General features: G+C 66.6%; 52 protein-coding genes and 1 tRNA gene (1 of these 53 cut by a window edge). 28 read left to right on the top strand and 25 right to left on the bottom strand.

Going from position 1 to position 56,434, the window contains the following annotated elements; genetic code table 11:
* Positions 1-37: 37 nt before the first annotated feature.
* Positions 38-114 (top strand) — tRNA-Met (locus AC1D2L_RS23955).
* A 119-nt stretch (positions 115-233) separates the two neighbouring features.
* Here the strand turns inward: AC1D2L_RS23955 and AC1D2L_RS23960 are convergent.
* A complete protein-coding gene (locus tag AC1D2L_RS23960) occupies positions 234-677 on the bottom strand; it encodes a helix-turn-helix domain-containing protein (RefSeq protein WP_476848412.1) in 444 nt (147 codons plus the stop codon).
* 129 nt (positions 678-806) lie between these two features.
* Between AC1D2L_RS23960 and AC1D2L_RS23965 the strand changes: the two genes are divergently transcribed.
* On the top strand, positions 807-1,619 hold the full coding sequence (locus AC1D2L_RS23965) for a DUF72 domain-containing protein (RefSeq protein WP_476848413.1): 813 nt from the start codon (positions 807-809) through the stop codon (positions 1,617-1,619).
* A 5-nt stretch (positions 1,620-1,624) separates the two neighbouring features.
* On the opposite strand, the gene AC1D2L_RS23970 is transcribed toward AC1D2L_RS23965, so the two are convergent.
* From AC1D2L_RS23970 to htpX, 7 genes are all read right to left on the bottom strand, one after another.
* Positions 1,625-2,101, bottom strand: a complete 477-nt coding sequence (locus tag AC1D2L_RS23970; protein WP_476848414.1) for a YbaK/EbsC family protein — start codon at positions 2,099-2,101, stop codon at positions 1,625-1,627.
* Complete coding sequence (locus AC1D2L_RS23975) at positions 2,098-2,376, bottom strand: hypothetical protein (RefSeq protein ID WP_476848415.1); 279 nt, start codon at positions 2,374-2,376, stop codon at positions 2,098-2,100. The genes AC1D2L_RS23970 and AC1D2L_RS23975 overlap by 4 nt, the downstream gene beginning before the upstream one ends.
* A 10-nt stretch (positions 2,377-2,386) precedes the next feature.
* The gene (locus tag AC1D2L_RS23980) at positions 2,387-3,574 is read right to left on the bottom strand and encodes a low temperature requirement protein A (protein WP_476848416.1); all 1,188 of its coding nucleotides are present in this window, start codon (positions 3,572-3,574) and stop codon (positions 2,387-2,389) included.
* Between the two features lie 139 nt (positions 3,575-3,713).
* On the bottom strand, positions 3,714-5,306 hold the full coding sequence (purH, locus tag AC1D2L_RS23985) for a bifunctional phosphoribosylaminoimidazolecarboxamide formyltransferase/IMP cyclohydrolase (RefSeq protein WP_476848417.1): 1,593 nt from the start codon (positions 5,304-5,306) through the stop codon (positions 3,714-3,716).
* Between the two features lie 106 nt (positions 5,307-5,412).
* Positions 5,413-7,131 (bottom strand): heparinase II/III family protein, encoded by a 1,719-nt coding sequence (locus AC1D2L_RS23990; protein ID WP_476848418.1) that lies wholly within the window; start codon positions 7,129-7,131, stop codon positions 5,413-5,415.
* 87 nt (positions 7,132-7,218) lie between these two features.
* Positions 7,219-8,580, bottom strand: coding sequence for an RsmB/NOP family class I SAM-dependent RNA methyltransferase (locus AC1D2L_RS23995; RefSeq protein WP_476848419.1), 1,362 nt, complete (start codon positions 8,578-8,580; stop codon positions 7,219-7,221).
* Between the two features lies 1 nt (position 8,581).
* A complete protein-coding gene (gene htpX, locus AC1D2L_RS24000; protein ID WP_476848420.1) occupies positions 8,582-9,508 on the bottom strand; it encodes a zinc metalloprotease HtpX in 927 nt (308 codons plus the stop codon).
* Positions 9,509-9,664: 156 nt separating this feature from the next.
* Here htpX and AC1D2L_RS24005 point away from each other — a divergent pair, with 156 nt between their 5' ends.
* Positions 9,665-9,901: a DUF1674 domain-containing protein gene (locus AC1D2L_RS24005; protein ID WP_476848421.1), complete on the top strand. Its 237-nt coding sequence runs from the start codon at positions 9,665-9,667 to the stop codon at positions 9,899-9,901.
* Positions 9,902-9,981: 80 nt separating this feature from the next.
* Positions 9,982-11,283, top strand: coding sequence for a class I SAM-dependent methyltransferase (locus tag AC1D2L_RS24010; RefSeq protein WP_476848422.1), 1,302 nt, complete (start codon positions 9,982-9,984; stop codon positions 11,281-11,283).
* Positions 11,284-11,336: 53 nt separating this feature from the next.
* On the opposite strand, the gene AC1D2L_RS24015 is transcribed toward AC1D2L_RS24010, so the two are convergent.
* Positions 11,337-11,654, bottom strand: coding sequence for a DUF2853 family protein (locus AC1D2L_RS24015; protein ID WP_476848423.1), 318 nt, complete (start codon positions 11,652-11,654; stop codon positions 11,337-11,339).
* A 268-nt stretch (positions 11,655-11,922) separates the two neighbouring features.
* Between AC1D2L_RS24015 and AC1D2L_RS24020 the strand changes: the two genes are divergently transcribed.
* A complete protein-coding gene (locus AC1D2L_RS24020; RefSeq protein WP_476848424.1) occupies positions 11,923-12,870 on the top strand; it encodes a 2-hydroxyacid dehydrogenase in 948 nt (315 codons plus the stop codon).
* A 7-nt stretch (positions 12,871-12,877) separates the two neighbouring features.
* Here the strand turns inward: AC1D2L_RS24020 and AC1D2L_RS24025 are convergent, their stop codons facing one another.
* Positions 12,878-13,405 carry a L,D-transpeptidase gene (locus AC1D2L_RS24025; RefSeq protein WP_476848425.1) on the bottom strand — a complete coding sequence of 176 codons (528 nt, stop codon included), beginning with the start codon at positions 13,403-13,405 and terminating at the stop codon, positions 12,878-12,880.
* Positions 13,406-13,822: 417 nt separating this feature from the next.
* On the opposite strand from AC1D2L_RS24025, the gene AC1D2L_RS24030 reads away from it, so the two are divergent.
* Positions 13,823-15,205, top strand: a complete 1,383-nt coding sequence (locus AC1D2L_RS24030; RefSeq protein WP_476848426.1) for a hypothetical protein — start codon at positions 13,823-13,825, stop codon at positions 15,203-15,205.
* 4 nt (positions 15,206-15,209) lie between these two features.
* Here AC1D2L_RS24030 and AC1D2L_RS24035 read toward each other — a convergent pair whose 3' ends face one another.
* A complete protein-coding gene (locus tag AC1D2L_RS24035) occupies positions 15,210-15,932 on the bottom strand; it encodes a fused DSP-PTPase phosphatase/NAD kinase-like protein (protein ID WP_476848427.1) in 723 nt (240 codons plus the stop codon).
* Between the two features lie 221 nt (positions 15,933-16,153).
* Between AC1D2L_RS24035 and AC1D2L_RS24040 the strand changes: the two genes are divergently transcribed.
* On the top strand, positions 16,154-16,831 hold the full coding sequence (locus AC1D2L_RS24040; RefSeq protein WP_476848428.1) for a pentapeptide repeat-containing protein: 678 nt from the start codon (positions 16,154-16,156) through the stop codon (positions 16,829-16,831).
* Positions 16,832-16,917: 86 nt separating this feature from the next.
* Positions 16,918-17,454, top strand: coding sequence for an inorganic diphosphatase (gene ppa / locus AC1D2L_RS24045; protein WP_476848429.1), 537 nt, complete (start codon positions 16,918-16,920; stop codon positions 17,452-17,454).
* A gap of 99 nt (positions 17,455-17,553) precedes the next feature.
* Here ppa and AC1D2L_RS24050 read toward each other — a convergent pair whose 3' ends face one another.
* The gene (locus tag AC1D2L_RS24050) at positions 17,554-18,429 is read right to left on the bottom strand and encodes an HpcH/HpaI aldolase/citrate lyase family protein (RefSeq protein ID WP_476848430.1); all 876 of its coding nucleotides are present in this window, start codon (positions 18,427-18,429) and stop codon (positions 17,554-17,556) included.
* 163 nt (positions 18,430-18,592) lie between these two features.
* Between AC1D2L_RS24050 and AC1D2L_RS24055 the strand changes: the two genes are divergently transcribed.
* The 6 genes from AC1D2L_RS24055 to AC1D2L_RS24080 all read left to right on the top strand — a co-directional run bounded on the left by AC1D2L_RS24055 (position 18,593) and on the right by AC1D2L_RS24080 (position 25,215).
* Positions 18,593-20,305 carry a serine/threonine dehydratase gene (locus AC1D2L_RS24055; RefSeq protein WP_476848431.1) on the top strand — a complete coding sequence of 571 codons (1,713 nt, stop codon included), beginning with the start codon at positions 18,593-18,595 and terminating at the stop codon, positions 20,303-20,305.
* A gap of 259 nt (positions 20,306-20,564) precedes the next feature.
* Positions 20,565-21,626: a MaoC family dehydratase gene (locus AC1D2L_RS24060; protein ID WP_476848432.1), complete on the top strand. Its 1,062-nt coding sequence runs from the start codon at positions 20,565-20,567 to the stop codon at positions 21,624-21,626.
* Between the two features lie 157 nt (positions 21,627-21,783).
* A complete protein-coding gene (gene sdhC / locus AC1D2L_RS24065) occupies positions 21,784-22,179 on the top strand; it encodes a succinate dehydrogenase, cytochrome b556 subunit (RefSeq protein WP_476848433.1) in 396 nt (131 codons plus the stop codon).
* Between the two features lie 10 nt (positions 22,180-22,189).
* Positions 22,190-22,579 carry a succinate dehydrogenase, hydrophobic membrane anchor protein gene (sdhD, locus tag AC1D2L_RS24070; protein ID WP_476848434.1) on the top strand — a complete coding sequence of 130 codons (390 nt, stop codon included), beginning with the start codon at positions 22,190-22,192 and terminating at the stop codon, positions 22,577-22,579.
* A 4-nt stretch (positions 22,580-22,583) separates the two neighbouring features.
* Positions 22,584-24,416: a succinate dehydrogenase flavoprotein subunit gene (sdhA, locus tag AC1D2L_RS24075; RefSeq protein WP_476848435.1), complete on the top strand. Its 1,833-nt coding sequence runs from the start codon at positions 22,584-22,586 to the stop codon at positions 24,414-24,416.
* A gap of 10 nt (positions 24,417-24,426) precedes the next feature.
* Positions 24,427-25,215, top strand: a complete 789-nt coding sequence (locus AC1D2L_RS24080; protein ID WP_476848436.1) for a succinate dehydrogenase iron-sulfur subunit — start codon at positions 24,427-24,429, stop codon at positions 25,213-25,215.
* Positions 25,216-25,440: 225 nt separating this feature from the next.
* Here the strand turns inward: AC1D2L_RS24080 and AC1D2L_RS24085 are convergent, their stop codons facing one another.
* Positions 25,441-26,685, bottom strand: a complete 1,245-nt coding sequence (locus AC1D2L_RS24085) for an NAD(P)/FAD-dependent oxidoreductase (protein ID WP_476848437.1) — start codon at positions 26,683-26,685, stop codon at positions 25,441-25,443.
* On the bottom strand, positions 26,682-27,485 hold the full coding sequence (locus AC1D2L_RS24090) for a glutamine amidotransferase (protein ID WP_476848465.1): 804 nt from the start codon (positions 27,483-27,485) through the stop codon (positions 26,682-26,684). Before AC1D2L_RS24090 ends, AC1D2L_RS24085 begins: the two co-directional genes overlap by 4 nt.
* A gap of 258 nt (positions 27,486-27,743) precedes the next feature.
* Between AC1D2L_RS24090 and AC1D2L_RS24095 the strand changes: the two genes are divergently transcribed.
* Genes AC1D2L_RS24095 through AC1D2L_RS24105 form a run of 3 tightly spaced genes read left to right on the top strand, consistent with a single transcriptional unit; the run spans position 27,744 to position 32,872 of the window.
* Entirely contained in the window at positions 27,744-28,382 is a 639-nt protein-coding gene (locus AC1D2L_RS24095) for a TetR/AcrR family transcriptional regulator (RefSeq protein WP_476848438.1), read from the top strand.
* Positions 28,379-29,623 (top strand): efflux RND transporter periplasmic adaptor subunit, encoded by a 1,245-nt coding sequence (locus AC1D2L_RS24100; protein ID WP_476848439.1) that lies wholly within the window; start codon positions 28,379-28,381, stop codon positions 29,621-29,623. Before AC1D2L_RS24095 ends, AC1D2L_RS24100 begins: the two co-directional genes overlap by 4 nt.
* A gap of 15 nt (positions 29,624-29,638) precedes the next feature.
* The gene (locus tag AC1D2L_RS24105; RefSeq protein ID WP_476848440.1) at positions 29,639-32,872 is read left to right on the top strand and encodes an efflux RND transporter permease subunit; all 3,234 of its coding nucleotides are present in this window, start codon (positions 29,639-29,641) and stop codon (positions 32,870-32,872) included.
* A gap of 16 nt (positions 32,873-32,888) precedes the next feature.
* Here AC1D2L_RS24105 and AC1D2L_RS24110 read toward each other — a convergent pair whose 3' ends face one another.
* On the bottom strand, positions 32,889-33,794 hold the full coding sequence (locus AC1D2L_RS24110) for a DMT family transporter (RefSeq protein ID WP_476848441.1): 906 nt from the start codon (positions 33,792-33,794) through the stop codon (positions 32,889-32,891).
* Positions 33,795-33,999: 205 nt separating this feature from the next.
* Here AC1D2L_RS24110 and AC1D2L_RS24115 point away from each other — a divergent pair, with 205 nt between their 5' ends.
* Positions 34,000-34,866, top strand: coding sequence for a LysR family transcriptional regulator (locus AC1D2L_RS24115; protein WP_476848442.1), 867 nt, complete (start codon positions 34,000-34,002; stop codon positions 34,864-34,866).
* Positions 34,867-34,947: 81 nt separating this feature from the next.
* Complete coding sequence (gene obgE, locus AC1D2L_RS24120) at positions 34,948-35,991, top strand: GTPase ObgE (protein WP_476848443.1); 1,044 nt, start codon at positions 34,948-34,950, stop codon at positions 35,989-35,991.
* 143 nt (positions 35,992-36,134) lie between these two features.
* Here the strand turns inward: obgE and AC1D2L_RS24125 are convergent, their stop codons facing one another.
* The 3 genes from AC1D2L_RS24125 to AC1D2L_RS24135 are packed head-to-tail and all read right to left on the bottom strand — an operon-like array spanning position 36,135 to position 40,818.
* Complete coding sequence (locus AC1D2L_RS24125) at positions 36,135-37,955, bottom strand: ABC transporter ATP-binding protein (RefSeq protein WP_476848444.1); 1,821 nt, start codon at positions 37,953-37,955, stop codon at positions 36,135-36,137.
* 49 nt (positions 37,956-38,004) lie between these two features.
* A complete protein-coding gene (locus AC1D2L_RS24130; RefSeq protein WP_476848445.1) occupies positions 38,005-39,591 on the bottom strand; it encodes a DHA2 family efflux MFS transporter permease subunit in 1,587 nt (528 codons plus the stop codon).
* A gap of 39 nt (positions 39,592-39,630) precedes the next feature.
* Positions 39,631-40,818, bottom strand: a complete 1,188-nt coding sequence (locus AC1D2L_RS24135) for an HlyD family secretion protein (RefSeq protein WP_476848446.1) — start codon at positions 40,816-40,818, stop codon at positions 39,631-39,633.
* A gap of 139 nt (positions 40,819-40,957) precedes the next feature.
* Between AC1D2L_RS24135 and AC1D2L_RS24140 the strand changes: the two genes are divergently transcribed.
* Positions 40,958-41,629 (top strand): TetR/AcrR family transcriptional regulator, encoded by a 672-nt coding sequence (locus tag AC1D2L_RS24140; RefSeq protein WP_476848447.1) that lies wholly within the window; start codon positions 40,958-40,960, stop codon positions 41,627-41,629.
* Here the strand turns inward: AC1D2L_RS24140 and AC1D2L_RS24145 are convergent, their stop codons facing one another.
* Both AC1D2L_RS24145 and AC1D2L_RS24150 read right to left on the bottom strand, forming a co-directional pair.
* A complete protein-coding gene (locus AC1D2L_RS24145) occupies positions 41,630-42,571 on the bottom strand; it encodes a DMT family transporter (protein ID WP_476848448.1) in 942 nt (313 codons plus the stop codon). It lies immediately after the preceding gene.
* Between the two features lie 150 nt (positions 42,572-42,721).
* On the bottom strand, positions 42,722-43,756 hold the full coding sequence (locus AC1D2L_RS24150; RefSeq protein ID WP_476848449.1) for an aspartate-semialdehyde dehydrogenase: 1,035 nt from the start codon (positions 43,754-43,756) through the stop codon (positions 42,722-42,724).
* A 473-nt stretch (positions 43,757-44,229) separates the two neighbouring features.
* On the opposite strand from AC1D2L_RS24150, the gene AC1D2L_RS24155 reads away from it, so the two are divergent.
* Complete coding sequence (locus AC1D2L_RS24155; protein ID WP_476848450.1) at positions 44,230-45,291, top strand: hypothetical protein; 1,062 nt, start codon at positions 44,230-44,232, stop codon at positions 45,289-45,291.
* Positions 45,292-45,414: 123 nt separating this feature from the next.
* Positions 45,415-45,720, top strand: coding sequence for a hypothetical protein (locus AC1D2L_RS24160; RefSeq protein ID WP_476848451.1), 306 nt, complete (start codon positions 45,415-45,417; stop codon positions 45,718-45,720).
* Positions 45,721-45,870: 150 nt separating this feature from the next.
* Here the strand turns inward: AC1D2L_RS24160 and AC1D2L_RS24165 are convergent, their stop codons facing one another.
* A complete protein-coding gene (locus tag AC1D2L_RS24165; protein WP_476848452.1) occupies positions 45,871-48,264 on the bottom strand; it encodes a transketolase-like TK C-terminal-containing protein in 2,394 nt (797 codons plus the stop codon).
* Positions 48,265-48,407: 143 nt separating this feature from the next.
* On the opposite strand from AC1D2L_RS24165, the gene AC1D2L_RS24170 reads away from it, so the two are divergent.
* On the top strand, positions 48,408-48,875 hold the full coding sequence (locus AC1D2L_RS24170; RefSeq protein ID WP_476848453.1) for an Lrp/AsnC family transcriptional regulator: 468 nt from the start codon (positions 48,408-48,410) through the stop codon (positions 48,873-48,875).
* A 312-nt stretch (positions 48,876-49,187) separates the two neighbouring features.
* The gene (locus tag AC1D2L_RS24175; RefSeq protein ID WP_476848454.1) at positions 49,188-50,543 is read left to right on the top strand and encodes a methyl-accepting chemotaxis protein; all 1,356 of its coding nucleotides are present in this window, start codon (positions 49,188-49,190) and stop codon (positions 50,541-50,543) included.
* Between the two features lie 394 nt (positions 50,544-50,937).
* On the opposite strand, the gene AC1D2L_RS24180 is transcribed toward AC1D2L_RS24175, so the two are convergent.
* Positions 50,938-52,074 (bottom strand): DSD1 family PLP-dependent enzyme, encoded by a 1,137-nt coding sequence (locus AC1D2L_RS24180; RefSeq protein WP_476848455.1) that lies wholly within the window; start codon positions 52,072-52,074, stop codon positions 50,938-50,940.
* 261 nt (positions 52,075-52,335) lie between these two features.
* Between AC1D2L_RS24180 and irrA the strand changes: the two genes are divergently transcribed.
* The 4 genes from irrA to AC1D2L_RS24200 all read left to right on the top strand — a co-directional run bounded on the left by irrA (position 52,336) and on the right by AC1D2L_RS24200 (position 54,483).
* A complete protein-coding gene (irrA, locus tag AC1D2L_RS24185) occupies positions 52,336-52,869 on the top strand; it encodes an iron response transcriptional regulator IrrA (protein ID WP_476848456.1) in 534 nt (177 codons plus the stop codon).
* Positions 52,866-53,156, top strand: a complete 291-nt coding sequence (locus AC1D2L_RS24190; protein WP_476848457.1) for a (2Fe-2S)-binding protein — start codon at positions 52,866-52,868, stop codon at positions 53,154-53,156. Before irrA ends, AC1D2L_RS24190 begins: the two co-directional genes overlap by 4 nt.
* Before the next feature lie 105 nt (positions 53,157-53,261).
* The gene (gene bfr, locus AC1D2L_RS24195; protein WP_476848458.1) at positions 53,262-53,747 is read left to right on the top strand and encodes a bacterioferritin; all 486 of its coding nucleotides are present in this window, start codon (positions 53,262-53,264) and stop codon (positions 53,745-53,747) included.
* A 172-nt stretch (positions 53,748-53,919) separates the two neighbouring features.
* Positions 53,920-54,483 carry an MOSC domain-containing protein gene (locus AC1D2L_RS24200; RefSeq protein ID WP_476848459.1) on the top strand — a complete coding sequence of 188 codons (564 nt, stop codon included), beginning with the start codon at positions 53,920-53,922 and terminating at the stop codon, positions 54,481-54,483.
* Between the two features lie 98 nt (positions 54,484-54,581).
* On the opposite strand, the gene AC1D2L_RS24205 is transcribed toward AC1D2L_RS24200, so the two are convergent.
* The 3 genes from AC1D2L_RS24205 to AC1D2L_RS24215 all read right to left on the bottom strand — a co-directional run.
* Positions 54,582-55,241 carry a cold-shock protein gene (locus AC1D2L_RS24205; RefSeq protein WP_476848460.1) on the bottom strand — a complete coding sequence of 220 codons (660 nt, stop codon included), beginning with the start codon at positions 55,239-55,241 and terminating at the stop codon, positions 54,582-54,584.
* Between the two features lie 103 nt (positions 55,242-55,344).
* Positions 55,345-56,052: a carbonic anhydrase gene (locus AC1D2L_RS24210; RefSeq protein WP_476848461.1), complete on the bottom strand. Its 708-nt coding sequence runs from the start codon at positions 56,050-56,052 to the stop codon at positions 55,345-55,347.
* A 75-nt stretch (positions 56,053-56,127) separates the two neighbouring features.
* A protein-coding gene (locus AC1D2L_RS24215) for a DUF167 family protein (RefSeq protein ID WP_476848462.1) crosses the window boundary here: on the bottom strand, positions 56,128-56,434 show its 3' portion. Its footprint extends 2 nt past the window's final position; only the last 307 of its 309 coding nucleotides appear in the window; the start codon is cut by the window's right edge — 1 of its three bases falls inside, at position 56,434; it ends in the stop codon at positions 56,128-56,130.

Here is a 56,434-nt window from a genome sequence, read left to right on the forward strand (position 1 = left end):
TTGCCGTTCAAAGCCCGGCACAAAACCGGCGCCATATCGCGGGGTGGAGCAGCCCGGTAGCTCGTCAGGCTCATAACCTGAAGGTCGTCAGTTCAAATCTGGCCCCCGCAACCAAATCACAAAACACACACTCAAAACCCCCGCCCGGCGAAAGCCCGCGGGGGTTCTTGCGTTAATGGCGCCGTTATCGTCGGATCACGCGAGGTGCATCGGGTTACGGTCCGGCGGGTTGCCTATCTGTCCTGCCCAATCGCGGCCAACCGCTCTGCGAGGTAGGCGACCGATTCGCGGTCTCGTGGTTCCGAGATCTTTTCGAAGGCCTCGTTCAACCGTCTCAGTGTGTCATCCCCGGACCAAACAGCGGTGTAAGTCTCCTGAGGGATTTCTGACATCCCGAGATTTCCGGCCAATTCCTGCACCAGTCCGCCATAGATGGCGGCTACCTCGATGCCCAAAGCAGCGCAGATTGTGAGCAATGCTACGGCATTGACGCGGGTCGTGCCGTTCTCGTATTTCTGGATCTGCTGGTAGGAAACCTCCAGCCGCTGACCCAGCGCCTTCTGGCTCATGCCGACCGCCTCGCGACGCGCCCGAATGCGTTCGCCGATGCGCCGGTCGAAAAAGCCGTTTCGCTTTACAGGCATAACGCAGCCACCCCCCAGAAGCCTGAACCTCAAGCTCAATGTCCGGTTCCGAGATGATCATCCGGGGCTGCGGGCAAGGCAATCTCCCTGCTGCCAGCTTCCGGGTTGCGGCCGTGCCAGGATCGCGCTCAAGGTAAGGGCGCATTTCCAGAGGGACGGGACATGACCACAAGCGCGTCGGGAAAAATCCGCATCGGCATCGGCGGCTGGGTATTCGAGCCCTGGCGCGGGACCTTCTATCCAGCGGGGCTGCCGCAGAAGCGCGAACTGGAGCATGCCGGCACCAAACTGGGCTCTATCGAGATAAACGGCACCTATTATGGCTCGCAGAAGCCGGAGAGCTTCGCAAAATGGCGCGAGGAGACGCCCGACGGTTTCGTCTTCGCCTTGAAGGGCTCCCGCTACATCACCAACCGCCGCGTGCTGGCCGAGGCTGCGCCGTCGATCGAGAAGTTCATCTTCGGCGGCATGCTCGAGCTCAAGGAGAAGCTCGGGCCGATCAACTGGCAGTTCATGGCGACCAAGAAATTCGACCCCGCCGACTTCGAGGCCTTCTTGAAGCTGCTGCCGCAAGAGGTCGAGGGGCGCCAACTGCGCCATGCCGTCGAGGTCCGGCATGACAGCTTTCGCTCGCCGGACTTCATTTCGCTCGCACGCGAATACAAGGTCGCGGTGATCACGGCCGCCGATTCCGACTACACCCAGATCGCTGATCCGACCGCCTCCTTCATCTATGCGCGGATCATGGGAACGAAGGAGGCCGAGCCCAAGGGCTATTCCGAGGCCGAACTCGACCGCTGGGCGCAGCGCGCCACGACATGGGCAGCCGGCGGCGTTCCCGAGGGGCTGGAGACGGTCGTCCCCTGTGAAGGGGCGAAGGTCGGGCGGGACGTCTTCCTCTATGTCATAAGCGGCGACAAGGTCCGCAATCCCGCCGCCGCAATGGCCCTGACGGAACGGCTCGCCAAGGCGTGAGCGGATCAGGCCGCTTCAGCGGCATCCTGGCAGACGTCGATCCATTCGGCCTGAGTGAGTTCGGCCATCCGGGCCGGAGAGATGCGTACCGCGCTTTGCGTCGAGCCGGCTGCGGGCACGACCTCGTCGAACGCCTTCAGCGAGATGTCGCAATAGACCGGCAGCGGCGTGGCCAGCCCGAAGGGGCAGACGCCGCCGACCGGATGGCCGGTCAGCGCGGAAACCTCGTCGAGATCGAGCATGCGCGGTTTGCCGCCCAGCGCGGCCTTGGCCTTGCCGTTATGGAGCCGGGCATCGCCGCGGGCCACGACCAGAACGACGCGCTCGCCGACGCGCAGCGACAAGGTCTTGGCGATGCGTGCGGGCTCCACGCCATGGGCCGCGGCAGCGAGCGCGACGGTTGCGCTGCTCTCGGCGGTCTCGATGATCGCGATGTCGGGTGCGTGTTGCGCGAAGAAGGCGCGGACGGATTCGAGGCTCATGACGTCAGTTTGCCGGCAAGCCAGAAGATCAGGATGGCGGCGATCGCGGGGACGCCGAAGACGACGAGGAAGATAGGGGCTTCCTGGCCGAAGGTGTAGCCGGCGCGGAATATGCCGATCGCGAGGTTGATCAGCGCCCCTGCGAACCAGAGCGGGATGAACAGCTTGATCGCAAAGGCGATCGGGCTTGCGCCGGCCAGGTTGAGGCGCGGCGCCGCAAAGAGCAGCAGCCCGAGGAGAGCGAAGCCGATGCCGATGACTTTGACGGTGTGCATCTTCGGTTCCTCAATGCTGCGGTGAGACGCTGGGGCTGAGCGAGATCGCTTCCCAGGTCGCGACGATGACCAGGATGAGCGTCGCGGCGAGACTGAAGCCGAGCGGCGGCAGCAGGGCAGGCATCATCGCGAGACCCGCCAGCAGGCCCAGGCCGACCAGATGCGAGAGCGGGTACCAGCCGGCCGTGACGCGCTTGAACAGCAGGTTCCCGAGCAGATAGAAGGCCGGTCCTGCGATGATCGCGATAGCGACCTTGGCCTCGGTATGTCCGCCGGGATGGGCGAGGGTGAATTCGTCCCCGACGGCCACCAGGATGATCCCGGCCACGAGGAGCAGGTGGACATAGGTATAGGCGATCCGCGCGATCCGGCCGGGGTCCTCGGAACGGGCGATGAGCGCGCTGCCCCGCTCGGCGCCGATATGGAAATAGATCCACCACATCGCCACCGAGCTCAGGAAGGAGTTGGCAAAGGCCAGCGCCGTTGCCGGTGTGACATCGAGCTTGGCGAAGGTCGCGCCGGTGACGAGCACGGATTCACCGAGTGCGATGATAATGAACAAGGCGCAGCGTTCGGAGAAATGGCCGCCCTCGACATTCCAGTCGCTCGTGCTCGAGCGGCCGAGCCCCGGAAAGCGGAAGCCCAGCGCGGGACCTGCATATTCGATGGCGAGCGCGACCGCCCATAGGCCAAAGCGCACATTGCCTTCGCATAGTCCGCCAGCGATCCAGAACACGCCCGAGATTGCCAGCCAGGCGCTGATGCGCTGGAAATTACGATAATTGCCCGGACTGCCCTGTTTCAGGCAGAGCATGGTGAAGAGCGAGCGGCCGAGCTGCATGGCGACATAGGCGCCGGCGAAGAGCAGGCCCTTCTCGCCAAAGGCCTCCGGCAGGGAGGTCGAGAGAAGGAGGCCTGCGAACATCAGGCCAAACAGCATCAGCCGGACAGGGGTCGCCTCAGGGTCGAGCCAGTTCGTCACCCAGCTCGTATAGATCCAGACCCACCAGACCGCGCCCAGCAGCAGCACGCCTTGCGCGAGCCCGAGCGGAGAAAAATGCTCCAGCAGGGTGTGCGAGATCTGCGTGATCGCAAAGACGAAGACGAGATCGAAGAAGAGCTCGACGAAGCTGACCTTGTTGTGGTGGTCGGCAACGCGGGTGCGCAGCAGGTCGCGACGTCCATGGGCTTGCGTCATGCGTACCTCGTCTCGGCTCGGGCCAGATTAGCCGGGCGCCCGCGGGATCGTCGATCCCCCCATAAGGCCGAGCGTCACCCCGAAGGCGCGCGACTTTGCCGCGCGCACGGGATGACGCGATGATGCCGGAAATCGCCGCTCAGTGACGGAAATGCCGGTGTCCGGTGAAGACCATGGCGAGGCCGGCCTCGTCGGCTGCCTTGATGACCTCGTCGTCGCGCATCGAGCCACCGGGCTGGATCACCGCCGTCGCGCCGGCTTCGGCAGCGGCAAGCAGGCCGTCGGCGAAGGGGAAGAAGGCGTCAGACGCAACCACCGAGCCATTGGCGAGGCTCTCGGGCAGACCGGCGGCCTTGGCCGCTTCGCTGGCCTTCCAGGCGGCGATGCGCGAGGAATCGACCCGGCTCATCTGGCCGGCGCCGATGCCGACCGTGGCGAGGCCCTTCACATAGACGATCGCGTTCGACTTGACGTGCTTGGCGACGCGGAAGGCGAAGCGCAGGTCGGCGAGCTCGGCCTCGGTGGGCTGGCGCTTGGTGACGACCTTCAGCTCCATGTCGTCGACGACGGCGCTGTCGCGGGCCTGGGCCAGGAAGCCGCCCGAGACGGTGCGCAGTGAGAGCCCGCCGGCGCGGACGTCCGGGAGCCCGCCTGTGAGCAGCAGGCGCAGGTTCTTCTTGGCGGCGATCAGCGCGATCGCCTCCTCGTCGGCATCAGGCGCGATGATCACCTCGGTGAAGATCTCGACGATCTTCTTCGCGGCGGCAGCGTCGAGCTTGCGGTTCACGGCGACGATGCCGCCGAACGCCGAGGTCGGGTCGCAGGCGAGCGCCTTCTCATAGGCATCGGCCAGGGTGGCGCCGGTTGCGACGCCGCAGGGGTTGGCATGCTTGACGATGACGCAGGCGGCGGTCGTTTCGGGATCGAACTCGGCGACGCATTCGAAGGCGGCGTCGGTGTCGTTGATGTTGTTGTAGGAGAGCTGCTTGCCCTGGACCTGGCGGGCGGTCGAGACGCCGGGCCGGTTCTCGGGCGTGCGGTAAAAGGCCGCCCATTGATGCGGATTCTCGCCATAGCGCAGGGATTCGGCGAGACCGCCGCCGAGCGCGCGGAACGCCGGCGCGGTGTCGCCGAGCTCGTTGGCGAACCAGTTCGAGATCGCCGCGTCATAGGCGGCTGTGCGGGCATAGGCTTTTTGGGCCAGCTTGCGGCGCAGGGTCAGCGTCGTCTTGCCCTGCTGGGCCTCGAGTTCGCCGAGCACGGAGGCATAGTCGGCGGCCTCGACCACGACGGTGACGTCGTGATGGTTCTTGGCGGCGGCGCGGATCATGGCGGGGCCGCCGATGTCGATGTTCTCGATGCAGTCGTCATAGGTCTTGCCGGCGGCGACGGTTGCTTCGAACGGGTACAGATTGACGACGAGCAGGTCGATCGGCGCGATGCCGTGGCCGATCATAGAGGCCTGGTGCTCGGGATGCGAGCGGATCGCCAGCAGGCCGCCATGGACCTTGGGATGCAGCGTCTTGACGCGGCCGTCCATCATCTCGGGGAAGCCGGTGAGGTCGGAGACGTCGGTCACGGGAAGGCCGGCCTCGGCGATCGCCTTGGCGGTGCCGCCGGTGGAGACCAGCGCGATGCCCAGCTTGTGCAGGGCGCGGGCGAAGTCGATCAGCCCGGTCTTGTCGGATACGGAAAGGAGTGCGCGTTCGACGCGGCGAAGCTCTGTCGGCATCGGGAATGTCCAAATCAATTGTGCAGGGGCGTCGTGTCGGAAGGCGCCCGCTCAAGGAACCGTCGCGCGCGAGCTATCATGCTGCGGCGCGCAAAGCAAAGCCGGGTTAGACTTCGGTGGGCGGATCGAGCGGCAATTCCGGGGCAGCCATGTCGTCCTGGGGCCGGATTGCGCGCGGCGGAATCGCGCTGAGGCGCGTGAACCGCCAGCCGATGCGCGGCGTCGCGACCGCGTCGAAACTTACGCAGAGCTGCTCGGTGCGCCTGCGCCCGTCGACCGAGGCGAGGAAGATGCTTTCCTCGATCGTCACGTTCAGCCCGTCGGTATCGAAGGCCCAGAGTTCACCGGAGGGCAGCGCGAGCAGCGCGCCCTCGCCCTCGCGGATGAGGCTCGGCTTCACGGCGGGGTGCAGGTGGAAGCGTGCCACCGCCGGCAGGCTCTCGGGCTTTCCGGCCAGCGTGATCTCGTCTTCGCCGATCAGCGAGGCGCCGTCGCGGGCCAACTGGAGCCTGCGCGTATGCACGGCGCCCAGCGCGCGGCGGTATCCGTCATGGCTGGCGACCCACTCCTGGCCGGCCTCGCCATCCTGGCGTGCGACGCGGACATCCTGCGGACCCGAGGTGATGCGGCGCTCTCCGAGCACGAGGCCGAAGGTCGCGCTGGAGCGGTCGTCAAGCGTCACCGTCGAATGCGCCGCCGTGCTGCGCGCCGCCAGCCGAAGCTCGGCGGGGCCGAAGCGGTTGTTGCCGCAATTGACGACGATTCGCTGCGCCCCGGCGGAGAATTCGAAGGACAGGCAGCTGGCATGGGCCTCGATCGAATGCACACCGCGCGGGGCGGCGCCAGCGTCGACCACGACGACGCTACGCTGGCCGGTGAGGCGACCATAGCCGGTATAACTCGCCTGCTCGATCGGGCGGGCGCGGGCATCGTCATGGGCGGCCAGCGTCGCCATCAGGTCGGGCGGGGTCGTGCCCATGCCGTTGAACAGGGCGAGCGCGCCATCGCCGTGCCGGAACAGGCGCAGATGCGGCATCATCCGCTCGATCGCCATCATGATGCCACGCGGGGGCTCGATGCCACGCGCGGCAAAGGTCTCGCGCAGCGGCAGCAGGTCGAGCAGCAATTCGATCAGCACGCGTGGATTGCGGCTGAGATGGCCGCCATCCGGCAGGATCTGGTAGTCGAGTTCGTCCGCGAGCGCGAGCTCGTAGCGCCTGCGCCGCGCGTCCTGGCCTTCCAGGCTGATCGTGGCGAAGGTCACGGCGATCAGGCATTGCAGGCGCGGGATGCCCTCGACCGCGCCCGCCAGCGCCAGAGTGAGCCGGTCGGTCAGCCGCGAGACATGGCGCAGGAAGCGCTCGTAGAACGCGCGGTCGGCGCCCTCCAGCAGCAGCGGCGAATGGGACAAGAACGAGATCAGCCGCCGCGCGGCGATCTGCGGTCGCTTCGCGATCTCCTTGCGGTCGCGGTTGCGCGATATGAAGTCCTCGACCGTGGCGCGGGCATTGGCGCGGGCGATCGCGGTGTCGGCGGCGCGGAGGTGGCGCAGCCAGCCAAAGCCGTAGAGTACCTCGGCCCAGGCTTCGCTTGGCGGCTCGCTGTCGAAGGGGGCTTCGCCATGGGTGCGCAGTGTGCGTCCGGCGAAGGCATAATAGCCCGAATAGATCTCGCTGGCCGTCGTTGGATCGGCGGTGCGCAGGTCATGGGGGGCAAACAGCAGTTGCGAGACCGGTACCCGCCCGAAGGGCCAGAGCTGGCGCTTGACGGCAACCAACTGGCCACGGGTTCGCCGTGCCGCCCGTGCGAATGCGGCCTGGGCCAATCCCCGTCGCTCAGACCAGCCGCTCAATGAACTCGCACACCTCGTCTTGACGCAAGGCGCCGGAGCGCCTCGCGATTCGAGGGAATGTCATACCCTGATCAGACGGCTCGCGTAAAATCCCGCCCATCCCGAAAGACGCGACGTTCCACCGGGCAATTGATGCGGCAGGGTGCGCAGGTCGCCATTGGCGTCGATTGCGCCTGCGACATCGCCGATCTCCGAAGGCGTGATCGGCGAGCGCTTGAAGTCGGGATTCTCGGACAGGAAGATCTCGATCTGCTGCTCGCACTCCTGCGGCTCGAGCGAACAGGTGCAATAGACCAGCCGGCCGCCTGGCTTGGTCAGCCTGGCTGCGGCCTCGAGCAGGCGGGCCTGGAGATGGCTGAGCTTCTCGCGATCCTCTTCCGTCTTCGTCCAGGCGACATCCGGATGGCGGCGGATCGTGCCGGTTGCACTGCAGGGCGCATCGAGCAGCACGGCGTCGAAAGGCTCGGCCTGCCAGAGCGTGGCGTCCTTGCTGACGATTTCCGCCGAGAGGCCGAGCCGTTCGAGATTGGCGCGCAGGCGGCGCAGGCGCGGGCCGGAGCGATCGACGGCGGTGACGATGGCGCCCGCTGCGGCGAGTTGGGCGGTCTTGCCGCCGGGCGCGGCGCAGAGATCGGCGATGCGTTCGCCGGCCTGAGGCGCGAGCAGGCGCACGGGCAGCGCGGCCGCTGCGTCCTGCACCCACCAGGCGCCCTCGTCGAAGCCGGGCAGGCTGGTGATCCCATGGCGTTCGCGCAGGCGGATCGAGCCGGTGGGAAGCGCGACGCCGTCGAGCTTTTCAGCCCAGCCGGTGAGGTCGCCCTTGACGGTGATATCGAGCGGCGGCTCTTCGCGATGGCTGTTTGCGATCGCAGCCGCTGTCTCGGCGCCATAGCTGGCGATCCAGCTTTCGGCGAGCCATTGCGGCGTGTCGATGAAGGGGTCGAGCGCCTCTGCCAGGATCGCCTCGCGTTCCCGGGCGAGCCGGCGCAGCAGGGCGTTGCCGAGCGAGACATAGCGCGAGGAGCGCGTGTCCTCGTGCAGATGGCGGATGGCGAGGTCCACCGCGGCATGGTCGGGCACGTCGAGGAACAGGATCTGGGCCGCTGCTGCGACGACAATCGGCTCGAACAGGCCGGAGTTGCGCGGGCTCCCGCGTTCCAGCCGGGCGTTGATCGCATGCTGGATCGTGCCCAGCCGGCGGAAGGCCGTGATCGCGATGGCGCGGGCGAGACCTGCATCGGCGGCGTCGAGCTTGAAGTCGGGTGCGAGGCGATCGAAGGTCTCGTCGAGCGCAAGCCGCCCTTTCAAGACATCGTCGATCAGCGTCGCGGCGAGCCTGCGCGCAGGCAGGCCCGGCACGATGTCGCCGCTCTGCGTTTCGGTCGAAACGGGATCGCGCCCGGTGTCGCTGTGGTCGCTCATGTCAGCCCCAGGGTCCGGGACGGCGGACATTGTTCCAGGGGCTCTCGCCCGACTGGTCCATGAAGCCGCCGCGCTGGCTTGGCGCGCCGACGCCCATGGCGCGGGCCTGCTCCATGAGAGCCGCGATGCGATTGCCCGTGTCCGGGTGGGTCGAAAACAGGGAATCCATGCCGCGTCCGCTCAGGGGATTGATAATGAACATGTGCGCCGTAGCAGGCTTCGCCTCCGCCGTCTCGTTTGGAATGTGCTCGACCGCCCCGGCGATCTTGGCGAGCGCATCGGCAAGCCAGACCGGATTGCCGGCGATTTCGCCGCCGAGCTTGTCGGCCTCGTACTCGCGCGAGCGCGAAATCGCCATCTGGATCACCATTGCCGCCATCGGAGCCAGGATCGAGAGCAGGATCTGGACGATGACGTTCGGACGGTTTTCGCGAGAGCCGAAAAACATGCCGAACGAGACCAGCGACGAGATCGCGCCCGCCATCGTGGCGGTGATCGTCATGGTCAGCGTGTCGTGGTTCTTGATGTGCGCCAGCTCATGCGCCATCACGCCAGCCAGCTCCTCATAGGTCAGTGCGCGCATGATGCCGGTCGTCGCCGCGACAGCCGCGTTTTGCGGATTGCGGCCGGTGGCAAAGGCGTTGGGCTGGTCCTCCTGGATCAGGTAGACCCGCGGCATCGGCATGTTTGCGCGCGCGGCGAGGTCGCGGACCATGCCGTAGAGCTCGGGCGCGGTGGTGGCATCGACCTCCTGCGCGTTATGCGCCGACAGAGCGAGCCGGTCGGAATTCCAGTAGCTGTAGAGATTGGTCGCGGCGGCGAAGGCCAGCGCCAGCAGCATGCCGCTCGCCCCGCCCAGAAGGTATCCGACCACCCCGAAGAGCGCGGTCAATCCCGCCATCAGCATGCCGGTGCGAACGTAGTTCATCCCATCCCTTTCGCGGTCATGCGCGGAGTTGGGCGCAACGCCTCTCCCATCGCACGGATTTGCGCATTATGTGGGGGTTGGTAGGCCTATCCCGCAAGAGATGCAGGCCCCGCGACAGACGCTGATCCGTTGGGGATCACGACCCGAGAGACGAGCATGACCACGGACAAGCCGAGCGAGCGCGCATCTGCGGAGACTGCAATCGAAGTCACGCCGGGCAAAGTCCTGTCGCCCGCCGCCCAGCGCGCCCTTGCAGAGGCCCAGGAGCGCCGCGCGGCGATCGACGCCCACGCAAGGGCCGTGGCGTCAGGCAAGGAGATCAATGGCCGTGGCGGCCTCGACCCGGTGCGCTACGACGACTGGGAAGTGAAAGGCATCGCCAGCGACTTCTGAGTGGGAGCGCCAGGTCGGGTTGCCAAGCGTCAGCTGTCCCGCCAAAAACAGAGGCGTGGCACAGCACCGGATCGATTGAGATGAGCAGCGACCAGAAGCGTCTCGTGGCCCTGCGGCGGCTTCTGGGCGAGGCGCATGAGAGGCTGCAGCTGAAGCTGGGCTTCCAGCTCTGGGACGGCAGCCTGGTGCCTGAAAGCTGGCCCGCCGACGGCCTCGCCATCGCGCTGCGCGATCCCGGCGTGGTGGCAGCGCTGCTGCGCAAGCCGAAACTCGACACCTTGCTGAACCTGCACATCAGCGATCGGCTGGCGCTGCTCAACGGCTCGCTTTTCGACCTGGCGGCCGCGCGGCCCGAGGGCAAGATCGCGCGGCAGATCAAGACGATCCCGGTCGCCTATGTCCTCGACGTCGTGAGGCGCTTCATCTTCGCGCCCGGCGCTGCGCCGGCCGCGGTGGCGCATATCAAGGGCGACGAGATCGCGCGCGATGGGGCGCCGGCCACCAACAAGGCCAATATCGCCTATCACTACGACGTCTCGAACGCGTTTTACCGCCTCTTCCTCGACGAGGAGATGGTCTACACCTGCGCCTATTTCAGCGAAGACCATGCCGATCTCGAGCGCGCCCAGCGCGAAAAACTCGACATGATCTGCCGCAAGCTGCGGCTGAAGCCCGGCGATCGCTTTCTCGACATCGGCTGCGGCTGGGGCGCGCTGGTCTGCCACGCCGCCCAGCATTACGGCGTCGAGGCGCATGGCGTGACTCTGGCCGAAGAGCAGCTCGCGCTGGCGCGCGAAAAGGTCGAGCGACTGGGGCTGGAGGACCGGGTCACGCTGCACCTCAAGGATTTCACGTTGATGGAAGGCGAGTTCGACAAAATCTCGTCGATCGGCATGTTCGAGCATGTCGGCATCGCCAACCACCCGACCTATTTCAAGGCGGTGAACCGGCTGCTGCGGCCGCGAGGCTTGTATCTGCATCATTGCATCACGCGCCGCGCCAAGAAGACCGACAAGGCGTTCGCCCGGATGCCGGCGGAATACCGGGCGTTGGTGCGCTACATCTTCCCGGGCGGCGAACTCGACCATCTCGGCATGTCGATTACCAATCTCGAGCGCCACGGCTTCGAAATCCACGATGTCGAGGGCTGGCGCGAGCATTACCAGCGCACGACGCGGCTCTGGTGGGAGCGGCTGAATGCGCGCAAGGGCGCGGCCGAGGCCGAGATCGGCGCGGAGCGCACGCGGATGTGGCTGCTTTATCTCGCCGGCTGCTCGCTCGCCTTCGAACGTGGTGGTGCGATGGTCAACCAGACCCTGGCCTCGAAGCGCCGCAAGGGTGCCTCGGGCCTGCCGCTAACGCGGGCCGATCTCTATCGCTAGAGCCAGACGATATCAGGGAGGGCAACGGCCCCGGGCGGAGCTGCCGGACAGCGTCACTTCTTCACGAAGAGGTCCAGCTTTCCGTAATGCTCGGCCAGCAGGTAGTAGAAGGTCAGGCGCGACTTGGTTTTGTCGGCCTTCATATGCTCGCAGATCGCCTTGATCGAGGCGTCGAGATCGGCGCTCTTGAGACCGAGCTTCTTCTTGAGGAAGTTTTCGCGGACACGCTCGAGCTCGGCTGCGTCGCTGCACGCGACATAGCGCGTATCGGGCTTGCCCATGACGAGCGCATAGGATTTCGACATTCCGGCGAAGGCCGCTTCATTGAGCGGCTTCTTGGCAAACTTCTTGACGTCGGCAAGATGATCCATCGTTAGCCCCTGTTGAGCCCGGTGCTTACGCACGGGCATGCCTCTTGTCGCAAGGAAAACGTAACGCGCTTTTTTGTTGCGTGCGAGAGGGGCTACGGTGACGAATTCGCTTTTTTCATGCTGCATCGCGACATATCTCGTCGGGCCTAGGCTGTGCGGGAGGGATGGCCGCTCCATCGCGATCGCGGGTTGAGATCCTACCCCTGAAATGCTGCGATGCAGCGTACGTTGATTCCGCACCGAAGCGTGATGAGGATGTCTTTTCCGGATGAAGCCGACTGTGTTGATGGCACCCCGCATGCCGGAGCGCCTGGTGGCGGCGCTGGCGGAGCGCTACGTCCTGCTCGGCCCGATGGAGCGCTCTGCTCCCGAGGCGCTTCCTCCCGGCGCCGAGGAGGCCGAGGTGCTGCTGACCTTCGGTGGCCAGACTACCAGCGCGGCGCTGATCAACTCGCTTCCAAAGCTGCGCCTGATCGCGTGCTACGGCACTGGTGTCGAAGGCGTGGACCAGCCCCATGCTAGGGCGCGCGGCATCCTGCTCAGCAACGCCGCCGATGCCAATGCCGCCAGCGTCGCGGAATTCGCGATGGGCCTGCTGCTCTCGCTGGTCCGGCTGATCGGGGTTGGCGACCGCTTCGTGCGCGCCGGCAATTGGCAGCGCAACCCGCGTGAGCGCCTGCCGTTCGTGCCTGGGCTAGCCGGTCGCAAGATTGGCGTCTACGGCCTGGGGGCGATCGGGGCGCGCATCGCCCGCCTGGCTGCCGCGTTCGAGATGGAGGTCGGCTATCACAGCCGGTCACAGCGGGCTGAAACACCCTATCACTATCATGACAGCCTGACCGGCCTCGCCGGATGGGCCGATATCCTCGTCGTCGCAGTGCGCGCCAATGCCGATACCCGCCATGCGGTCGATGCCGCGGTGCTGCAGGCGCTGGGCCCGCAGGGACATCTGATCAACATCTCGCGCGGGCTGTTGATCGACGAGGAGGCGCTGTGCACGGCGCTGGAGACCGGGGTGATCGCCGGTGCCGGTCTCGACGTTTTTGAAAACGAGCCTGATGTGCCCGAGCGGCTCACGCGGCTCGAGAACGTCGTGCTGACGCCCCATATCGCAGCCAATTCGCAATCGGCGCAATCTGCCCAGCAGGAGCTGCTTCTGGGCAATCTCGAAGCGTTCTTCGCCGGCCGGCCGCTGCTGTCCCAGGTCGTATCCTGACGGCGGCCTAAGGCAGCACGACCACCGGCGTGCCCATCTGGACGCGGGCGTAGAGGTCGATCACGTCCTGGTTGTGCATGCGGAAGCAGCCATAGGACGCGGCGGTGCCGACGGTGCCGGGCATGTTGGTGCCGTGGATCGCATATTGGCCGCCCGGCCCCAGGCCGATCACGCGCGCGCCCATCGGGTTGCGCGGGGAGCCGCCGGGGATAACGTCGGGCAGAGCGGGGTTGTCCCGCTTGACGGAGGCCGGCGGGCTCCAGGCCGGATCGACCTGCAACTCCTCGACATATTTGACGCCGCGCCACTGCTTGCCGGCCTTGCCGACGGCGATGGTGTAGCGGATGGCGGTTCCGGGCGCGTTGACGAAGTAGAGCCTGCGCTCCTGTGTCCGGATCACGATCGTGCCCGGCCGATAGCGGGCGTCGATCGTTTCGACGAGATCGCGTGCGAGCACGGGCCGCCCGGCAAGCGCGATCAGCATCAGCGACATCGCGGCCAGGGCAAAGTCTATCGGAGCGTGGCGTCTGGGCATGAGTGCTCTCCGGCAATGCTGCCGGCATCAGGCGCTGCTCCGATGAACCATCGGTTGAGCGACATGGTGAAGCCTAGATTCACAATGAATCGGGGATGAACCCGCTGCGGGTCAGATTTTGTCACTGGCTACCGGCATTTTCCCCAAGGGTTCGATCCACAGCGCGCCCTTGGATTGACGCCTGGCAAAGTCGCACTGCCGTTCCCTTTGGGCATGAGGCGCCTTTTTGGCGGATGGACTTGACAGAAGGCTGCTTCTCTCCGAGGCGTGAGGGATGGCCTTATGTCGGCGTAACATTTCGTTAACCACGGGCGCGCAGCGTGGACCGCGCTGCGTTGCTGCGTCGTGAGTACCCCTTCGGACCCGGAAGCGACATGTCCGGATCAGCGCGAGTTGCGGGACATTCGCGAGGATAACATGTCCGAGCTCCCCGCAGTGGACCTGGACATGGCGGCTCATCTCATCCTCGACCGTGCGGCGTTCCCGACAGGCGCGCCCGGTGTCGCGCCGATGCCGGCCGAGACCGTTCCCCGCGAGCGTTCTCCGGCGGCCTGCGCAGGCCTCGCGTCGGGATTGATGCTGGCGCTGCGTTTCGTGCAGGCGCGCTTCCTCTCGGTCTGGGGACTGCTCGCGGCAGCGGCCCTGTGTCCGGCGCAGGTCTTCGCCGATTTCGCGATGTTCTCAGCGCTCGCCAATTTCGTCTCGATCGCGACACTGATGCGCTTCGAGGCGGTGTTCTTCCTGAACAGCGACAGCGATCGGCTTGGGCGCGCATTCCGCCTCGCCCTGGCTGCCGGCGTGGTATTCATCGGCGTCTCCGGGCTCGCGATAGCGATCGCGGGCGCTGCCGGTTGGATCGTCGCAGCCTATGGCGGGCTGTTCCTGGTTTCGCTGGCGAGCCGGGGCGTAATCCGGCTGGTCTCGTCGGAGGCGACGGCGGAGGGTGATTTCGCCGCCATCGGCAACACCAATATCGTGCAGGCGCTGGTGCAGCCGGGCATGATGATCCTGCTGATCTGGCCGCTCGGCGCAACCTCGCTGGCGCTGTTTGCGGCCGATGCGATCGGCCACGTCGCCTCGGCGGGCTATCTGGTCTGGCGCCGGCGCGACGCTCTGCTGCGGCTGACGCTGCCTGCGTCATGGTCGATGCCGGCGCTTCTCGATTCGGCCGGTCGCTGGCGTACCGCGCCGACCTTCCTGCTGCCATCGGCCTTGCTGTCCTTCGGCTTCATGGTCGTGCCACTGCTGGCGCTGCCCTACACCGCCGACCACTTGCTCGCCGCTCATGTCGCCCTCTCGATGCGGCTGCTCGAGGTGCCGACCCAGATGTTCGCCGCCGTCTCGGTGCCGCTGGTCCTGAGCAGCCTACGCGGCAGCGCGCCGGACAAGCGTCAGTCCTGGGTCCGACTGGTGACGCTCGGGCTGATGGTGGCGGCGGCCGGCCTGTTTGCCGCCATAGCCGTGACCGCGATGGCCGCTGATTTCGTGCTCGACGGCACGCAATGGGAGGGGATGGGCGAAGTCGTCGCGATCATGGCGCTGTTCTATGGCGGCATTGCGCTGGTGACGCCGCTGCACGAGATCGCCTCGCTGTCGCGCCATCCGCGCCGCCAGGTCGCGACCAATGCACTGGCACTTGCCGCTGTCGCACTGGTCATGGCGTGGTTCGGGACATTGTCGATGGCGCTGCTGGGCGCGATCGGGCTGGTCTCCGTCGGGCGTATGCTCGCCCATGTCCAGTTCGCCTGGACGCGTTTCGGCGAGGACGGTTTCGCGTCGCCTGCCGATCCGCGTCGCTGACGGTCTATTCGCGCCGGATGATCCTGTCGGCCAGCAGCGAGGACAGGAAGCCCGGCTTGAACTCACGCTCGAGCCGCTCGGGGTCGTAATCCGTCGCGACCCAGTCGAGGAAGGCCTTGCCCTTGGCTTCGCCCTCGCGGCGATAAGTCTCGAAGAACGCGTCGAGGATGCCGGTCTTGGCGAAGCGGAAATGGCCGTAGCGCAGCGAGAGCTGGCGGGTCGCCTCGGCAAGCGGGCGCTTCTCATGGACCAGCAGATAGAGCGCGGCGAAAAAGCCGGCCCGGTCCGCGCCGGATTTGCAATGCACCAGCGCCGGTTCCTTCAGGCTGTCGAAGAAGGCGCCGGCGCCCAGAATGGTGTCGCGGTCGGGCGCGCCGCGCGAACGCAGCACGAAGTCGACCAGCGTGATGCCGTGGCGCTCGCAGGCCTCGCGCTGCAGTGGCCAGGAGCCGTGCTCGCGGCCGCCACGCAGATTGACGATGGTCTTGACGCCGAGCTGCGCGAAACGGGCGATCTGGCCGGGCGCCGGCTGCGCGGCGCGCCAGAGTTTCGGCGTCACGCGGTGGGCGTTGAGATAGGCGAGCCGGAAAATCCCGTGGTCGACCATGAGCATGTTCGCCCATGCGCGCAGCCGCTCGCCGCGGCCCTCGATCGGCCGGTCCCAGCGTGCGATGCGGGCCATGCGGCGCGCATAGCGCTCGTCGTCAGGGCGCAAGCGGTTCAGCAAGGGCCGGTCTCGTGCGGGTTCATTGCGGGGGTCTCCATGAGCGCCGATACCAGTGCATGGCTTTCGGCGCAAATTTAGGGCGACGGTTGCGCTCCTTCCAGACAGGGTTCCGCGGCGGGATGCGCGACCACGAGCCGAGGGCAGGTCTCGCTGGAAGATCTCACGGACGGGACTTGGACGCGCCGCGCCGTTGCGCTAGCGATCGCCCGATGTCGCACCCCATGCCACCCCGCACCATCGAAGACCCCATCCTGACCCGCCCGGCGCTCGAGGCGCAGGTCCGGCAGGGGCCGGCTCTGCTGATCGGCTGCGAACTGGCCGGCGTCGACCTCTCCGGCCTCGATCTCACCGGCTGGGCCTTCGAGCGCTGCCTGATGCGCGCGACGCGGTTCAAGGCGGCGCGCCTGCATGGCACGCGCTGGTCCGGCTGCCGCGGCGCCGGCGCGGATTTCAGCAGCGCGACGCTGACCGAAGCCGAGTTCCGCTCGAGCGATTTCAACAATGCGAGTTTTCGCCGCGCCGCGCTTGCCGCCGCGAGCTTTATCAGTTGCAAGCTCACCGGGGCCGATCTCTCTGAGGCCGGGACGCTGGGCGCCGTTTTCGAGGAGACGCTGCTGATCGCGGCAAAGCTGCCGGGCCTGTCCTTCCGCAAGGCGCAGTTGCTGAGGCTCGATTTCGGCCAGGCCGATCTCAGGGGTTCCGATTTCCGCGACGCCGTGTTCGACGACTGCAGCCTGCGCGACGCCAGCCTCGCAGGCGCGCGCTTCGAGGGGGCCGATCTGCGCGGTGCGGATCTGGGTGGCCTGCGGCTCGGCGATGCAGCGCTGTTCAAGGGCGCCACGATCTCGCGTCAGCAGGCCGGACAGATGCTGGCCGAGCTCGGGCTCAAGGTCCGTTGAGCGCTTGCCTCAACGTCGGGGCTTGGCCTTTGCGTGCCAAACCCGCATAAGACCCGCCAGTTTCCATCTCCACGGGTTTACAGTCCATGCGCCTAGACGCCATCTCCATCGGCAAGAATCCCCCCGACGAAGTCAACGTCGTCATCGAGGTCGCGATCGGCGGCGAGCCGATTAAGTACGAGATGGACAAGGAAGCCGGCACGCTCTTCGTCGACCGCTTCCTCTACACGCCGATGCGCTATCCCGGGAATTACGGCTTCATCCCGCACACCCTCTCCGAGGATGGCGACCCTTGCGACGTGCTCGTCGCCAACACCCGCCCGCTGATCCCGGGCTCTTACATCGCTGTGCGCCCGATCGGCGTGATGATGATGGAAGACGAGGGCGGCGGCGACGAGAAGATCATCGCCGTGCCGGTGCCGAAGCTGACCAAGCGCTACGAGAACGTCCACAACTACACCGATCTCCCGCAGATCACGCTCGACCAGATCCAGCACTTCTTCGAGCACTACAAGGACCTCGAGCCCGGCAAATGGGTTAAGCTCACCGGCTGGGGCGATGCGACCCGGGCCAAGGAGCTGATCGTCGAGGCGATCGAGCGCGCCAAGGCTGCGGGCAAGTAAGGGGCCTTCCCTGGCCGGGGACGGCGCCTGGACACAGCTGAATGAATGAGGGCCGCGCGAGCGGCCCTTTTTCTTTGAGAGCTGAGGAGACGGTGCTGTTCAGGCCCCGATCGCCGCGCCCAGCGCGACGGTGCGTTCCGCCATCTGCGCATGCAGGCGCTCGACCATGCGGCCGTCGAGCTGGATTGCGCCCTTGTCGGCATTCTCCGGCTGGTCAAAGGCGGCGATGATCGCCTTGGCGCGGGCAAGCTCCGCCTCGTCAGGCGCAAAGACCTCGTTCGCGGTCGCGACCTGGCCGGGATGGATCAGCGTCTTTCCGTCGAAGCCGAGATCGCGGCCCTGCTCGCATTCGGCGCGGAAGCCGGCCTCGTCCTTGAGATCGTTGTAGACGCCGTCGACGATGTCGATGCCATGGGCGCGCGCAGCCAGGATCGCGGCGGTGAGCCAGGGCAGCATCGGCGCGCGGCCGGCTACGAAGCGGGCGCGGGTCTCCTTGGCGAGGTCGTTGGTACCCATCACGAAACAGGCCAGCCGCGTGCGGCGGTCCTGGACGGCCCGCGCGATGCGCTCGGCATCCAGGATCGCCAGCGGCGTCTCGATCATCGCCCAGACCCTGATCTCGGGCGCGGCCCAGAGCCCGTCGAGCAACGTGCCGATCTGCTGCAAGGTTTCGGGCGAGGACACTTTCGGGATCAGGATGGCGTCGGGCTTCGCCTCGGCGGCCGCTGCGAGGTCGGCCTTGAACCAGGGGGTGTCGAGGCCGTTGGTCCGGATCACGATCTCGCGCCTGCCGTAGCCGCCGGCCTTCACCGCGGCGCAGACCTGGGCCCGCGCGGTCTCCTTCGCGTCGGGCGCGACAGCGTCCTCAAGGTCGAGGATCAGCGCGTCGGCGGCGATGTCGCGGGCCTTTTCGAGTGCGCGCRCATTGGAGCCGGGCATATACAGGACGCTGCGGCGTGGGCGGATCTCTGTCATGGCACTCTCACTGAAGTCTGGAGGCGATGGCCGCAGGGCGCAGCGCTCCGGATCGACACAATGGCTCCCGGGCGGCATGGCAGCCGCTCTTCGCTGCACTGCACACTAGACCGGACGCAGATGCAACGTCAGTTCTGCGAAAGTCGAGAACCGGAGAGGGCGCATGTCGGGGGTCGCGGGGGTGGACGGTTGCAAGGCCGGCTGGATCGTGGCCCAGGCGGGGGTGGGTTCGGGGGCCGTCCCGGTGCTGCGGGTGGTTCCGACACTCGCGGCGCTCCTTGAGGGCGATGGAGCGCCGGATATCGTCGCGATCGATATGCCGATCGGTCTGCCGGATGCGGTGACAGGCGCCGGGCGCGGGCCCGAGCGCCTGGTGCGGCCACTGCTCGGTGCGCGGCAATCCTCGGTGTTCTCGATTCCTGCACGCGCCGCCGTGTTCGCCAGGGACTATGGCACCGCCTGCCGCCTGGCGCAGGAAACCTCGCAGCCGCCCAGGAAGGTCTCCAAGCAGGGCTTTCACCTGTTTCCAAAGATCCGCGAGATCGATGCACTGCTCCGGACCGAGCCCGGCCTGCGCGAGCGCATATTCGAGGTCCATCCCGAACTGGCCTTCGCCACGATGCGCGGGGCACCGCTGCTGCATCCCAAGAAGATCAGGGGCACCATCAACCCGGCCGGGATGGCCGAGCGAAGGGCGCTGCTCATGGCGGCAGGCGTACCGGCCGCGGTGGCTCACGCCGCTGCGCCGCGCGGCGCGGCAGCCGACGATGCGCTCGATGCGCTGGCGGCCATGGTCGTTGCCGCGCACATTGCAGCCGGCCGCGGAAAGCCCTTCCCCGATTCCCCGGCGCGCGATAGCCATGGATTACCCATCGCGATCTGGAGCTTTCGGCCCGATCGCCCACCCGAGCAGGATAGAACCATGATCGAGAGAGCCGTTTCGCGCGATATGATCGAGGATGCGGCTGCGCGGGTGGCGGGCCATACCCGGATCACCCCCGTGATGCATCTCGGGGCCGGAGCGTTCGGCTCGGCGGCACATCTCTCGTTCAAGCTCGAATGCCTCCAGCATGCCGGCTCGTTCAAGACGCGCGGCGCGTTCAACACCCTGCTGTCCCTGCCTCTGCCGGCAGCCGGCGTGGCGGCGGCGTCTGGCGGCAATCACGGCGCGGCTGTGGCCTATGCGGCGCGCGAACGCGGCGTCAGGGCCACGATCTTCGTTCCCGAAATCTCGCCTGCCGCCAAGATTGAGGCGATCCGCCGTTTCGGCGCCGAGGTCGTGATCGGCGGGGCGCAGTATCATGAGGCGCAGCTGGCCTGCGACCGTTTCGTGGCCGAGAGCGGCGCGCTCAAGATCCATCCCTTCTCGGCGCATGAGACCATCGCGGGCCAGGGCACATTGGCGCGCGAATGGCAGGCACAGGAGCCCGATCTCGACACCGTCCTGGTGGCGGTCGGCGGTGGTGGCCTGATCTCGGGGATCGCGGCGTGGTTTGCCGGCAGCCGGGTCAAGGTGGTGGGGGTCGAGCCCGTTGGCTCATGTGCCCTGCATGCGGCTCTGGCGGCCAAGGGGCCGGTCGACGTCGATGTCGCCTCGGTTGCAGCCGACTCGCTGGGTGCGCGCAATGTCGGGCCGCTGGTCTACGAGGTCTGCAAGGATGCCGTCGACCATGTCGTGCTGGTGCCGGACGAGGCGATCACGCAGGCGCAGGGCACGCTCTGGCGCGATTTCCGGCTGGCGGTCGAGCCCGGTGGCGCCACTGCGCTGGCCGCGCTGCTGACCGGCGCCTATACGCCCGCGCCTGGCGAGCGCGTCGGCGTGCTGGTCTGCGGGGCCAATGTCGATCTGGCGAAACTTGCTGCCCTGCTGGGCTGACGATTTGGTCGCGGGGAACCCCTCTCCTGTCAGGAGAGGGGCAGGGGTGAGGTGTCGGCCCCTGGACCAGCTTTGACAGCATTGCGGGCTCGCCGCCGTAAGCTGGCGATTAAGCGTCCAACGGCCGACCCCTCACCCTGCCCTCTCCCTCCGGGAGAGGGTTCCCCGCGCCCTGTCTTGCTGCGTATGGAGACCGAGGACTGGACGCGCGACCTTTCGGCAGCGCACACTCCGCCAGCGTAACGACGAGCGTGAGCCGATGCTCCAGCCTGCCGCGAAAACCAATCCGGGCCGCTTCTTCGAGGATTTCCAGCTCGGCGAGACGATCGTCCACGCGACGCCGCGCACGGTGCGCGCCGGCGACGCCTCGCTCTACAGCGCGCTCTTTGGACCGCGTTTCGCGGCGCAGGCCTCGGATGCCTTCGCCAAGGCGATAGGCTATCGCGATGCGCCGGTCGACGACCTCCTCGTCTTCCACATCGTCTTCGGCAAGACGGTGCCCGACATCTCGCTCAATGCGGTCGCCAATCTCGGCTATGCCGATGGCCGCTTCCTCAGGCCGGTCTATGCCGGCGACACGCTCTCGACGACGTCTGAGGTGATCGGGCTGAAGCAGACCTCGGCGGGCGATGCGGGAATCGTCTATGTCCGCTCGATCGGCCGCAACCAGGATGGCGAGATCGTGCTGAGCTATGCGCGCTGGGTCCTGGTGCGCAAGCGCAACCCGGGCACGCCGCCCCATGCCGAGCAGGTGCCCGATCTCGCCAGGGCAGTCTTGCCCGAGGCCTTGGGCGAGGGCTGCCCCCCGATCGATCTCTCGGCCTATGACGACGCGCTGGCGGGTTCGCCCTTTCGCTGGCACGACTACGCCGTCGGCGAGCGCATCGACCATGTCGATGGCGTCACGGTCGAGGAGGCCGAGCACCAGATCGCGACCCGGCTCTACCAGAACACGGCGAAAGTGCATTTCGACGGCTTCGGTGCTCGCGACACCCGTTTTGGCAAGCGCCTGATCTATGGCGGCCATGTCATCAGCCTGGCGCGGGCGCTGTCCTTCAACGGGCTGGGCAACGCCTTCCATATCGCCGCGATCAATGGCGGGCGCCATGTCGCGCCGCTCTTTGCCGGCGACACCGTCTTTGCGTGGAGCGAGGTGCTGGAAACATCCGAACTGCCCGGCCGCAGCGATGTCGGCGCGGTGCGGCTGCGACTGGTGGCGACGAAGAACCGGCGCTGCGACGACTTTCCGCTCAAGCGCGGCGACCAGTACGAGGAGGGGGTGATTCTCGACTTCGATTACTGGGCGTTGCTGCCCCGTTGAGGACACTTCGATTTACAGATTTCAAATTCTGTAACTTCGTCCGCACCGTGTCGCATTGCAGCAAGCTCATGGTTTCGCTACAGAGCCAATCACTCTAGAACCATCCCAAATGGATAATCAGGTCCGCTTGAGGGTCAGGTTGAGTCGGAGAAATCATTTGGCCCAGGTCAAACAGGCGGCCCGCCCGCTTTCGCCGCATCTGCAGATCTATCGCTGGTCCTGGACCATGGCGATGTCGATCGCACATCGCGTCACCGGTTCCGCGCTCTATGTCGGCACGGTCCTGATCGCCGCCTGGCTCGTGGCCGCCGCATCGGGGCCCGCCGCCTTCGAGATGGCGCAGGCCTGCGCCGGCTCGATCCTGGGGCGCCTGATCCTGTTCGGCTATTCCTTCGCGCTGCTGCACCACATGGTCGGGGGCCTCAGGCACTTCGTCTGGGATACGGGCCATGGGTATGACCCGGAGACGCGCAACAATCTCGCCAAATACAGCATCTTCGTCTCCGGCGGGCTGACAGTACTCGTCTGGGCCATCGTGCTCCTGACGCGTTGAGGAGCAAGCCATGCTGTCCAAGTCCCATCTCCGCACCCCCCTGGCGCGCGTCCGCGGTCTCGGTTCCGCCAAATCCGGCACCGAGCATTTCTGGCTGCAGCGTGTCACCGCCGTCGCCAACGTGATCCTCACGGTGATCTTCCTCGGCGTCGTGATCTCGCTCGTCGGCAAGCCCTATCCGGCCGCGATCGCGATCCTGTCGCATCCGCTGGTGGCAATCCTGATGCTGCTCTTCATCGTGTCGGGCGCGGTGCATATGCGCATCGGCATGCAGGTCATCATCGAGGACTACGTCCATGGCGGTCTCAAGATCGTCTCGGTGATGGCCAACACCTTCTTCGCGATCGCTGTCGGCGCTGCTTGCGTCTTCGCGGTGCTGAAGCTCTCGTTTGGAGGCTGATCCGATGGCGATCACCAGAAACCGTCCGGCCCCGGCCTACACCGGCCAAGCCTATCAGATCACCGACCACACTTTTGACGTCGTCGTCGTCGGCGCCGGCGGCGCTGGCCTTCGCGCTACCGTCGGCTGCTCGCAGGCGGGCCTGCGCACGGCCTGCATTTCAAAAGTGTTCCCGACGCGCTCGCATACGGTCGCGGCGCAAGGGGGCGTTGCCGCTTCGCTCGGCAACATGGGCAAGGACACCTGGCAGTGGCACATGTTCGACACCGTCAAGGGGTCGGACTGGCTCGGCGACCAGGACGCCATCGAATATCTCGTGCGCAACGCGCCGGCCGCCGTCTATGAGCTCGAGCATTGGGGCGTGCCCTTCTCGCGCACCGAGGATGGCAAGATCTACCAGCGCCCCTTCGGCGGCATGACCACCGAATTCGGCGAGGGTCCGCCGGCCCAGCGCACCTGCGCCGCAGCCGACCGCACCGGCCATGCCATGCTGCACACGCTCTATGGCCAGGCGCTGCGCTACAACACCGAGTTCTTCATCGAATACTTCGCCATCGACCTGATCATGGACGAGGATGGCCAGTGCCGCGGCGTTATCGCGCTGAAGCTCGATGACGGCACGCTGCACCGCTTCCGCGCCCAGCAGACCATTCTGGCGACGGGCGGCTATGGCCGCGCCTACTTCTCCGCCACCTCGGCCCATACCTGCACCGGCGACGGCGGCGGCATGGTGCTGCGCGCCGGCCTGCCGATGCAGGACATGGAGTTCGTGCAGTTCCACCCGACCGGCATCTACGGCTCGGGCTGCCTGATCACCGAAGGCGCGCGCGGAGAGGGCGGCTACCTCACCAATTCCGAAGGCGAGCGCTTCATGGAGCGCTACGCTCCCAGCGCCAAGGACCTTGCCTCGCGCGACGTCGTCTCGCGCTCGATGACCATGGAAATCCGTGGCGGCCGCGGCGTCGGCAAGAACAAGGACCACATCTACCTGCACCTCGACCATCTCGACCCGAAGATCCTGCACGAGCGCCTGCCGGGMATCTCGGAAAGCGCCAAGATCTTTGCAGGAGTCGACGTCACCCGCGAGCCGATCCCGGTGCTGCCGACGGTGCACTACAACATGGGCGGTATCCCGACGAACTTCCACGGCGAGGTCCTGACCAAGGTCGGCGGCGATCCCGACACCGTCGTGCCGGGCCTGATGGCGATCGGCGAGGCGGCCTGCGTCTCGGTGCACGGCGCCAATCGTTTGGGCTCGAACTCGCTGATCGACCTCGTGGTGTTCGGCCGCGCGGCCGGCCTGCGCTGCGCCGAGACGGTGACAGCCGGCGAGAAGCAGCCGGAGCTTCCGGCCAACTCCGCCGATCTCTCGTTGACGCGCCTCGACAGGTATCGCAACGCCAAGGGCGGCACGCCGACGGCGGAACTGCGTGGCCGCATGCAGCGCACCATGCAGGACAACTGCGCGGTTTACCGCACCGGCGAGACGCTGGAAGAAGGCCACAAGCTGATCCACGAGGTCTGGGCGGGAATCACCGATATCGGCACGACCGACCGTTCGCTGATCTGGAATTCGGATCTCGTCGAGACGCTGGAATTCGACAACCTGATCACCCAGGCCGTCGTCACCATGGATTCGGCGCTGAACCGCCCCGAGAGCCGTGGCGCCCATGCGCGCGAGGATTATCCGAACCGCGACGACAAGGACTGGATGAAGCACACGCTCGCCTGGATCGACGACGAGAAGCGGACCGTCACGCTCGACGACCGCCCGGTGCACACCTACACGCTCTCGAACGACATCGAGTACATCAAGCCCAAGGCGCGGGTGTATTGAGGACGATCTGATGGCCGAATTCAATCTCCCCAAGAACTCCCGCCTCGTCGAAGGCAAGGCCTGGCCCAAGCCCGCCGGGGCCGCCAAGCTGACCGAATTCAAGGTCTATCGCTGGAGCCCCGACGACACCGAGAACCCGCGCACCGACACCTATTTCGTCGACCGCGAGGATTGCGGGCCGATGGTCCTCGACGCGCTGATCTGGATCAAGTCCAAGATCGACCCGACGCTGACCTTCCGCCGCTCCTGCCGCGAGGGCATCTGCGGCTCCTGCGCCATGAATATGGACGGCAAGAACGGTCTGGCCTGCACCACCGGCATCGACGAATGCGGCGGCAAGGCCAACCGGGTTGCGATCTATCCGCTGCCGCATATGCCCGTGATCAAGGATCTGGTGCCCGATCTCACCAATTTCTACGCGCAGCACGCCTCGATCGAGCCCTGGCTCAAGACCACGACGCCGGCGCCCGAGAAGGAATGGGCACAGGGCCGCGAAGACCGCGAGAAACTCGACGGTCTCTATGAGTGCATCCTGTGCGCCTGCTGCTCGACCTCGTGCCCGAGCTACTGGTGGAATGGCGATCGCTATCTCGGCCCCGCCGCGCTGCTGCAGGCCTATCGCTGGCTGATCGACTCGCGTGACGAGGCCACCGGCGAGCGCCTGGACAATCTGGAAGACCCCTTCCGGCTCTATCGCTGCCACACCATCATGAACTGCGCCAACGCCTGCCCCAAGGGGCTCAACCCCGCCAAGGCGATCGCAGAGGTCAAGAAGATGATGGTCACCCGTCAGCTTTGAGGGCCGGCCGGCAATCCTGTCCTGATCAACGCCAGCCCTCGGGCTGGCGTTTTTCGTTGGGTGAAGCATTTGCCGTCATGGTCGGGCTTGTCCCGACCATCCACGTCTTGAGTGGGCGAGCATGCGCCACACGTCGTTCTCGGGCGAGGCGTAGCGAAGATCCGAGACGCTCAAGACGGGAGTGAGCTGGTCCCGAGATGGTCGGGTCAAGCCCGACCATGACGCTCAGGACAGATACCGCCCCGGCGCAAACGGGGTCGGGTCGGCCATGGGCTTTTCGCCAGCAATCATCGCCGCCAGTAGTTCGCCCGTCGCTGGCGCTGTGGTCAGGCCGACATGCTGGTTGCCGAAGGCGAGCCAGAGACCGGGATGGCGCGGCGCCTCGCCGATCATCGGGAGCGAATCCGGCAAGGTCGGGCGTGCGCCCCGCCAGGGCGTCGTTTCCACCGCGTCGGCCAGCGGAAAGGCTTCGCGTGCACTAGCGGTCACGGCCGTGATCTGGCGATGGTTGTCGGGCGCATCGCGATGCGCGAGCTCGACGCCGCTGGTGATGCGCAGGCCCTGCTCCATCGGAGCGATGTAATAGGCGGCATCGACGTCATAGACCGGCCGAGTCAGCTTTGCGCCGTTCTGAGGGCGCAGATGCAGGTGATAGCCGCGCTCGACATCGAGTTTCGGGTCGAGCCCCAGCGGGCGCAGCAGATCGCCGCTCCAGGGACCGAGCGCGACGGTGACAAGGTCGGCTTCATGGGAACCCTTGTCGGTCCGCACCTGCCAGCGCTCCCCGATGCGCTTCAACCCGGCGATCTCGGCCTGGATGATGCGCCCGCCGCGGGCGGTGAAAAGTTCGGCATAGGCGGCGCAGACCGCGCCGGGTGCATCGACCGAACCGTTTTCGGGCGTCATCAGCGCGACCGGGAAAATCGGCTTGAGATCGGGCTCGAGCCCCGACAGCGCCTGACGGTCGAGGATTTCGGACGCAATGCCGTGCCTGGCCAGGAAATCCTGCTCAGCCCTGGCCTGGGCGAGGCCCTGTTCGGAGCGCCAGACCTTGAGCGTCCCGGTCTCGCGCAGGCGGTGGGAGATGCCGGCCTGAGCCATCAACTCGCGATGCATCGCCACGGTGGTCGCTACCAGCGAATCAAGCGCTGCGATGCGCTGGTCCGCCTGCGACGCCCGCGCCTCCCAGAGGAAGCGCAGCATCCAGCCCGGGCTGGCGATGGCGCGGCCCCAGTCGAGATGCAGGGCCGGGTGCCGGTTGCCGAGATAGGCGCGCAGCTTGCCGTATAGGCCCGGATTGTTCAGCGGCACGATCGAGACCCGCGACAGCACGCCGGCATTGCCATAAGAGGTCTCGCCGCCGGGCTCGCGCCTGTCTATCAGCGTGACGTCGAGGCCGCGCTTCTGCAGCGACAGCGCGCAGCACACGCCGACGATGCCGGCGCCGAGAACCAATATGCTGCGGGTCATGTCGCGTCCATTGCGATGTGGGCGGGCTGTTTCAGCCAGTGGTCGAGGAACCCGTCTAGCCAGAGCCTGATCGCGGGATCGTACTGGTACCAGCCTTCGAGATGGAGATGGCGAAGCTGCGCGCCGGGCATCAGGGTGCGCTCATGCCCGCGGATCGACCAGCGGCACATCATCGCCGGCGTGACCTCGGGGTGAAACTGGATGCCGTAGCAGCGGGATTCGGCCTTGATCGCCTGTACCGGGAAGTCGCCGCCGGTGGCGAGGCACTGCGCGCCATCGGGGCAATCGAAGCCGTCGCGGTGCCATTGATAGACGGTGCCGGGCCAGGCGAAACCGGCCTGCGTCGCATGGTCGATGCCGGCCTCCGTCTGGTCGAGGCGGTAGTACCCGACCTCGGCGCGGCCTTCGCCGTGAGTATAGACCCGCGCGCCGAGATGCTTCGCCATCATCTGCGCGCCCAGGCAGATGCCGAGAAAGGGCGCGTCCTCCTTCAGGCAGGTACCGATCCAGTCGATCTCGGTCTTGATGAAGTCGTCGGGGTCGTTGGCGCCCATCGGCCCACCGAAGATCACGGCGCCGGCATGCTCGCGCATCGTCTGCGGCAATGGGTCACCGTAGCGGGGCCTGCGGATGTCGAGCGCATGACCGCGCGCCTGAAGCAGGCGACCGACGCGGCCGGGGGTCGACTGCTCCTGATGCAGGATCACCAGCACGGGCTTCGGGGGCGGGCCCTTGCGGCGGGGTGCGAGCGAAGCGCGGATTTTTCGGGGGGTGGGGACGGGGAAGGCGTGGTTGTTCATCACGGTCTTCAAGGCTTCTTGCAGGCCATCAGGAGCGAGGGATGCGGGCGATGCCATGCCATGTCTCGACAATGCGGTTCCGGTTGGAACCACGCAAGCAATTTGTGAGCCGCGGGCGCGCGGGCCTCAGCTCGCAGGCGCATGGCCCAGGGGCCGCGTTAATGGCCCGGAAACCTTGCCGCCGTGCTGCGTTCTTGACTTCTATCGGGAGATCCATCATGAGAATGAACGTTCATTCTCATTTCACAAGAGGCAGCTTTGCCGCCGCTCGCACCCGTGATGCTTCCAGAGGCGACCCTGTCGGAGCGGCATGTCCGCATTCTCGATGCAGCCGAACGCGTGTTTGCGCGGGCGGGTTTCCATGCTGCGACCATGCAGGACGTCGCGGCGGAGGCCGGCATGAGCCCGGGCAATCTCTACCGCTATTTCAGCTCCAAGGACGCGATCATCGCAGGCATGTCCGAGCGCGACCGCAGCCAGATCGCCGCGGATTTCGCCGACCTCGACCCCGCCAAGGGCCCTGTGCTGGAGCAGCTCGAGGCGCTCGGCCGGAGGCATCTCGTCGGGGAGCCGCGCGAGAAGGCGGTCATTGCCCTGCAGATCTGGGCGGAGGCGGCGCGTGACCCCAAGATGGCGCAGATGTGCGCTGGGATCGACGGCACCGTCAGCGACGGGGTGGCGCGGGCCGTTGCCGGCGCCAAGGCCGCGGGCGAGCTGCCGGCCAATCTCGACGATGCGCGCTTCCTGCACGCGATCTTCATGATGGCGGACGGCTTCTTGTGCCGGCGCGCCGTGGACCCAAACTTCGATGCGGCGCTCGGCGCCGAAACCCTTTTCGCCGCGATGCGCGGCCTGGCGCAGGTCCTGCTGCTGCCGGCGCAGGACACGGCCCCATGAGACAGTTGATCGACATGACCGCACGCCCGCCCTCCACCAGGAAAGCCAGACCGATGCCGTTCAAGTCCTGCGTGGCCCGCAGCGCGATCGCCGCCGGCCTCCTGCTTGCCGGCAGCCTCGTCGCGCCGCTCCAGGCCCAGACTCCGGCGGCCAAGCCGGCTGTCGCGCAGGCCGGCCCCTCGGTCACGGTGACGACGGCGAAGGTCACGGAGATCGTGCAGAGCGTCGTCGTCTCGGGCTCTATGATCGCGCGCGACGAGGTTCTGGTGGCGCCCGAGATCGACGGCTACTCGATCGTCGAGTTGCTGGCCGAGGAGGGCGATCGCGTCCAGGCCGGCCAGGTTCTGGCGCGGCTGTCGCGGACGACGCTCGAGGTCCAGAAGACCCAGAACGAGGCGCAGGTCGCGCGTGCCCAGGCCGGGATCGCGCAGGCCAATGCGCAGATCGTCGAGGCCGACGCCAACCTCGTTGCGGCCAACAACAATTTCGACCGCACCAAGACCCTGCGCAGCAGCGGCAATGTCTCAAACGAGACCTACGACCAGCGTGACGCGGCCGCTCGCGCGGCTTCAGCGCGCCAGAATTCGGCTCGGCAGGCGCTGGCGATCGCCAATGCCGACCTTGCGCTGGCCAGGGCGCAGGGGCGCGACATCGACGTCAAGCTCGCGCGCACGGAGATCAAGGCGCCGGCGGCGGGTATCGTCAGCCGCCGCAGCGCGAGGCTGGGCGGCTCGGTCGCCATGGCGGCGACGGAGCCGCTGTTCCGGATCATCGAGGATGGCGCCATCGAGCTCCAGGCGGAGGTCGCCGAGGTCGAACTGCCGGGCCTCAAGCTCGGGCAGGCCGTGGCGGTGACGCCGGCGGGCAGTCCGACCGCGCTGGCGGGCACCATCCGCCTGATCGCGCCCGAGGTCGACAAGCAGTCGCGGCTGGGCCGGGTGCGCGTCGCGCTCACCGGCAATCCACCGGTGGCCGTGGGGTCCTTCGCGCGCGGCGTCATCGAGACCGGCCGCAAGACGGTCGTGACGCTGCCGCTTTCGGCCATCACCTATGCCCGCACGGGGGCGACAGTTCAGACCGTCAGCGACGGCAAGGTCGTGACCCGCAAGGTCGAGCTCGGCCTCGCCGGCGGCGGTCGCGCCGAGATCGCCTCGGGGGTTAGCGAGGGTGAGACGGTGGTCGCGCGCGCCGGCACCTTTGTGCGCGATGGCGACGTCATCACGCCGATCCCGACGAACTGACGGGGTTTTAGCGCTGTGAACATCAACTTCTCCGCCTGGTCGATCCGCAAGCCTGTCCCGGCGATCCTGCTCTTCGTCGTGCTGTGTGTGCTCGGCCTGCTCTCGTTCTCGAAGCTGCCGGTGACGCGCTTCCCGAATATCGACGTGCCGCTGGTCTCGATCACGATCACGCAGTCGGGCGCGGCACCCGCCGAGCTCGAGAGCCAGGTCTCGAAGCGCGTCGAGGATTCCGTCGCCAACATCACCGGCGTCAAGCATGTGATGTCGACGCTCACCGACGGGCAGTCCCAGAGCATCATCGAGTTCCGCCTCGAGACCAACACCGACCGCGCCGTCAACGACGTCAAGGACGCGATCGCAAAAATCCGGGCCGACCTGCCGCGCACCATCGATGAGCCGATCATCCAGCGCATCGACGTCGAGGGCCAGTCGATCCTGACCTATGGTGCGGCCTCCAAGGGCATGACACTGGAGCAGCTCTCCTGGCATGTCGATGATGTCGTCGCGCGCGAACTGCAAGGGCTCAAGGGCGTCGGCCGGGTCGAGCGCTATGGCGGCGTCGACCGCGAGATCCGGATCTCGCTCGACCCCGACCGGCTGCTGGCGCTGGGTGCCACCGCAGGCGAGGTCAACCGCCAGATCCGCGCGACCAATGTCGATCTCGCGGGTGGGCGCGGCGAGGTCGGCGGGCAGGAACAGGCGATCCGCACCCTGGCTGGCGCCCGTAGCGTCGCCGAACTCGCCGATACCAAGATCACCCTGACGGGCGGCCGCGAGGTGCGCCTGAAGGAGCTCGGACGGGTCGAGGACTCGAACTCCGAGCCGCGCTCCTTCGGCCGGCTCAACAAGAGCCCCGTCGTCACCTTCGCCGTGTTTCGCTCGAAGGGCTCCAGCGAATTATCGGTCAAGGACGTCGTCTCGGCCCGGCTCGACGAACTCAACAAGCGCTATCCCGACATCGCGCTCAAGCCGATCGACGACGCCGTCGCCTACACCTACGGCAACTACAAGGCGGCGATGGAGACGTTGCTGGAAGGCGCAGGGCTGGCCGTGCTCGTGGTCTTCCTGTTCCTGCGCAACTGGCGTGCGACGCTGATCACCGCGATCGCGCTGCCGCTATCGGCGATCCCGACCTTCTGGGCGATGGAGCTGATGGGCTTCTCGCTCAACCTCGTCTCGCTGCTGGGCATCACGCTGGTCACCGGCATCCTGGTCGACGACGCCATCGTCGAGATCGAGAACATCGTCCGGCACATGAAGATGGGCAAGTCGCCCTATCGCGCCGCGATGGAGGCTGCCGACGAGATCGGGCTCGCGGTCATCGCAATCACGCTGACCATCGTGGCGATCTTCGCGCCGGTCTCCTTCATGGGCGGCGTCGCCGGCCAGTATTTCCGCCAGTTCGGCCTCACGGTTGCAGTCGCCGTACTGTTCTCGCTGCTTGTCGCGCGCCTGATCACGCCAATGATGGCGGCTTATCTGATGCGGCCCGTGGACCACGCCGAACCCAAGGACGGCGTCATCATGCGCGGCTATGTCGGCCTGCTGCGCGGAACGCTCTCGCGCCACCGGATCCCGTTCCTGCCACGCTTCGACGGCAAGGGGCGCTGGCGCAGCATGCCCTTCAACATGGCATATGTGACCCTGCTGATCGGCTTCGGATTCCTTTTCGCCTCGATCCAGGCCACCGCGCTGCTGCCGACCGGTTTCATTCCCGACGAGGACACCTCGCGCGTGGTGGCCTCGGTCGAGCTGCCGCCGGGCGCCACGCTGGAGGACACGCGCATCACGACCGACCAGATTGTCGATCGCCTGCGCGAGATCCCGGAAGTCACCAACGTCTTCGTTCTCGGCGGCGCCTCGCCGACCGGACAGCGCGAGGTGCGCCGCGCCGCGATCACGATCCTGCTGAAGCCCAAGGCGGAGCGCGCCGTTCGCCAGAAGGAACTCAAATCCGTCATCGCGCAGAAGCTCGCCAGCGTCCCCGATGTCCGCGCCTGGTACGTCAATGAGCGCGGCGAGCGCGAGATGGCGTTCTCGATCCTGTCGCGCGATGGCGATGCGCTCGACGAGGCGGTCTCGCGCATCGAAACCCGCATGCGCAAGGTCGACGGCTATCTCAATGTCGCGACCGCCGGTTCGCTGAGCCGCCCGGAACTGCGCGTCACGCCGAAGCTCGAGCAGGCGGCCAGCCTGGGCGTCACGCCCGAGGCGATTTCGGAGGCGGTGCGCGTCGCCACCATCGGCGATGTCGGCGCCAACCTCGCCAAGTTCAACGCGGGCGACCGGCTGGTGCCGATCCGCGTCCAGCTCGACGAGGCCGCCCGCACCGACATCCGCAATATCGCGGCCTTGCGCGTCACCAACACCAGCGGCATCTCGATTCCGCTGACCGCAGTGGCCGATATCGGCTTCGGCGAGGGCCCGAGCTCGATCGACCGCTATGACCGCGTGCGGCGCGCGCAGATCGGCGCCGACCTGAAGCGTGGCATGGCGCTGGGCACGGCGCAGGATACGTTCCAGGAGATCGTCAAGGAGGTCGGCCTGCCCAAGGGCGTCTGGATCGCCGCTACGGGCGACGCCGAGATCCAGGGCGAGGTCGTGGCCGGATTCATCCAGGCGATGACCACGGGCCTGATGCTGGTGCTGGCGGTGCTGATCCTGCTGTTCGGCTCGGTCTTCCAGCCGATCACGATCCTGCTCTCGCTGCCGCTCTCCTTCGGCGGCGTGGTGATTGCGCTGCTGGCGACGGGCAATGCCGTCTCGATGCCGGTCTATATCGGCCTGCTGATGCTGATGGGCATCGTCACCAAGAACGCGATCATGCTGGTCGATTTCGCGGTCGAGGAGGAGGCGCGCGGCTCCGAGCGCGGCCATGCCCTGCTTGAGGCCGGCCGCAAGCGCGCCCGCCCGATCGTGATGACCACGATCGCGATGGCGGCGGGCATGATGCCCTCGGCCTATGGCGTCGGCGATGGCGGCGAGTTCCGCGCCCCGATGGCGATCGCGGTGATCGGCGGGCTGATCGTCTCGACCGTGCTGTCGCTGGTGTTCGTGCCGTCCTTCTATGCGGTGATGGACGACCTCTCGAAGGGCACGGGCTGGCTCTTCGGGCGCTTCTTCAGCAAGGCCGAGGATGAGAGCACCTGGGAGCCGATGCACGACCTCGGCCATGCGACGCCCGGCGAGGCGAGTGCCAAGGCGCTGATGCGCGAGGTCCCGCCGCCGCCACGGTTGGCGGCGGAGTGAGGGTCTCGGCCCGACCCTACCCCTTCCGCACCAGCAGCACCGCGGCGAGGATCGCGATGCCGCCAAAAGCCTGGACCGGCGAGGGCTGCTCGGCAAACAGCGCCCAGGCGGCGAGCACCGCCACCAGCGCCGGCCAGACCATCACCAGCGAGGCGGCGCTCGCGCCATAGGCGCCAAGCGAGAGCGTGATCAGGCCCTGGCCCAGCGCATGCGAGATCAACCCGAGCGCGATCACCGCAAGCCAGCCCTGCAGGCTCTGCGGCATGATAGTCTCGCTGAGGGCGAGCGCGGCCGCGAGGCAAAACAGCGCGCAGATCGCAGTCGAGATCAGGCTGATCCGGCCGGCATCGGCGCGGTCGCGGGCGCGGCGCACGGCGAGGATATAGGCGGCATAGGAGAAGGCGGCGGCGACGGCGAGGCTGTCGCCGAACAGCGCGCCGCTCGGGCCTGACGCCGCGCCCTCGAATTTTGGCAGCACGAGCAGGCCGGCGCCGCCCAGCGCCAGCGCCAACGCGCCCAGAATCTTTCGCGTCGGGCGCTCGCCGAGCAGGAGCCAGCCGCCGAGGACGACGCCGACCGGGGCCAGATTGCCCAGTAGCGAGGCGTTGGCGATCGAGGTGAAATCGAGGGCGGCGTTGTAGAGCACGACGTCGAAGCCGAAGGCCACGYCGGCGATCGCGATCGGGACAAGCGCGGAGCCGCCCGGCGAGGTGCCGGCTGCCTTGCGCCGCTCCAGCGCTGTCCATGCCGCCAGCACCGGCAATGCGAAGATCATGCGCCAGAAGCCGGCAGCTGCCGGTCCGACATCGGCGAGCCGGACGAAGATGCCGGAAAAGCCGATGCAGGTCGCGCCCGTGAGGAGGGCGACGAACATGGCAAGCGCTGGCGCCGGGCGGGGCACGGTGAGGTCGACGGTGGTCATAAGGGCGGCTTTCGGAAGACATCCCGTCATTGCGAGTGAAGCGAAGCAATCCAGTGGACGCAGAGCTCTGCCGCTCCTGGATTGCTTCGCTTCACTCGCAATGACGGGGTCAGTTGGTCGGCCCTGATTTACCGCGCTTCCGTCCATCGGAAAAACGGATTATTCTGATTTAACCATTCTTGAATCCGATCGGTGGAGGCGCTTCATGTCGGGCCATTTCGACCTCGCCGCGCTGGGCATGCTGGTGGCGGTGGCCGAGACCGGGGGCTTTACGGCTGCCAGCGCTCGGCTCGGCCGCACGCAATCGGCGATTTCCGTACGCATCCAGGACCTGGAGAGCCAGCTCGGCCACAAGCTGCTGGAGCGCTCGCGCCGTGGCGTCACTCCCACCGATGCCGGCGAGCGGCTGCTCGCCCATGCCCGCCGTCTGCTGGCGATCGAGCGCGAGGCGCTGGCCGATCTCGGCGGCGACACAGCCTCGGGACGGCTGCGGATCGGCATTCCCGACGACTACGTCGATGCCTTCATGCGTCCGCTGATCGCGCGTTTCGCCGCCGAGCATCCGAGGGTCGAGCTCGAATTGCGCTGCGGCCTGTCGAAGCGGATCGAGCCCGAGCTTGCAGCGGGTGAACTCGACATCGCCGTGGTGACGCAGGACCCGGCCCGGCCGCTGGGCGAAGTGCTGCGGCGCGAGCCGCTGGTCTGGGTCGCGGCGCGGGGCTTTCGGCCGGAGTTGCAGGAGACGCTGCCGCTGGCGCTGTTTTCGGAGGGCTGTCGCGCGCGGCCCGGCATCCTCGCCGCGCTGGGCCGGGCCGGAAAGGGGCATCGGCTGGTGTTCTCCTGCTCGCATACCTCCGGCCTGCTCTCAGCGGTGGAAGCGGGTTTCTGCGTCACGGCGCTGACCGAGAGCGCGGTTCCGCCCTCGCTGCGACGCCTCGGCGTGGCGGACGACCTGCCGGCGCTGTTCGAGCTTTCGATCGGCCTGATCATGGGCCCGCAGCCCAGCCTGGCGGCAAGGCGCTTTGCCGATGCGTTGCGCGACGAGATGCTGGCGCCGCGGCTGGCCGCTTGAGAGCGCGATCATGACGACGGGGATGGCAGGCAGGCGCCGCGCCGCATTGCCCTTTCGCCTCGCGATCACTACTGAGAAGCCATGAAATTCCTTGACCAAGCAAAAATCTATGTGAAGGCGGGCGATGGCGGCGCAGGCTGCGTCTCCTTCCGTCGCGAAAAGTTCATCGAGTTCGGCGGGCCCAATGGCGGCGATGGCGGGCGCGGCGGCGATGTCGTGATCGAATGCGTGCAGGGTTTGAACACGCTGATCGACTTCCGCTTCCAGCAGCACTTCAAGGCCAAGATCGGCGGCCACGGCATGGGCGCCGACCGGCACGGTGCCAATGGCCAAACCAAAGTGCTGAAGGTGCCGCCTGGCACGCAGGTGTTCGACGAGGACGGCGAGACGCTGGTCGCCGACCTGACCGAGCCCGGGCAGCGCTTCGTGCTGTGCAAGGGCGGCAATGGCGGCTTCGGCAACGCCTATTTCAAGACCGCCACCAACCAGGCGCCGCGCCATGCCAATCCGGGCCTCGTCGGCGAGGAGCGCTGGGTCTGGCTGCGACTGAAGCTGATCGCAGATGCCGGGCTGATCGGCCTGCCCAATGCCGGCAAGTCGACCTTCCTGGCGACGGTGACCTCGGCCAAGCCGAAGATCGCCGATTACCCGTTCACCACCCTGCATCCGGGCCTTGGCGTCGTGCGCGTCGATGCGCGCGAAATGGTGCTGGCCGACATTCCCGGCCTGATCGAGGGCGCCCATGAGGGCATCGGCCTCGGCGACCGGTTCCTGGGCCATGTCGAGCGCTGCCGCGTGCTGCTGCATCTCGTCGAGGGCACCAGCGAGCATGCGGGAAAAGCCTACAAGACGGTCCGCCAGGAGCTTGCCCTCTACGGCGAGGGTCTCGACGAGAAGCCCGAGATCGTGGCGCTGTCCAAGGTCGACGCGCTGTCGCCGGAACTGCTCAAGGAGCAGGTCGCGCGCTTGAAGCGGGCCTGCAAGCGCATGCCGATCGTGTTGTCCTCCGCCTCGGGCGAGGGCGTCGAGGCGGCTCTGCGGGCGTTGTTCAGCGTGGTCGAGGAAGCTCGCCGCGAGGAAGATCGCGAAAACGCGCCGGTCGAGGATATCGGCTGGCGGCCCTGACCTCCTCAGGGCAAAGACCGGCCTTGCCGTCATTGCGAACGTAAGCGAAGCAATCCAGGAGATGTGGTGCGAGCCGTCTGGATCGCTTCGCTGCGCTTGCAATGACGCTGAAGCCTCGCTCCGGCGACCGTAGGGCTGACTGCTCAGCTCTCGACGAACTGCAGCCGGTAGAGCCGCGCATAGGCGCCGTCGCGGGCGATCAGCGCGTCATGGCTGCCGGTCTCGACGATCTTTCCCTCTTCCAGCACGACGATCAGGTCCGCCTCGCGCACGGTCGAGAGCCTGTGCGCGATGACCAGCGTGGTGCGGTTCTGCATAAGGGTCGCGAGGGCCTGCTGGACCAGTCGCTCCGACTGCGTGTCGAGCGCACTGGTGGCCTCGTCCAGCAGCAATATCGGCGCATCCTTCAGGATCGCGCGGGCAATTGCGATGCGCTGGCGCTCGCCGCCCGATAGCATCGAGCCGCGCTCGCCGACGGGTGAATCGTAGGCCAGCGGCATAGCCATGATGAAATCATGTGCGGCTGCGCCTCTCGCCGCTGCGATGATCTCGGCCTCCGTCGCGTCGGGCCGGCCAAAGCTGATATTGGCCCGGACCGTATCGTCGAACAGCACGACATCCTGGCTGACGACGCCGATCTGGGCGCGCAGCGAATCGAGCGTGACGTCGCGCAGGTCCTGGCCGTCGATCTCGATGTGCCCAGCCGTGGGGTCGTAGAGCCGTGGTACGAGCGCCAGCAGCGTCGACTTGCCTGAGCCCGAGCGACCGACCAGCGCCGTCGTCTTGCCGCCCTGCGCGACGAGGTCGATACTCTCCAGCGCGCGGGCATCGTCGCGGTAGCGGAAACGCAGGTGCTTGAAGGCGACCTCGCCGGCACCGATGGCGAGCGGTTTCGCATCGGGGCGCTGCGTGACCTCGGGTTTTTCGTCGAGCAGGGCGTAGTAGCGCTTCAGCGAGGCGCCTGCCTCCTGGACGATGGCATTGAGGTTGCCGAGCGAGCGCATCGGCTGGGCCGCCAGCAGCAGCGCCGAGACATAGCCGGTGAAATCGCCGACCGTCGAGGCGCCGGAGGTGATGCGTACGCCGATCGCTGCCAGCACACCCGCGACTGCGATGCCGCCGCCGACCTCGAGCAGGGGGTCGAGCCTGCCTCGCGCATTGGCGGCTTTCATCTTGATGGCGCGGATGGTCTCGAAAGCGTTGGCGGCTCGCGTTTTCAGATAAGGCTCGAGCGAATCGGTCTTGGCGGCGCGTGCGCCTTGCAGGCTCTCGGTGACCAGGCTCGCCATCAGGCCGGTCTGCTCCTGCTGGGAGGCGGCCATCCGGCGCAGCTTCTTGCCGATCTTGCCGATGGGACGGGCCAGAACAGGGGCGATCAGCAGCACGACCAGCGTCATCTGCCAGTCGATCCAGAGCAGCGCGCCAACGAGGGCGATGGCGGTGAGCACGTCGCGGATGGCGATGTTGACCAGCCGGGTCAGCGCCTCCTTGACGAAGGTGAAATCGGTGGTGAAGCGCTGTGTGAGCGAAGCGGGATTTTCTCGCTGGAGCTGCGCAAGGTCTGCGTCGATCAGATGCCCGTAGAGCTGCGTCTGCATGTCGGCCTCGATCCGGCTGACGACGCTGTTGGTCATGACCGTCTGGGTCAGCAGCGAAAAGCCTTTGATCGCGGTCACGATGACCACGACGATGGCGACTGCGTTGATGACGCCGATCTCGATGCCGATCGATTTCGAGGTCAGGCGCTCCATCCGGCGCACAAAGCCGGTGGACTCAGCCAGCATCGGGTCGGCGAAGGCGTCGAAGGCCGCCTTGATCAGCAGCGGATAGAAGCTGGTCGTGGCGGCGATCACGACGACGAGGCCGAGGATCATCGCCATTTGGGGGAGATAGCGCCTGCCCTGCTCGCGCCAGACGCGGACGAAAAGGGCAAATGTGTCGTCGGTAACGCGGCCGATCTTCATGGCGCGGGGCGTATCATGGCGATGCCGCCAGCGCCATAGGCGGCCGGGATCAATGCCCGCCGCCCGCTCCGGCCGGCGCCGGCTTGGGCTTCTGCATGAACACCGCCATCAGCAGGAGCAGGCCGAAGATCACCGTGAGCCCGAGAAAGACGTCGCCGAAGGCCATGATCAGCGCCTGCTTGTGGGCGCGCTGGTTGAGCAAGGCGAGCGCCATCGACTGGGCGGCGTCTCCGTAGTCGGCGAAGCGCTGCGTCATCGAGGCGAGGTTCTCCTCCGCGATCTGGCGACCGGCCGAGACCGCCTCGTGCAGCCGCGTGATGTGCAAATCGGTGCGCGAGTTGAGCATGGTGTTGATCACCGCAAGACCGACGGCGCCGCCGAGATTGCGGGTGAGGTTGTAGAGCCCCGACGCATTCTTGAGCTGCTGCGGCGGCAGCGTGCCGAGCGCGAGATTGTTGATCGGCACCATGCAGAGCATCAGCGAGACGCCGCGCAGGATCTGCGGCACCAGCAACTCGTGGAAGTCCCAGTCGGCCGTGATGAAATGGGCGAGATAGGTGCCCATCGCAAAGCCGCCGAAGCCGATCATGATCATCACGCGGGGGTCGAGCTTGCGCGAGAGGATGCCGGCTATCGGGGCGGTCAGGAACATGCACAGCCCGGTGACGAACATGGTCTCGCCGATCATCAGCGCGTCATAGCCGCGGATGCGCCCGAGATAGACCGGGTAGAGATAGGTCAGCCCATAGAGGCCGATGCCCATGGTGAAGGAGAACAGCGAGCCGACGGCGAAGTTGCGGTTCCTGAAGGCGTAGAGATCCACCAGCGGGTCGTCGCGCGTCAGCGCCCGCCAGAAGAACAGGACAGCGCCCACGACCATCGCGAAAGTGAAGAAGACGATCTCGTGGCTCTCGAACCAGTCCAGCCGGGTGCCTTCCTCCAGCACATATTCGAGACTGCCGAGGAAGGTCGCCATACCGGCCAGGCCCCACCAGTCGAAGCGCTTGAGCAGGCTCGGCTGGGGCTTGTCGAAATCGATCAGCATCCAGGCGGCGATCGAGACGCAGATGCCGGGCACGACATTGACCAGGAAGAGCCAGTGCCAAGAGAAGGCATGGCTGAGATAGCCGCCGACCGTCGGGCCGATGGTGGGCGCCAGCGTCGCGACGAGGCCGATGATGGGCGAGACGATCGGGCGCTTCGAGGCCGGGAAGATGGTGAAGGCCGCCGCAAAGACGCCGGGGATCATGCCGCCGCCGATGAAGCCCTGGATGGCGCGCCACAGGATCATCTCGTTGATCGAGGACGAGGTCGCGCAGAGCACGCTGGCGATGGTGAAACCAGCCGCCGCGGTCGCGAAGAAGACGCGCGTGGAGAAGGCCCGGCTGAGATAGCCGGACAGGGGGATCATGATCACTTCGGCGATCAGGTAGGCAGTCTGGACCCAGGCGATCTCGTCGGCTGAGGCCGACAGGCCGGCCTGGATCTCGGCCAGCGAGGCCGAGACGATCTGGATGTCCAGGATTGCCATGAACATGCCGAAGACCATCGCGATGAACGCGAAGATGCGCTTCAGCGGGATGGCGTCTTCGGCGGGTGGCACGCCTGCCGGCGCCGTCAGGGTCGCGGTGGCCATGATGGCCTCCTTACGAAGGGATCGGCGCTGCCGACGGGATCAGCGCTGCGATGCCGGGCGCGGGTCGATCCTGACCACCACCGACATGCCGGGCCGCAGCACATGCTTCTCGGCCGATGCCCGGTCGAGGGCGATCCTCACCGGCACGCGCTGCACGATCTTCGTGAAGTTGCCGGTGGCGTTGTCGGGCGGCAGCAGGGTGAAGACCGAGCCGGTGCCGCCGGCGATGCCGCTGACGGTGCCCTCGAAGGTCGAGCCCGGCAGCGCATCGACCGTGATCTGCGCCTTGTCGCCGATCTTCAGCGGTCCGACCTGCGTCTCCTTGAAGTTGGCGTCGACATAGACCTGGTCGAGCGGGACGATCGACATCAGGCGCTTGCCGGCGCTGACGAGATCGCCGAGCTGCATGTTGGTGTTGGCAACGAGGCCGTCGATCGGTGCGCTGATCTTTGTAAAGGTCAGGTCGCGTGCCGCCTTCTGCTCGGCGACCTTGAGCTCGTCGGCCTGGCGGGCGGCCTCAATGCGCTGAGCCTTGAGCACCTCGACATTGGCCTCCGCGGCGGTCACGCCGGCATTGGCGCTGGCCAGCGCCGCACGGGCGCGGTCACGCGCGGCGGTGGCGGCGTCGAGGGTCGCCTGTGAGCCATAGGACTTTGCCGCGAGGCTGTTGGCGCGATCGAAATCGGCGATGGTACGGGTCACGTCGGCCTGAGCCGAGATCGCCTGGGCCTGCGCCTGCAGCAGGCTTGCGCGGCCGGCCTCGATCTGGCTGTCGATGCGGCCCAGCGTGGCGACGGCGGTGGCGCTCTTGGCCCTGGCCGCGTCGAGCGCAATGCGCTGGTCGCCGTCATCGAGCGTCACCAGCGGCTGGCCCGCCTTGACCTCCTGGTTCTGGGCTACGGAGACCGCCGCGATATTGGCCGAGAGCTTGGCCGAGATCGTCGCCATTTCGGCGCCGACATAGGCATCGTCGGTGGAGACGATGAAGCGCCCGGTCTTCCAGTAATCGACGCCATACCAGGCACCGACGCCGATCGCGGCGGTCGCGAGCAGCATCAGGCCCGCACGGCGCACGCCCTTGCGCTTCGAGCCGGCCGGGGCCGACGGCTTGTCGGCGACGACTGCCTCATCGGCCTGGCGCGCCTGCGCCGGCTGGGTCGTCTCCAGAACGGGGTCGACCAGCTTGAGCCGGTCGCGTCGGTTATCACTAGCGGTCTCGACAGACATGGCAGACCCTGACGATAATAATTCGAACCGACGGGTTCGATTTGGGTTGAAATAGCGGTTGCAGTGCAGCATATCAAGTCGGATCGAACCAATTGGTTCGATTCTTTTTTCCGAGCCGTTTGGAGGGACCGCAGAGGCCATGGGCGAGATCGCGGAGCCGCAAGCCAAATCGCCCCGGCGCCTGCGCCGGGTTGCGGGCATGGATCCCGATAAGCGCCGCCAGATCCTGGACGGGGCCTATCAGGTCTTCACGCTGCGCGGCTTCGATGCCTCCAGCATGAGCGACATTGCCGCTGCGGCGAATGTCTCCAAGGGCACGCTGTACGTCTACTTCGCCGACAAAGAGCATCTGTTCGTCGCGCTGATCGAGCGTGAGCGCGAAGCGCAGAAGCGCGAGGCCTTCGCGGCGCTCGAGGACGACCCCGACATTGCGCGCGCGCTGACCAATCTGGGCCAAAGGCTGACCTGCCTCCTGACCAGCGAGTTCGCGATGAGCGCTCACCGCATCGTCGTGGGCGTGGCGGAGCGGATGCCCGATCTCGGCCGCGAATTCTTCGAGAACGGGCCGATGCAGGGCGGCAAGCGCATCGCCGCCTATCTCGACCGCAGGGTCGAGCAGGGTTCGCTGGCGATCGAGGATACCACGCTGGCAGCCATGCAGTTTCTCGATCTCTGCCAGTCGACGCTGCTGCGTCCGCGGCTGTTCAATGCCGTCCGCGAGCCCCCGACCTCCGAGGAGATCAACCGCGTCGTGGCGTCGGCGGTGACGATGTTCCTGGCGCGCTATGGGGTGAAGCCGCCCACGGCCTGATCAGCGCGCCTGCGCCGTGACCGCCTTGGCGCGCATCCGCTCGCGATGGGCGGTGTAGAGCCCCGATGCAGCGATGATGGCTGCGCCGACATAGGTCCAGAGGTCGGGGATCGCGGAAAAGACGAGATAACCGAAAATCGAGGCCCAGAGCAGCTGCGAATACGAAAACGGCGCCAGCAGCGACGCGTCCGCGTGGCGGAAGGCCTGGATCAGGAAGATATGGCCGATCGTCGAGATGCCGCCGATGAAGGCACCGATCAGCAGTGCCTTGCTGTCGAGCTCCTGCCAGCTGAAGGGCACGATCAGGCACAGCAGCACGAAGCCGATCGTGGCGGAGTAGGCCAGCGTCACGACAGGTGTCTCGGTGCGGCTCATCATCCGGGTCACGATGAGCGAAAACGCCCAGAAGAACGACGAGCCGAGCACGAAGAGCGAGGCCGCCTGGAAGCCGTGGCCGCCTGGCCGCACCACGATGAGGACGCCGATCAGCCCGACGATCGTCGCCAGCCAACGCCGCCAGCCGACGATCTCGCCCAGGATCGGGATCGAGAGCGCGGTCACGAAGAGCGGCGAGACGAAGGAGGTGGCGGTCGCATCCGCCATCGGCAGGTCGCGCAGTCCCGCGACGAACAGGATCGACGAGACGGTCACGCCCAGGGCCCGCAGCACCTGCAGGCCGGGCCGACGCGTGCGCAGGCGATGGAAGCCGCCGGTGAAGGCCACTGTCGCGATCATGATCGCGGCGAAGGTGCCGTATCGCATCCAGGTGATCTGCAGCGCAGGCAGGCTGGTCGCCAGATATTTGGAGGCGATGTCGCCGCTGCACATGAACACCGCCGACAACAGCACCAGTGCAATCCCACGACCGGCATTGTCGCTGCGCAGGGATCGTTCGCCCTGCGGAGGGATGACTGGCGGGCCGGGAAGGGGGGCGTTGGGCAAGGGTCGGGTTCGCCAGGCGCAAGAGAGGCTCAAGCCTTAGCGCGTTTGGCCTGCCGGTCCACCACGCAAAGACTGTCGCCCGCCCATGCGTGTGGCTGGTGATGGCGACCCCGTCCGCCTTGGGCGGGGTCCGAGGGGTCTACGAGGCGCTCAGGCGGCCTGCTTGCGCGGCTGGATCAGCTTGCGGTTGACCAGCACCTCGGCGATCTGGATCGCGTTCAGCGCGGCGCCCTTGCGCAAATTGTCGGAGACGCACCAGAAGGCGAGGCCGTTCTCGACGGTGGCGTCCTCGCGGATGCGGGAGATGTAGGTCGCGTCTTCGCCTGCGGCCTCATGGGGCGTGATGTAGCCACCGGGCTCGTGCTTGTCGATCACCAGGATACCCGGCGCCGTGCGCAGCACCTCGCGGGCCTCCTCGGCGGTGACGGGCTTCTCGCACTCGATGTTGACGCTCTCGGAATGGCCGATGAAGACCGGCACGCGCACGCAGGTCGCGGTCAGCTTGATCTTGGGATCCAGGATCTTCTTGGTCTCCGCCATCATCTTCCACTCTTCCTTCGTGAAGCCGTCTTCCATGAAGACGTCGATGTGAGGGATGAGGTTGAAGGAGATGCGCTTGGGGAACTTCTTGGTGACGACCTCGCCGGCCGAGAACACGGCGCGGGTCTGGTTGAAGAGCTCGTCCATGCCGTCCTTGCCGGCGCCCGAAACCGACTGGTAGGTCGAGACGACGACGCGCTTGACCACATACTTGTCATGGAGCGGCTTCAGCGCGACGACGAGCTGCGCCGTCGAACAGTTCGGGTTGGCGATGATGTTCATCTTGGTGAAGCCGGCCGCGGCCGCCGCGTTCACCTCGGGCACGATCAGCGGAACGTCGGGATGCATGCGCCAGGCGGAGGAGTTGTCGATCACGACGCAACCCTGTGCGCCGATCTTGGGCGACCACTCCTTCGAGACCTCGCCGCCGGCCGACATCAGGCAGATGTCGGTGTCGGAGAAGTCATAATGCTCGAGCGACTTGCACTTCAGGGTCTTGTCGCCGAACGAAACCTCGGTGCCGATCGAACGCGAGGAGGCCAGCGCGACCACCTCGCCGACGGGGAAAGCACGCTCGGCCAGAATGTCCAGCATCTCGCGACCCACATTGCCTGTGGCGCCGACAACCGCGACCTTGAAGCTCATCGTCATGTTCCTTTTAGAATTGAACCGGTCTGGTCTCCCCGGAGCGACCGCCCCGCACAGATAAGGCGGGTTTCGGCCTTTAGCCCCCGCCGGGGGGAGAGAACCCGGAACGCAGGCGAAGCGTCAGCGCGGCGTACCGGTCGTGCCGGTCGCCGGTTTGGTCGTGCGTTTCGTCGTCGTCTGACGGAGAGTCACAGGGCCAATCCCGAAGGCTTCATGCGTCGCGAGAACAGCGGCTTCGACACCGCTTGCTTCGACTGCCTTCTCAGAACACCTACGCCGCGAAAAAGTCAATTCCCGCCGGCCCGCGAGACCTTCCCTGTTAACCCTGCTCCTTGACCCCGGGTTCACGCTGTTGCCGGATTCCGCCGCGGCGGTAACCCGATGCTGATGTCCGTGCCTGCAGGCTCTCGGCCTGGATGTTAACATTGCTGTCGCCCCGAGCGATGGCGCAATCGCGTGGGTTTTGGGTCGTGTCGGGTTTGTTTGCAGCGCCACTGCTAGCCAGGGTTCGCCAGCTTCTCCCGGCTGCGCGGAGCCTGTCTTGCGCCATCGGCCGCGGTGGCTCGCGGGCGCTTGGCCGGGCCCGCCATCGGCTCGGCGCGGTCGATCCCGCCGGCACGCTGATCGGTTCCGCCGATGCGGTCGAGGCCGGCTTCGGGAAGGTTGCGCGTCTTGTGCGCCGGTCGCTCGCTCGTCGCGGGCTGGGCCTGACCGCCGGATTGCTCTGGCGCAGCGTGGCGGCGCTTGTCGGTGTCGGGCTTGCAGCGACGCTCGTCAGCGCGATGTCGGAGAGCGGCGAGCCCCGCCTCGCCAGTGTCACGCTCGCGCCCTCGGCCGAGGCCCGGGCGGTGCGCGATGTCCGCCGCGAGCCGCATCCGGCACTGTCGGACGACGGTGACTGGGCCAGGATCGCGCGTCCCGTGGCGATGTTTGGACTGGATTCGCCCGAACTTGAAAAGCAGCCACCCGTCTACGAGGCGCAGCAGAGCCAGAACGGCGCGCGCCGTCGCGACGACCTCAGCTTCGGTGCCTTTTCCGAAGCGCGGCCGCATCTGCAGCTGCGCCTGCTGGTTGAGCATCGCGAGCAGCCGTTGGCGCAGCCCTTCGTCGTCGCCTTGGCGCGCGAGGCTGCCGAGCGCGGCATGTCGGTGCAGCGCAGCGGCCTCGCGATCCCGATCGCGACGCGCTTCGGCACCGTCGAGACCGCCGATGCCACGCTCAATGACGGGCAGGCCGGCCGTCCCTGCATCGCCTTTCGGAAAAGCCCCGGCGAGATGCCTCTGGGGCTGAGCGGCTGGTGGTGCGGCAGTGAAGCTCGCCCTGCGGACCGCCAGCAACTGATCTGCCTGATCGACCGGCTCGATCTGCTCAGCGCCGGAGAGGACCGCGCATTGCGTACGGCCTTCGCCCGAAGCGAGCTCAACCGCCAGCCGGGTTGTGCGGCGCCGCGCCTCGCGGCCTCGGGTCGAAAAGTCTCCTGGCTCGATGCCGATGGTCGCGCGCCGCCGCTGAAGACGGCCGTGCGGCGCTGACGCTCACATTCGCGTGCGCAACCTCTGGCAGCGGCGACCGGAGCCTTTAACTACGGTCTAGTATCATTGCCCCAAGGGCAGCTTTGCCCGCTCCATTCGATCGCAGCCTCAGGAGATTTCGTCATGCGTTCCTTCCAGCGTGTCGCTGCCGGCCTCGGGATCTCCCTGATGGCGCTGACCATGGTCGCCACTGTCGCCGAGGCGCAGAGCCGGCGCGAGCCGCTGCGCATCACGGTGCAGAAGCGCAGCTATTTCGACGCGGGCAACGTCGTTCCCGTGGGTTCGATGAACCAGTACGCCAGCCAGCACCGCTCTGCCGCGCCGGCGTATGCAAGCTTCGCCAGCTTCTATGGCGAGGAGACGCTGCCGGCGCGCGCCGGGGCCGGCCGCAACCCGTTCGCCGACACGATCGCGGCGCCGCGCTACTGAGCTTCGAGCGTCACCCTTTGCGCTGCGATGTGAAGCATTGCTGCGCAGACACGGGACCGCGTGACGAGAATAGCGCCTCCTCCTGGAGACGGTCCCCGTGTCTGCGCAGCGGCACTTCGCGCCGCAATGCGCATGGGATGACGCAGCCTGTTACGGCAGCGCCTTGAGATAGCGCACCGGCCGCCCGGGAGCCGCCGCCTGCGCGGCATGGACGATCGCGTTCGCGTCGATGCCGAAATGGCGATAGAGATCCGCCACCGTTCCGGTCTGGCCAAAGTGCTCGACGCCGAGCGCCTTCTGCTTGTGACCATGCACGCTGCCGAGCCAGGCCAGCGTGGCGGGGTGCCCGTCCAGCACCGAGACGATGCCGCAATCGCGCGAGAGCTCGCCGAGCAGTCGCTCGACATGGCTGCTGGCCTGGTGGTTGCCGCGCTGCCGCGCCCGCTCGGCCGCCTGCCAGCCGGCATTGAGCCGGTCGGCCGAGGTGATCGCGAGCAGGCCGACATCGCGCCGATCCTCGCCCAGCAGGCCGACCGCCTCGATCGCCTCGGCTGCGACTGCGCCGGTATAGGCGATCACCACAGAGGCATTGGGGCCCGGCTTGCGCAGCCAATAGGCGCCATCGATGATCTCTCGCTCCAGCTCCGGCGTCATCTCGCGCTTCGGCTGTTCGAGCTGCAGCGTCGAGAGTCGGAGGTACACGGAGCCGCCGGTCTCGTCGCGCAGCCAGGTGCGTTCGTCAGGATCGCCCTCGCCGTCCTTCTGCAAGTACTCAAAGGACCAGCGCATCATCACCGCGAGTTCGTCGACGAAGGCAGGCTCGAAGGCGCAGAGGCCATCCTGGCTCATGCCGATCAGCGGCGTCGCGATCGACTGGTGCGCGCCGCCCTCGGGCGCCAGCGTCACGCCAGACGGAGTCGCCACCACCATGAAGCGGGCGTCCTGGTAGCAGGCATAATTCAGCGCATCGAGCCCGCGCGAGATGAAGGGATCGTAGAGCGTGCCGATCGGGATCAGGCGCTCGCCGAAGATCGAGTGCGAGAGGCCCAGCGCCGACAGATTGATGAACAGGTTCATTTCTGCGATGCCGAGCTCGACATGCTGGCCCTTGGGCGAGAACTCCCATTTCTGCATCGAGGGAATGCGCTCGTCCTTGAAGGTGTCGGCCATCGAGGCCTTCGCGAACAGCCCACGTCGGTTCACCCAGGGGCCGAGATTGGTCGAGACGGTGACATCGGGCGCGGTGGTGACGATGCGGTCGGCGAGCGGGCCACCCTTCTTGGCGATATCGTCCAGAACCTTGCCAAAACCCATCTGCGTCGACATCACCGGCTGGATGCCGGCCTCGAGCTTGTCCGGCACCGGCAGGCGCGGCGCGCTGAACCGCCTGCGCCCTTCCGAGAAGAACGGGACTTTGTCGAGGAAGGCGCGCAAATCGCTTTCGGGCAGGTCGAGGCCCTCGAACAGATCCCATTCATGGCCCGGCCGAACCGCATTGGCGGTCTTGAAGCCCTCCATCTGCTCCTTGGTCATCAGGCCGGCGTGGTTGTCCTTGTGCCCGGCCAGCGGCAGGCCAAAGCCTTTCACGGTGTAGGCGAGGAAGCAGACCGGCCGGTCGTGGTCGATCGCCTCGAACGCCTCGAGGATCGAGGGCAGGTCGTGCCCGCCGAGATTGCACATCAGTTTTGACAGCTCGGCGTCGGAGCGCTTCTCGATCAGTTTTGTCACCGGCCCCTGGTCGCCGAGATCGTCCATCAGGCGCTTGCGCCAGGCTGCGCCGCCCTGGAAGGTGAGGGCCGAATAGAGCTGGTTGGGGCAGGAATCGATCCAGGCTTTCAGGCGCTCGCCGCCCTTTTCCTTGAAGGCTGCCAGCTGCAGCGCGCCGTATTTCAGCGTGACCACGTCCCAGCCGAAATTCCGGAACATCTGCTCGAAGCGGTCATAGAGCCCTTCGCGGATCACGGCGTCGAGCGACTGGCGGTTATAGTCGATGATCCACCAGGTGTTGCGCAGGCCGTGCTTCCAGCCCTCCATCAGGGCCTCGAAGATATTGCCCTCGTCGAGTTCGGCATCGCCGATCAGCGAGATCATCCGGCCTTCGGGCCGATCCATGCCCCAGCCATGCCCGCGGATGTAGTCCTGCGTCAGCGACGAGAACAGGGTCTGCGCCACGCCCAGACCGACCGAGCCGGTCGAGAAATCGACGTCGTCGATGTCCTTGGTCCGTGAGGGATAGCTCTGCGCGCCCTTGTAGCCGCGGAAATTCTCGAGCTTTTCGCGGGTCTGCAGGCCCATCAGGTAGTTGATGGCGTGGAAGATCGGCGAGGCGTGGGGTTTCACCGCGACCCGGTCCTGCGGACGCAGAGCCGCCATGTAGAGCGCGGTCATGATCGTGGCGAGCGAAGCCGATGACGCCTGGTGCCCGCCCACCTTCATGCCGTCCTCACTGGGGCGGATGTGGTTGGCGTTGTGGATCGTCCATGAGGCGAGCCAGAGGATCTTCTTCTCGAGCTCGGCGAGGACGGGCAGGCGGGAGTCGGACATCGCGAAATAGCTCCGGGCAAGGCGCTTGGCTCAGATAGCGGTGCAATCAAGCATGGTTCGGGCAGCGATGGCAGCCAAAGACGCGGGTCAGCGCTTTCGGAACTGGTGCTTTCGGCTAATCTAACTCGCGAAAGCGAGAGAACATGCCAGATCACAAGCTCGACGAGATCGACCGCCGCATCGTCCGCGCGCTCCAGGCCGATGGCCGGATGAGCAACCAGGACCTCGCCGACAAGGTCGGGCTTTCGGCCTCGCCTTGCGCGCGGCGCGTGCGCCTGCTCGAGGAGGCCGGCATCATCGAGGGCTATGTCGCGGTCGTGGACCAGAACAAGCTCGGCCTGCCGGTCTCGGTCTTCGCCTCGATCAAGCTGGAGCGCCAGCGCGAGGAGGAGCTCGACCGCTTTGGCGCGGCAGTCGCGCGCTGGCCCGAGGTGGCCGATTGCTACCTGATGACGGGCCCACGCGACTATCTGCTGCGCATCATCGTCAGCGACCTCGCCGCCTATGAGCGCTTCCTGAAGGAGAAGCTCACACGGCTCGACAACGTCGCCTCGATCGAATCGAGCTTTGCGCTCGGTCAGGTGAAGCGGTCGTTCTCGGTGCCGCTCTAAGGCAAGGATCCAGATTTCGCTGGTGGGTCTAGTTCGTCCGGTCTAATTGATCGCAATCTCTAGCATTCATAATAGTGTCGTATAGCTCATCCGACATAGTATCGAGCCCTTGAACATCATTCGAATGTTTTATGGAGCAATGCTCTGCCATGACGTTTGGTCGCGAGTTCGAGTAAGCTCCGCTATAAGCTCCCACGCTTGCGCATGACTCCCGGTCTGGTGCGTCGATCCTCGCTGATACTGGAATGTGTCTACGAATTATTAAGCCCGCATCGATATCGTTTTTCTGTCCGATGAACCGCAAGCGATGGTATGACGCGCCTCCCCCTGATTGCAGGATGTTTCGATAGCCGTGGCCGCGCCGTGGCGACGCTGTCGCTCCTTGGCGCGTTGCTCGCTGCGTCCGTTCTGTCGGGCTCCCTGGCCACAATTGCGGTCGCCGCGGCGCTATTTGTGCTGGTCGCCGGCTGCGCCTGCTTTCGGGTCGCGTCGCTGACGCAACGGTTGAACGCGCTTGCCGGCGCTGCTGCGCGCAGCGACGCCGAAGCCCTCGGCGCCATCGCGGCGTCGGAGCCCGATCGGTCTCCGCTGCATGGCCTCGCGGTGGCATTCGCGTCGCGGCTGAACGCCGAGCGGGATCAGGCAATTCGCGATGCCGATGCAGCCGAGGCAGGACCGCCGATCTCGTGGCTCGATCTTGTCTGCGAGCTGGATTCCCGGATCGGCGAAGATGTGTCGCAGCTGGCGCTCGCGACGCGCGAGCTCGAGCTCAACACCGCTGTGGTGACCAAGGCGATCCGCTCGGCCCATGAGACCGCCGAGGCGTTGCAGGGCTCGGCGCATACCGCCTCGAACAACGCACAGGGCGTGGCGCGGGCGACCAACCAGCTGGCGACCGCGCTGCAGACCGTGGACGCCCAGTCCAGCCAGTATGGCGAGGTGCTGCGTCAGGCCGCCAGGAATGCGCGCACCACCAACCACACGATCACGAATCTGAGGCAGGCCTCGCAGGCGATCAGTGACATCCTCGACGCGATCGGCGAGATCGCGCGGCAGACCAATCTGCTGGCGCTGAATGCTGCGATCGAGGCGGCCCGCGCCGGCGATTCCGGGCGAGGCTTCGCCGTCGTCGCCAATGAGGTCAAGGCGCTGTCGACCCAGACCAGCAAGGCGACGCATGATGCGAGGGCCCAGATCCTGGCGATGCAGGCGGCCAGCCGCGAGGCGGTCGAGGCCGTCGCTGTGATCGCCGATTCTGTCGGCGAGCTGGATGAGCTTGCCGAATCCGTCAATCTGGCGATCGCCTCGCAGAAGCGGATGACGCTCGACATGTCGTCGAATGTCGTGCGGGCTGCCGAGGAGTTCCAGCAGGTCGCCGGCCGCCTGGCCCTGCTCAACGAAAAACAACGAGCGCGCCGCCGAGGCGGCAGGCGGTGCCCTCAAGGGCGCGCGCGACGTGACCGAGCGCGCCGGCGGCATCCAGGGTGCGATCGGGCGCTTCCTGATCGCGCCCGGCACGAGCGCACCCGCCCGCTGAGCCGGACCGTTACCGCGGCGCCTCGCCGGTCGTTCCCGCGAGGCTCGCTGGCAGCGCGACGCCCCGCATCAGGTCGAAGCGCTCGATCGTCACGCCGGCCGCATTGCGCGTCACCGTCTCGACATCGCTGATGAGGCAGGCCCGGGCGCTTGAAGCGCGCGAGGTCCTTAAGATGCCAGGCGATGCAGCGTCGCGGGACATCGGCGGGCAGGGCGGCTGCCGCGGGGTGGCTCTCCAGCCAGTCCTCGACCGGCCAGGCGAGTTGCGAGAGCAGGTTGGCGGAGATGACGAGATCGATCGCGTTGTCCGCCGAAAATCGGCGATGGGATCAAGGCGCCCAGAGAGGCTTTCGATCACTCCGGCAACGACGGTGCGGCTGCGTGCATGATGCGGAGGCCAGGCCTTGCGCTGGCGCAGGCCCCAGGCCCAGAGCGCGGCACTCTCCGATACCAGCACGAGCCGCCGGGTCATGCGCCCGGCCGGCGTCAGCAGGCCCAGCGCGAGCTCGGCGAGCATGGTGGGGCGTCAGGTCAGGGCGCCGCGGCCCTGGATCGGCCAGAGCGCTTCGACATGCGCGTCGGGCCCGTGCATGCCCCGGACGCAGACATACCAGTCGTGCAGGTTCACGGTCGGGTCGCAATGGCCGGGCACGAGCAGGATGCGGTCGCCGCGATGGGGTACCGCGATGGGGTCCCCGGTCAGGATGCCATGCTCGTCTGAGGGTTTCGTATAGACCACGCCGTCGCGCCGGAACGGGACGGGCATCCCGGAATCGACCGCGGCCGCCTTGTGGCCGGCATCGACGATGGCACGGTCTGGCACCGGCTTGCTCATCACGCCCGCCAGGACGAACAGCGCATGCTCGAAGGTCCGCACGGGCTGGCCGTCGGCCGAGCGGTTCCTGGCATAGTCGGCGTCCATGAAGATATAGGAGCCGGCCTGGATCTCATTCCAGATGCCCGACTGGGTCTCGATCTCGAAGGTGCCAGTGCCGGCGCCGCCGACGGTCGTGCAGTTCAACCCGACATTGCCGAGGCGCTCGATCGTATTGCGCGTCATCAGGGTGGCGCGCTCGATGGCCTCCCGGCGCTCATCGATCGAGCGCATGTGCTGGGCGGAGCCGTGATAGGCCTGCAATCCGCCGAAGCGCAGCGTATTGCTGCGTGCGACGGCTTCCGCAAGGCGCACGGCGGCTTCTCCGGGCGCTGCCCCGCAGCGGCGTCCGCCCACGTCGATCTCGACCAGGATATCGAGCACGACGTCGTTGCGGGCGGCGGCCTCGGCGGCCTCGCGCACCCCGTCGATATGGTCGACGCAAAGGCTGATCCGGGCCTGGCGGGCCAACTGGGCCAGACGGTCGAGCTTGGCTGCGCCTGCGACCTCGTTGGAGACCAGCACGTCCTGCACGCCGCCGGCGACCAGTACCTCGGCCTCCGAAACCTTCTGGCAGCATTGCCCGACGGCGCCATGGGCGATCTGGCGCAAGGCGATCTCTGGGCTCTTATGCGTCTTGGCATGGGGCCGCAGCCGGACGCCATGGGCCTGGGTATAGGCGGCCATGGCGACGAGGTTGCGCTCGAAGGCGTCGAGATCGAGCACCAGAGCGGGCGTATCGATCTCGCTGAAGCTCTGGCCGGCTTGGGCCGGCGGGGGCAATGGCATGGGTTGACGAACTCTCCTGAATCACTGCGGCCATGGGACGACAGCTTCGTGTCTGGAGCAAGACCCAGCCGCCCCAATGGTCAGCTCTGCCCACCCCGAACTGAGCCCGGCGGGCCTTCGCGGATACCGGCGAGGACCTCATGTCGCAGCCGCATTGATTGACATGCGCCGTCCGATCCGGCAAATATAGCAACAATATCAGTAGTTTAGACATTTTCTAAACTACGAGCCGGAATTCCGGCCCTGTTGGAAGGCGTGTCGATGAGTGTCTTGTCCGCGAAGGAATTGGGCCAGCCCCGCGTTGCAGCGGACCATATTCCGTGGCCGCAGAAAAGCCCTGCCTCCTGCCCGATCAGCGCCGTAAAGAACCGGCTGCGGACCGCCGGCCTGCGCCCGACGCGCCAGCGCATGGCTCTGGGCTGGCTGCTCTTCGCCAAGGGCGACCGCCATGTCAGCGCCGAGATGCTTTACGAGGAAGCGATCCGCGCCCGCGAGCCCCTGTCGCTCGCGACGGTCTACAACACGCTGCGCCAGTTCTCGGAAGCGGGTCTGCTGCGCCAGGTTTCGGTGTCGGGTCCCAAGACCTTCTTCGACACCAACGTCTCCGAGCATCACCATTTCTACAATGAAGACGACGAGTCGGTGGTCGACATCCCGGGYTCGACGATCCAGGTCGCGGGCCTGCCGCAGGCGCCGGAAGGCATGGAGATCTCCTCGGTCGAGGTGATCGTCCGCCTGCGTCGTGCCGACGGTGCGGAGGTCGAGACCCGCGTGGCAGGGAACCGGCACGCGTGATCGTCTGCTCCTGCAACGTCATCTCCTGCCGGCAGATCAAGGGTACCATCGCCCCTGACGGCTCCGGGCCGAGGACGGCCGGAGAAGCGTATAACTGTCTCGGCTGCAGCCCCGATTGCGGGCGCTGCGCCCGCGAGGTCCGCGCCATCCTGGCCGAGGCGCGCGCCGCCTGCATGACGCAGTGCGGTTCCTGCGCCAGCCGCGACATCGAATGCGCGGTGCATGTTTCTGTGAACCAGATGATGGACGGCCTAACCGCACCTGCCAAAGAGCGCGAAGCGGCCTGATCCGGCACGCGCGAAAAGCGCTGCTGACAGCGTTTATTCCCTTCCCTTCGAGCGCGAGCCGTCCTACATTAGGATCATTCTAATGTGGTTTCGAGGAGCGCCGCCATGAAGGGTGACAAGAAGGTCATCGAGTATCTCAACAAGGGGCTTCGCTCGGAGCTCACCGCGATCAACCAGTATTGGCTGCATTATCGGATCCTCGACAATTGGGGCCTGAAGGACATGGCCAAGACCTGGAAGAAGGAATCGATCGAGGAGATGGTCCACGCCGACCGCTTCGTCGACCGCATCCTCTTCCTCGAGGGTTTCCCGAACATGCAGACGCTCGATGCGCTGCGCATCGGCGAGACGGTTCCCGAGGTGATCGAGTGCGATCTGAAGGCCGAGATCGAGGCGCGCGCCCTCTATCAGGAAGCGGCGAGCTATTGCCGCGAGGTCGGCGACTACCCCTCGGAAGAGCTGTTCAAAGCCCTGATGAAGGATGAGGAAGGCCATATCGACTTCCTCGAGACCCAGCTCGAACTGATCTCGCGCATCGGCCTGGAACTCTACACGCAGAAGCATGTCGGGGGCCTGGACGAAGGCCACTGAGCCGACGTTCACCTCCGCAGAAGGTTTGCACCGGATCCGCTTGCGGGTCCGGTGTTGTCGTTTGCAATGTTCGCCGGCAGGTTCGGCAGGATCACAAGAGCGGTTTTGCGATCTGGCGAGGGCGCACCGACCGCGAGCTGTTGCGAACTGGCTTGGGACGGCGAGGGACCTGATGGAGACACGAGTTGGCAAAGCCGATGGGTCCGTCGTCGCCGTGGCCAGGGACGGCGAACACCGTTTCTCCAAGGTCGTGTCTGCCGAGATCGCGATTGTCGCCGGGCTCGGCGTCGATGGCGATGCGCATCAGGGGATCACGGTCCGGCACCGCTCGCGCGTCGCCGCCGATCCCAGCCAGCCCAATCTCCGCCAGGTCCATCTCATCCAGACCGAGCTGTTCGGCGAACTCGACGAAAGCGGCTTCAAGGTCGCGCCCGGTGACCTGGGGGAAAACATCGCGACGCGCGGGATCGATCTGCTCGGCCTGCCGCGAGGTAGCCTGCTTCGTATCGGATCGCAGGTGGTTCTCGAGGTCACCGGCCTGYGAAACCCATGCGCCCAGATCGAGCATTTCCAGCGAGGCTTGCTGGCGGCCGTGCTTGGTCGCGGCCCGAACGGCGAAATCATCCGCAACGCAGGCATCATGACGATCGTGCGTGAAGGTGGCGCCGTTCGGCCCGGCGACGTGATCGCGGTTACCCTGCCACCGCCTCCGCACCTGCCGCTCGAACGCGTCTGATCGCGGGGCGCACCCAGCGCCGGACGCCTACTCCCATCGACCTAATAGAGAAGGCCCGCCGGCGAGGCGGGCCTTGCTCGATCTTTCGTCGAGAAAGCTCAGACGTAGGAGACTTCGGCCGCTTCCGGGCCCTTCTTGCCGGCGCGGATCGAGAAGCGCACGCGCTGCCCGTCCATCGGCGGCTGCAGGCCGCTGCGGCTCAGCGACGAGACGTGGAGGAACACGTCGGGGCCGCCGCGATCGGGCGCGATGAAGCCGAAGCCGCGCTCTGAATTGAAGAATTTGACCGCCCCGTCATAGGGGCCCTCCATCGGGCCGCTGTCGCGCTGGCCGAAGCCGCCGCGATCGCCGCGGTCATTGTAGCTGTTGCCGCCACCATAGCCGCCGCCGCCATAGCCGCCACCGGCCCCGCCGCCATAGCCGTAATCATCGCGGGGAGGGCGGGCGGAGAATGGACGGGGCGCACGCTCGCCGCGAGGAGCTGCGGGGGCCGCGGTCGAGGAGTCGATCTCATGGACCGCGACAACCTGGAGACCGCGCTTGCCCTCGCCGAGGTCGGCAATGATCGTGGCGCCKGGCTGGAGGTCCTGCTGATCGAGCGGGCCGATTGCCGAAATGTGGAGGAAGACGTCGCCGGATCCGTCGGCGGGGGACGCAAATCCGAAGCCCTTTTCAGGGTCGAACCATTTGACCTTGGCTTCGATGTTTTCGTGAGTGACGAAAGGTTGAGCGGCGGGAGGCTTGCGACGATCGAACATGGAGCTTCAAGAAATCAGTGATCGGGAGGCGCAATCTAGCGCAAGCCCGACCCGACGTCATGGGGGGGCCGGTAAAATATCGCAGGGCCCCGAAAGGCGTGATTCAGACCTCGTTTGGCTCGTCGCAGCGGATCATCTGGACCTTCTTGGGCATTTCGCCAACGGCGGGGACGAACTGCCCGCTCTCCGGATCGAGCAGCATCAGGTCGCCCGTCGCGACGGCGAAATAGGCACCGTGCAGTTGCAGCCTGCCCTTGCCTTCCAGGATCTGGACGCAAGGGAAGGTGCGCAGGTTGCTCAGCGATTGCTGGACCGAGGCGAAGGCGAGACGCTCGACATAACCGTCGAGGCTCTCGTTGCGTCCGCGTCCGCCGGTGCGCTGCGCGGCCGGCGCGATCAAGGTGATCCATTTCCCGATGAAGTCACCGGAGGACAGCGGCCCCTGCGCATCGTCGGCAAAGGCCCGGATGCCGCCGCAGCGGCCGTGGCCGAGCACGACGATGTGCTCGACCTTCAGGGCCTGCACCGCATATTCGAGCGCGGCCGAGGTGCCGTGCAGCTGGTCGTCGGGGGAGAAGGGCGGCACGAGATTGGCGACGTTGCGGGCGACGAACATCTCGCCGGGACGCGCATCGAAGATCGTCTCGGGCGAGACGCGCGAGTCGCAGCAGCCGATCAGCATGATCTTGGGCGTCTGGCCGCTTTCGGCGAGTTCCTCGTACCGGCTTCTTTCTCGGTCGAACCGGTCGTCGAGAAACGCGCGATAGCCTTCGGTCAGGCGCTCGGGAAAAACTGGCGCTGAAGTGTCCATGCCCTTCTCGAACAGGACAACCGGGCTTTCGTCAAGTGCGCGCTGCGTCGCAGCAATGTCATCGCGAGCTGGTCGCTAACCGAGCCTCGCCTCGATTCGCCCGCGCAGGACGGCTGGATCGCCGGATACCTGTACGGTCTTTATCCGAGCCGTCGCACCTGCCAGCAGCGTCAGCCGCGAGCGCGGTTCATCCAGGAGCCTGGCCAGAAAAGCGAGCAAAGCAGCGTTGGCCTCGCCCTCGCTGGGCGCGGCGCGGACCCGGATCTTGAGCACGGGCTTGCCGTCGGCCAGGGTCTCGACGCCGTCCAGCGCGTCGCGCCCGCCGCGTGGCGTCAGGCGCACCGTAAGCGCCAGCCCGTCCTTGGTCTCGCGCCAGGGCGCC

The organism is Allobosea sp. P1_B10, from assembly GCF_056406735.1.

Excerpts from the sequence above, each read along its gene's own strand:
- AC1D2L_RS23965 (WP_476848413.1), top strand. The coding sequence starts at position 807 with ATGACCACAAGCGCGTCGGGAAAAATCCGCATCGGCATCGGCGGCTGG.
- AC1D2L_RS23970 (WP_476848414.1), bottom strand. The coding sequence starts at position 2,101 with ATGAGCCTCGAATCCGTCCGCGCCTTCTTCGCGCAACACGCACCCGAC.
- AC1D2L_RS23975 (WP_476848415.1), bottom strand. The coding sequence starts at position 2,376 with ATGCACACCGTCAAAGTCATCGGCATCGGCTTCGCTCTCCTCGGGCTG.
- AC1D2L_RS23980 (WP_476848416.1), bottom strand. The coding sequence starts at position 3,574 with ATGACGCAAGCCCATGGACGTCGCGACCTGCTGCGCACCCGCGTTGCC.
- purH (WP_476848417.1), bottom strand. The coding sequence starts at position 5,306 with ATGCCGACAGAGCTTCGCCGCGTCGAACGCGCACTCCTTTCCGTATCC.
- AC1D2L_RS23995 (WP_476848419.1), bottom strand. The coding sequence starts at position 8,580 with ATGAGCGACCACAGCGACACCGGGCGCGATCCCGTTTCGACCGAAACG.
- htpX (WP_476848420.1), bottom strand. The coding sequence starts at position 9,508 with ATGAACTACGTTCGCACCGGCATGCTGATGGCGGGATTGACCGCGCTC.
- AC1D2L_RS24005 (WP_476848421.1), top strand. The coding sequence starts at position 9,665 with ATGACCACGGACAAGCCGAGCGAGCGCGCATCTGCGGAGACTGCAATC.
- AC1D2L_RS24010 (WP_476848422.1), top strand. The coding sequence starts at position 9,982 with ATGAGCAGCGACCAGAAGCGTCTCGTGGCCCTGCGGCGGCTTCTGGGC.
- AC1D2L_RS24015 (WP_476848423.1), bottom strand. The coding sequence starts at position 11,654 with ATGGATCATCTTGCCGACGTCAAGAAGTTTGCCAAGAAGCCGCTCAAT.
- AC1D2L_RS24020 (WP_476848424.1), top strand. The coding sequence starts at position 11,923 with ATGAAGCCGACTGTGTTGATGGCACCCCGCATGCCGGAGCGCCTGGTG.
- AC1D2L_RS24025 (WP_476848425.1), bottom strand. The coding sequence starts at position 13,405 with ATGCCCAGACGCCACGCTCCGATAGACTTTGCCCTGGCCGCGATGTCG.
- AC1D2L_RS24030 (WP_476848426.1), top strand. The coding sequence starts at position 13,823 with ATGTCCGAGCTCCCCGCAGTGGACCTGGACATGGCGGCTCATCTCATC.
- AC1D2L_RS24040 (WP_476848428.1), top strand. The coding sequence starts at position 16,154 with ATGCCACCCCGCACCATCGAAGACCCCATCCTGACCCGCCCGGCGCTC.
- ppa (WP_476848429.1), top strand. The coding sequence starts at position 16,918 with ATGCGCCTAGACGCCATCTCCATCGGCAAGAATCCCCCCGACGAAGTC.
- AC1D2L_RS24055 (WP_476848431.1), top strand. The coding sequence starts at position 18,593 with ATGTCGGGGGTCGCGGGGGTGGACGGTTGCAAGGCCGGCTGGATCGTG.
- AC1D2L_RS24060 (WP_476848432.1), top strand. The coding sequence starts at position 20,565 with ATGCTCCAGCCTGCCGCGAAAACCAATCCGGGCCGCTTCTTCGAGGAT.
- sdhD (WP_476848434.1), top strand. The coding sequence starts at position 22,190 with ATGCTGTCCAAGTCCCATCTCCGCACCCCCCTGGCGCGCGTCCGCGGT.
- AC1D2L_RS24080 (WP_476848436.1), top strand. The coding sequence starts at position 24,427 with ATGGCCGAATTCAATCTCCCCAAGAACTCCCGCCTCGTCGAAGGCAAG.
- AC1D2L_RS24085 (WP_476848437.1), bottom strand. The coding sequence starts at position 26,685 with ATGACCCGCAGCATATTGGTTCTCGGCGCCGGCATCGTCGGCGTGTGC.
- AC1D2L_RS24090 (WP_476848465.1), bottom strand. The coding sequence starts at position 27,485 with ATGAACAACCACGCCTTCCCCGTCCCCACCCCCCGAAAAATCCGCGCT.
- AC1D2L_RS24100 (WP_476848439.1), top strand. The coding sequence starts at position 28,379 with ATGAGACAGTTGATCGACATGACCGCACGCCCGCCCTCCACCAGGAAA.
- AC1D2L_RS24115 (WP_476848442.1), top strand. The coding sequence starts at position 34,000 with ATGTCGGGCCATTTCGACCTCGCCGCGCTGGGCATGCTGGTGGCGGTG.
- obgE (WP_476848443.1), top strand. The coding sequence starts at position 34,948 with ATGAAATTCCTTGACCAAGCAAAAATCTATGTGAAGGCGGGCGATGGC.
- AC1D2L_RS24125 (WP_476848444.1), bottom strand. The coding sequence starts at position 37,955 with ATGAAGATCGGCCGCGTTACCGACGACACATTTGCCCTTTTCGTCCGC.
- AC1D2L_RS24130 (WP_476848445.1), bottom strand. The coding sequence starts at position 39,591 with ATGGCCACCGCGACCCTGACGGCGCCGGCAGGCGTGCCACCCGCCGAA.
- AC1D2L_RS24135 (WP_476848446.1), bottom strand. The coding sequence starts at position 40,818 with ATGTCTGTCGAGACCGCTAGTGATAACCGACGCGACCGGCTCAAGCTG.
- AC1D2L_RS24140 (WP_476848447.1), top strand. The coding sequence starts at position 40,958 with ATGGGCGAGATCGCGGAGCCGCAAGCCAAATCGCCCCGGCGCCTGCGC.
- AC1D2L_RS24150 (WP_476848449.1), bottom strand. The coding sequence starts at position 43,756 with ATGAGCTTCAAGGTCGCGGTTGTCGGCGCCACAGGCAATGTGGGTCGC.
- AC1D2L_RS24160 (WP_476848451.1), top strand. The coding sequence starts at position 45,415 with ATGCGTTCCTTCCAGCGTGTCGCTGCCGGCCTCGGGATCTCCCTGATG.
- AC1D2L_RS24165 (WP_476848452.1), bottom strand. The coding sequence starts at position 48,264 with ATGTCCGACTCCCGCCTGCCCGTCCTCGCCGAGCTCGAGAAGAAGATC.
- AC1D2L_RS24170 (WP_476848453.1), top strand. The coding sequence starts at position 48,408 with ATGCCAGATCACAAGCTCGACGAGATCGACCGCCGCATCGTCCGCGCG.
- AC1D2L_RS24175 (WP_476848454.1), top strand. The coding sequence starts at position 49,188 with ATGACGCGCCTCCCCCTGATTGCAGGATGTTTCGATAGCCGTGGCCGC.
- AC1D2L_RS24180 (WP_476848455.1), bottom strand. The coding sequence starts at position 52,074 with ATGCCATTGCCCCCGCCGGCCCAAGCCGGCCAGAGCTTCAGCGAGATC.
- bfr (WP_476848458.1), top strand. The coding sequence starts at position 53,262 with ATGAAGGGTGACAAGAAGGTCATCGAGTATCTCAACAAGGGGCTTCGC.
- AC1D2L_RS24210 (WP_476848461.1), bottom strand. The coding sequence starts at position 56,052 with ATGGACACTTCAGCGCCAGTTTTTCCCGAGCGCCTGACCGAAGGCTAT.